56 protein-coding genes and 1 pseudogene (1 of these 57 running past the window's edge) are annotated in these 55,748 nt (G+C 59.3%); 30 read left to right on the top strand and 27 right to left on the bottom strand.

The window, feature by feature from the left end; translation table 11 throughout:
• A protein-coding gene (locus QZR30_RS19185; RefSeq protein ID WP_046071613.1) for an ammonium transporter crosses the window boundary here: on the bottom strand, positions 1–1,060 show its 5' portion. The gene continues 149 nt to the left of window position 1, outside the view; 1,060 of the gene's 1,209 nt are visible here — the first part of the coding sequence; it begins with the start codon at positions 1,058–1,060; the stop codon falls past the left edge of the window.
• Positions 1,061–1,404: 344 nt separating this feature from the next.
• Between QZR30_RS19185 and QZR30_RS19180 the strand changes: the two genes are divergently transcribed.
• The 7 genes from QZR30_RS19180 (at position 1,405) to QZR30_RS19150 (ending at position 9,049) form a co-directional block, all read left to right on the top strand.
• On the top strand, positions 1,405–1,719 hold the full coding sequence (locus tag QZR30_RS19180; protein WP_046071612.1) for a DUF883 family protein: 315 nt from the start codon (positions 1,405–1,407) through the stop codon (positions 1,717–1,719).
• A 5-nt stretch (positions 1,720–1,724) separates the two neighbouring features.
• Complete coding sequence (locus QZR30_RS19175; RefSeq protein WP_043050447.1) at positions 1,725–2,129, top strand: phage holin family protein; 405 nt, start codon at positions 1,725–1,727, stop codon at positions 2,127–2,129.
• Positions 2,126–2,467, top strand: coding sequence for a hypothetical protein (locus QZR30_RS19170; protein ID WP_046071611.1), 342 nt, complete (start codon positions 2,126–2,128; stop codon positions 2,465–2,467). Before QZR30_RS19175 ends, QZR30_RS19170 begins: the two co-directional genes overlap by 4 nt.
• Before the next feature lie 165 nt (positions 2,468–2,632).
• Positions 2,633–3,964 carry a deoxyguanosinetriphosphate triphosphohydrolase gene (locus QZR30_RS19165; protein WP_046071610.1) on the top strand — a complete coding sequence of 444 codons (1,332 nt, stop codon included), beginning with the start codon at positions 2,633–2,635 and terminating at the stop codon, positions 3,962–3,964.
• 164 nt (positions 3,965–4,128) lie between these two features.
• On the top strand, positions 4,129–4,530 hold the full coding sequence (locus QZR30_RS19160; protein WP_046072687.1) for a response regulator: 402 nt from the start codon (positions 4,129–4,131) through the stop codon (positions 4,528–4,530).
• A 248-nt stretch (positions 4,531–4,778) separates the two neighbouring features.
• Complete coding sequence (locus tag QZR30_RS19155) at positions 4,779–5,405, top strand: response regulator transcription factor (protein ID WP_046071609.1); 627 nt, start codon at positions 4,779–4,781, stop codon at positions 5,403–5,405.
• Positions 5,406–5,413: 8 nt separating this feature from the next.
• Entirely contained in the window at positions 5,414–9,049 is a 3,636-nt protein-coding gene (locus tag QZR30_RS19150) for a transporter substrate-binding domain-containing protein (RefSeq protein WP_311903960.1), read from the top strand.
• Positions 9,050–9,115: 66 nt separating this feature from the next.
• On the opposite strand, the gene QZR30_RS19145 is transcribed toward QZR30_RS19150, so the two are convergent.
• Positions 9,116–9,598, bottom strand: coding sequence for a GAF domain-containing protein (locus QZR30_RS19145; RefSeq protein WP_046071607.1), 483 nt, complete (start codon positions 9,596–9,598; stop codon positions 9,116–9,118).
• The gene (locus QZR30_RS19140) at positions 9,595–10,485 is read right to left on the bottom strand and encodes an ATP-binding protein (protein ID WP_043050454.1); all 891 of its coding nucleotides are present in this window, start codon (positions 10,483–10,485) and stop codon (positions 9,595–9,597) included. The genes QZR30_RS19145 and QZR30_RS19140 overlap by 4 nt, the downstream gene beginning before the upstream one ends.
• A 165-nt stretch (positions 10,486–10,650) precedes the next feature.
• Between QZR30_RS19140 and QZR30_RS19135 the strand changes: the two genes are divergently transcribed.
• Complete coding sequence (locus QZR30_RS19135) at positions 10,651–12,960, top strand: hybrid sensor histidine kinase/response regulator (RefSeq protein WP_046072686.1); 2,310 nt, start codon at positions 10,651–10,653, stop codon at positions 12,958–12,960.
• Positions 12,961–12,979: 19 nt separating this feature from the next.
• Here the strand turns inward: QZR30_RS19135 and QZR30_RS19130 are convergent, their stop codons facing one another.
• Entirely contained in the window at positions 12,980–13,465 is a 486-nt protein-coding gene (locus QZR30_RS19130) for a glutathione peroxidase (protein ID WP_059397128.1), read from the bottom strand.
• 89 nt (positions 13,466–13,554) lie between these two features.
• On the bottom strand, positions 13,555–13,947 hold the full coding sequence (msrB, locus tag QZR30_RS19125) for a peptide-methionine (R)-S-oxide reductase MsrB (RefSeq protein ID WP_046071605.1): 393 nt from the start codon (positions 13,945–13,947) through the stop codon (positions 13,555–13,557).
• Positions 13,948–14,149: 202 nt separating this feature from the next.
• Here msrB and QZR30_RS19120 point away from each other — a divergent pair, with 202 nt between their 5' ends.
• Positions 14,150–15,361 (top strand): pyridoxal phosphate-dependent aminotransferase, encoded by a 1,212-nt coding sequence (locus tag QZR30_RS19120; protein WP_044273990.1) that lies wholly within the window; start codon positions 14,150–14,152, stop codon positions 15,359–15,361.
• 303 nt (positions 15,362–15,664) lie between these two features.
• A complete protein-coding gene (gene htpX / locus QZR30_RS19115; protein ID WP_043050458.1) occupies positions 15,665–16,552 on the top strand; it encodes a protease HtpX in 888 nt (295 codons plus the stop codon).
• Positions 16,553–16,608: 56 nt separating this feature from the next.
• On the opposite strand, the gene QZR30_RS19110 is transcribed toward htpX, so the two are convergent.
• Positions 16,609–17,265 carry a thiopurine S-methyltransferase gene (locus QZR30_RS19110; protein WP_274358218.1) on the bottom strand — a complete coding sequence of 219 codons (657 nt, stop codon included), beginning with the start codon at positions 17,263–17,265 and terminating at the stop codon, positions 16,609–16,611.
• Positions 17,266–17,368: 103 nt separating this feature from the next.
• Here QZR30_RS19110 and QZR30_RS19105 point away from each other — a divergent pair, with 103 nt between their 5' ends.
• On the top strand, positions 17,369–18,136 hold the full coding sequence (locus QZR30_RS19105; protein WP_311903954.1) for a DODA-type extradiol aromatic ring-opening family dioxygenase: 768 nt from the start codon (positions 17,369–17,371) through the stop codon (positions 18,134–18,136).
• Between the two features lie 82 nt (positions 18,137–18,218).
• Here the strand turns inward: QZR30_RS19105 and QZR30_RS19100 are convergent, their stop codons facing one another.
• Positions 18,219–19,892 carry a DEAD/DEAH box helicase gene (locus QZR30_RS19100; protein WP_043050461.1) on the bottom strand — a complete coding sequence of 558 codons (1,674 nt, stop codon included), beginning with the start codon at positions 19,890–19,892 and terminating at the stop codon, positions 18,219–18,221.
• Positions 19,893–20,302: 410 nt separating this feature from the next.
• On the opposite strand from QZR30_RS19100, the gene QZR30_RS19095 reads away from it, so the two are divergent.
• Positions 20,303–21,094: a crotonase/enoyl-CoA hydratase family protein gene (locus QZR30_RS19095; RefSeq protein ID WP_046071602.1), complete on the top strand. Its 792-nt coding sequence runs from the start codon at positions 20,303–20,305 to the stop codon at positions 21,092–21,094.
• 143 nt (positions 21,095–21,237) lie between these two features.
• On the opposite strand, the gene QZR30_RS19090 is transcribed toward QZR30_RS19095, so the two are convergent.
• The gene (locus QZR30_RS19090; RefSeq protein WP_046071601.1) at positions 21,238–21,993 is read right to left on the bottom strand and encodes a spermidine synthase; all 756 of its coding nucleotides are present in this window, start codon (positions 21,991–21,993) and stop codon (positions 21,238–21,240) included.
• A 123-nt stretch (positions 21,994–22,116) separates the two neighbouring features.
• On the opposite strand from QZR30_RS19090, the gene QZR30_RS19085 reads away from it, so the two are divergent.
• Positions 22,117–23,463, top strand: coding sequence for a class II 3-deoxy-7-phosphoheptulonate synthase (locus QZR30_RS19085; RefSeq protein WP_056846756.1), 1,347 nt, complete (start codon positions 22,117–22,119; stop codon positions 23,461–23,463).
• A gap of 89 nt (positions 23,464–23,552) precedes the next feature.
• On the opposite strand, the gene QZR30_RS19080 is transcribed toward QZR30_RS19085, so the two are convergent.
• Positions 23,553–24,764, bottom strand: coding sequence for a winged helix-turn-helix domain-containing protein (locus QZR30_RS19080; protein ID WP_311903951.1), 1,212 nt, complete (start codon positions 24,762–24,764; stop codon positions 23,553–23,555).
• Positions 24,765–24,809: 45 nt separating this feature from the next.
• Positions 24,810–25,016, bottom strand: coding sequence for a DUF1127 domain-containing protein (locus tag QZR30_RS19075; protein ID WP_046071598.1), 207 nt, complete (start codon positions 25,014–25,016; stop codon positions 24,810–24,812).
• A gap of 70 nt (positions 25,017–25,086) precedes the next feature.
• Between QZR30_RS19075 and QZR30_RS19070 the strand changes: the two genes are divergently transcribed.
• Entirely contained in the window at positions 25,087–25,968 is an 882-nt protein-coding gene (locus tag QZR30_RS19070) for a LysR family transcriptional regulator (protein ID WP_311903950.1), read from the top strand.
• Here the strand turns inward: QZR30_RS19070 and QZR30_RS19065 are convergent.
• The gene (locus QZR30_RS19065; RefSeq protein WP_046071596.1) at positions 25,958–26,707 is read right to left on the bottom strand and encodes a sulfite exporter TauE/SafE family protein; all 750 of its coding nucleotides are present in this window, start codon (positions 26,705–26,707) and stop codon (positions 25,958–25,960) included. The genes QZR30_RS19070 and QZR30_RS19065 overlap by 11 nt on opposite strands.
• A 108-nt stretch (positions 26,708–26,815) precedes the next feature.
• Here QZR30_RS19065 and QZR30_RS19060 point away from each other — a divergent pair, with 108 nt between their 5' ends.
• The 3 genes from QZR30_RS19060 (at position 26,816) to QZR30_RS19050 (ending at position 29,008) form a co-directional block, all read left to right on the top strand.
• On the top strand, positions 26,816–27,766 hold the full coding sequence (locus QZR30_RS19060; RefSeq protein ID WP_056846759.1) for a LysR family transcriptional regulator: 951 nt from the start codon (positions 26,816–26,818) through the stop codon (positions 27,764–27,766).
• Positions 27,767–27,846: 80 nt separating this feature from the next.
• Positions 27,847–28,299, top strand: coding sequence for a MarR family winged helix-turn-helix transcriptional regulator (locus QZR30_RS19055; RefSeq protein ID WP_046071594.1), 453 nt, complete (start codon positions 27,847–27,849; stop codon positions 28,297–28,299).
• Between the two features lie 289 nt (positions 28,300–28,588).
• A complete protein-coding gene (locus tag QZR30_RS19050) occupies positions 28,589–29,008 on the top strand; it encodes an organic hydroperoxide resistance protein (protein WP_046071593.1) in 420 nt (139 codons plus the stop codon).
• A gap of 66 nt (positions 29,009–29,074) precedes the next feature.
• Here QZR30_RS19050 and QZR30_RS19045 read toward each other — a convergent pair whose 3' ends face one another.
• Positions 29,075–29,647: an elongation factor P gene (locus QZR30_RS19045; RefSeq protein ID WP_003172723.1), complete on the bottom strand. Its 573-nt coding sequence runs from the start codon at positions 29,645–29,647 to the stop codon at positions 29,075–29,077.
• A gap of 49 nt (positions 29,648–29,696) precedes the next feature.
• Positions 29,697–30,830, bottom strand: a complete 1,134-nt coding sequence (earP, locus tag QZR30_RS19040) for an elongation factor P maturation arginine rhamnosyltransferase EarP (RefSeq protein WP_311903947.1) — start codon at positions 30,828–30,830, stop codon at positions 29,697–29,699.
• Between the two features lie 131 nt (positions 30,831–30,961).
• Between earP and QZR30_RS19035 the strand changes: the two genes are divergently transcribed.
• Together QZR30_RS19035 and QZR30_RS19030 are read left to right on the top strand one after the other, a co-directional pair.
• Entirely contained in the window at positions 30,962–31,330 is a 369-nt protein-coding gene (locus QZR30_RS19035) for a hypothetical protein (protein ID WP_046071591.1), read from the top strand.
• Between the two features lie 5 nt (positions 31,331–31,335).
• The gene (locus QZR30_RS19030; RefSeq protein ID WP_046071590.1) at positions 31,336–31,818 is read left to right on the top strand and encodes a GreA/GreB family elongation factor; all 483 of its coding nucleotides are present in this window, start codon (positions 31,336–31,338) and stop codon (positions 31,816–31,818) included.
• 21 nt (positions 31,819–31,839) lie between these two features.
• Here the strand turns inward: QZR30_RS19030 and cysB are convergent, their stop codons facing one another.
• From cysB to QZR30_RS19005, 5 genes are all read right to left on the bottom strand, one after another.
• A complete protein-coding gene (gene cysB, locus QZR30_RS19025; protein WP_003189876.1) occupies positions 31,840–32,814 on the bottom strand; it encodes an HTH-type transcriptional regulator CysB in 975 nt (324 codons plus the stop codon).
• A 104-nt stretch (positions 32,815–32,918) separates the two neighbouring features.
• The gene (locus QZR30_RS19020) at positions 32,919–33,419 is read right to left on the bottom strand and encodes a universal stress protein (RefSeq protein WP_046071589.1); all 501 of its coding nucleotides are present in this window, start codon (positions 33,417–33,419) and stop codon (positions 32,919–32,921) included.
• A 48-nt stretch (positions 33,420–33,467) separates the two neighbouring features.
• Positions 33,468–34,385 carry a 5'-nucleotidase gene (locus QZR30_RS19015; RefSeq protein ID WP_056846761.1) on the bottom strand — a complete coding sequence of 306 codons (918 nt, stop codon included), beginning with the start codon at positions 34,383–34,385 and terminating at the stop codon, positions 33,468–33,470.
• A gap of 14 nt (positions 34,386–34,399) precedes the next feature.
• Positions 34,400–35,362, bottom strand: coding sequence for a putative 2-dehydropantoate 2-reductase (locus QZR30_RS19010; RefSeq protein WP_059397122.1), 963 nt, complete (start codon positions 35,360–35,362; stop codon positions 34,400–34,402).
• Positions 35,359–35,745, bottom strand: coding sequence for a thioredoxin (locus QZR30_RS19005; protein WP_311903943.1), 387 nt, complete (start codon positions 35,743–35,745; stop codon positions 35,359–35,361). The genes QZR30_RS19010 and QZR30_RS19005 overlap by 4 nt, the downstream gene beginning before the upstream one ends.
• Here QZR30_RS19005 and QZR30_RS19000 point away from each other — a divergent pair.
• Both QZR30_RS19000 and QZR30_RS18995 read left to right on the top strand, forming a co-directional pair.
• A complete protein-coding gene (locus QZR30_RS19000) occupies positions 35,744–36,178 on the top strand; it encodes a PilZ domain-containing protein (RefSeq protein ID WP_046071585.1) in 435 nt (144 codons plus the stop codon). The genes QZR30_RS19005 and QZR30_RS19000 overlap by 2 nt on opposite strands.
• Positions 36,179–36,308: 130 nt before the next feature.
• Complete coding sequence (locus QZR30_RS18995; RefSeq protein ID WP_046071584.1) at positions 36,309–37,385, top strand: 3-deoxy-7-phosphoheptulonate synthase; 1,077 nt, start codon at positions 36,309–36,311, stop codon at positions 37,383–37,385.
• Between the two features lie 77 nt (positions 37,386–37,462).
• Here the strand turns inward: QZR30_RS18995 and QZR30_RS18990 are convergent, their stop codons facing one another.
• On the bottom strand, positions 37,463–37,744 hold the full coding sequence (locus tag QZR30_RS18990; RefSeq protein ID WP_046071583.1) for a GNAT family N-acetyltransferase: 282 nt from the start codon (positions 37,742–37,744) through the stop codon (positions 37,463–37,465).
• A gap of 612 nt (positions 37,745–38,356) precedes the next feature.
• On the opposite strand from QZR30_RS18990, the gene oprI reads away from it, so the two are divergent.
• Positions 38,357–38,608, top strand: a complete 252-nt coding sequence (oprI, locus tag QZR30_RS18985; RefSeq protein WP_003172710.1) for an outer membrane lipoprotei OprI — start codon at positions 38,357–38,359, stop codon at positions 38,606–38,608.
• Positions 38,609–38,781: 173 nt separating this feature from the next.
• Here the strand turns inward: oprI and QZR30_RS18980 are convergent, their stop codons facing one another.
• From QZR30_RS18980 to QZR30_RS18970, 3 genes are all read right to left on the bottom strand, one after another.
• Positions 38,782–39,744, bottom strand: coding sequence for a L,D-transpeptidase family protein (locus tag QZR30_RS18980; protein WP_046071582.1), 963 nt, complete (start codon positions 39,742–39,744; stop codon positions 38,782–38,784).
• Between the two features lie 79 nt (positions 39,745–39,823).
• Positions 39,824–40,117 (bottom strand): hypothetical protein, encoded by a 294-nt coding sequence (locus QZR30_RS18975; protein WP_003189866.1) that lies wholly within the window; start codon positions 40,115–40,117, stop codon positions 39,824–39,826.
• Positions 40,118–40,175: 58 nt separating this feature from the next.
• A complete protein-coding gene (locus QZR30_RS18970; RefSeq protein WP_046071581.1) occupies positions 40,176–40,781 on the bottom strand; it encodes an arylesterase in 606 nt (201 codons plus the stop codon).
• Between the two features lie 10 nt (positions 40,782–40,791).
• Here QZR30_RS18970 and QZR30_RS18965 point away from each other — a divergent pair, with 10 nt between their 5' ends.
• Together QZR30_RS18965 and QZR30_RS18960 are read left to right on the top strand one after the other, a co-directional pair.
• On the top strand, positions 40,792–41,475 hold the full coding sequence (locus tag QZR30_RS18965) for an ABC transporter ATP-binding protein (protein WP_005786391.1): 684 nt from the start codon (positions 40,792–40,794) through the stop codon (positions 41,473–41,475).
• Positions 41,475–43,985 carry an ABC transporter permease gene (locus QZR30_RS18960; protein WP_274358210.1) on the top strand — a complete coding sequence of 837 codons (2,511 nt, stop codon included), beginning with the start codon at positions 41,475–41,477 and terminating at the stop codon, positions 43,983–43,985. Before QZR30_RS18965 ends, QZR30_RS18960 begins: the two co-directional genes overlap by 1 nt.
• Positions 43,986–44,022: 37 nt before the next feature.
• On the opposite strand, the gene greB is transcribed toward QZR30_RS18960, so the two are convergent.
• Positions 44,023–44,502 (bottom strand): transcription elongation factor GreB, encoded by a 480-nt coding sequence (gene greB / locus QZR30_RS18955; protein ID WP_046071579.1) that lies wholly within the window; start codon positions 44,500–44,502, stop codon positions 44,023–44,025.
• A 125-nt stretch (positions 44,503–44,627) separates the two neighbouring features.
• On the bottom strand, positions 44,628–45,707 hold the full coding sequence (locus QZR30_RS18950) for a hypothetical protein (RefSeq protein WP_311904026.1): 1,080 nt from the start codon (positions 45,705–45,707) through the stop codon (positions 44,628–44,630).
• Between the two features lie 242 nt (positions 45,708–45,949).
• Between QZR30_RS18950 and QZR30_RS18945 the strand changes: the two genes are divergently transcribed.
• Genes QZR30_RS18945 through QZR30_RS18935 form a run of 3 tightly spaced genes read left to right on the top strand, consistent with a single transcriptional unit; the run spans position 45,950 to position 49,353 of the window.
• The gene (locus QZR30_RS18945; RefSeq protein ID WP_068966701.1) at positions 45,950–46,876 is read left to right on the top strand and encodes an ABC transporter ATP-binding protein; all 927 of its coding nucleotides are present in this window, start codon (positions 45,950–45,952) and stop codon (positions 46,874–46,876) included.
• Entirely contained in the window at positions 46,873–47,598 is a 726-nt protein-coding gene (locus QZR30_RS18940) for an ABC transporter permease (protein WP_274358209.1), read from the top strand. The genes QZR30_RS18945 and QZR30_RS18940 overlap by 4 nt, the downstream gene beginning before the upstream one ends.
• Positions 47,599–47,613: 15 nt before the next feature.
• Complete coding sequence (locus QZR30_RS18935) at positions 47,614–49,353, top strand: Gldg family protein (protein ID WP_274358208.1); 1,740 nt, start codon at positions 47,614–47,616, stop codon at positions 49,351–49,353.
• Positions 49,354–49,357: 4 nt separating this feature from the next.
• Here the strand turns inward: QZR30_RS18935 and QZR30_RS18930 are convergent, their stop codons facing one another.
• From QZR30_RS18930 to QZR30_RS18920, 3 genes are all read right to left on the bottom strand, one after another.
• A complete protein-coding gene (locus QZR30_RS18930; protein WP_274358207.1) occupies positions 49,358–49,666 on the bottom strand; it encodes a class I SAM-dependent methyltransferase in 309 nt (102 codons plus the stop codon).
• Between the two features lie 259 nt (positions 49,667–49,925).
• On the bottom strand, positions 49,926–50,360 hold the full coding sequence (locus QZR30_RS18925) for a DoxX family protein (protein ID WP_043050788.1): 435 nt from the start codon (positions 50,358–50,360) through the stop codon (positions 49,926–49,928).
• 104 nt (positions 50,361–50,464) lie between these two features.
• On the bottom strand, positions 50,465–51,886 hold the full coding sequence (locus QZR30_RS18920) for a transglycosylase SLT domain-containing protein (protein ID WP_274358206.1): 1,422 nt from the start codon (positions 51,884–51,886) through the stop codon (positions 50,465–50,467).
• Positions 51,887–52,122: 236 nt separating this feature from the next.
• On the opposite strand from QZR30_RS18920, the gene QZR30_RS18915 reads away from it, so the two are divergent.
• From QZR30_RS18915 to QZR30_RS18905, 3 genes and pseudogenes are all read left to right on the top strand, one after another.
• Positions 52,123–52,929 carry a TatD family hydrolase gene (locus QZR30_RS18915; RefSeq protein ID WP_274358205.1) on the top strand — a complete coding sequence of 269 codons (807 nt, stop codon included), beginning with the start codon at positions 52,123–52,125 and terminating at the stop codon, positions 52,927–52,929.
• A 95-nt stretch (positions 52,930–53,024) separates the two neighbouring features.
• On the top strand, positions 53,025–54,506 hold the full coding sequence (locus QZR30_RS18910) for a methyl-accepting chemotaxis protein (protein WP_274358204.1): 1,482 nt from the start codon (positions 53,025–53,027) through the stop codon (positions 54,504–54,506).
• 198 nt (positions 54,507–54,704) lie between these two features.
• A pseudogene (locus tag QZR30_RS18905) lies at positions 54,705–55,748 on the top strand (type IV secretion protein Rhs); the annotation flags it as partial.

The following is a 55,748-nucleotide window of genomic DNA, read 5'->3' as shown; positions in this document are numbered from 1 at the left end:
TGCCGATCAACTGGCTGATCAGGCTCACGCCGCCCAGCCCACCCAGGGCGGTCTGCCCGAAGATGCCGCAGGCGATACCGCCCCACACCCCACATAAGCCATGCAAGGGCCATACACCCAGCACGTCGTCGATCTTCCAACGATCCTGGGCAGCGATAAAACACCACACAAACAACCCTCCGGCAATGGCCCCCGTGACCAGCGCGCCCACCGGGTGCATCAGGTCGGAACCGGCGCAGATCGCCACCAGCCCGGCCAATGGGCCGTTGTGCAGGAAGCCCGGGTCGTTACGCCCGATCACCAGCGCGGCAACGGTGCCGCCGACCATGGCCATCAACGAATTAACCGCCACCAGGCCACTGACCCCATCCAGGGTTTGCGCACTCATCACGTTAAAGCCAAACCAACCCACGATCAGGATCCACGACCCCAGCGCCAGGAATGGGATGCTCGACGGCGCAAACGCCACCAGGCGCCCTTCTCGATAACGCCCGTTGCGCGGGCCCAGCAGCAACACGGCTGCCAGCGCCAGCCAACCGCCCATGGCGTGTACCACCACGGAACCGGCAAAGTCGTGGAAGCCGGCACCAAAGGTTGCGAGCAGCCAGGCTTGCAGGCCGAAGTTGCCGTTCCACACCATGCCTTCGAAAAAGGGGTAGATGAACGCCACGATCAGCGCGGTGGCGCACAGCTGAGGAGCAAACTTTGCCCGCTCGGCAATACCGCCAGAAATGATGGCCGGAATCGCCGCGGCAAAGGTCAGCAGGAAGAAAAACTTCACCAGGCCGTAGCCATGATCGGCACTGATCACGGCTGCTGGTTGCATGAAGTTCACGCCATAGGAGATCCAATAGCCTATAAAGAAATAGGCCAGGGTTGAGATCGCGAAGTCACTGAGAATTTTCGACAAGGCGTTGACTTGGTTCTTCTGGCGCACCGTGCCGACTTCCAGGAAGGCAAAACCGGCGTGCATGGCCAGGACCATGACCGCACCAATCAGGATGAACAGGGTGTTGGAGCTATGGACAAGGGTGTCCACCGCACTTTGCAAATTTTCCATGGAGGTTGGCAGGCCTGCATCAAGGCAAAAAGCACCAAAGCGGTTCAAGCCAGGGTTTTGCGCACTAAATTGGCACCGGTAACCCCACCCTTGATAAGAGGGCGTGAACCGCTTTAGCGCAGCGATCAACACACAGGCCGTTGCCGACAGGGTTTTTCCGCGGGTTTGAGTGATTTAGGGTAAGGTTTTTCAAGGCTTGCGCCACGACCGCCCGGATTCAGCGCAGGCCCAAGGGCCTGCGCACCAAGGCAAAGCAAAAGCTGTACCACACAATTGCACTGAACCTTCGGCGAACCCCGCGACTCGAAACCACACGTACAGATCAGCCACACACGGAGACAACCATGGCCGGTAAAACAGCAAAGACTGCTCAAGAGATACTGATGGCGGATTTTCAAACCCTGGTAAGTGACACCGAAAGGTTGCTGGACGACACCGCTGTGCTGGCCGGTGACCAGGCCGATGAGCTGCGCACCAAGATCCACGAGAGCCTTCTCAAGGCTCGCGAGACCCTGCAGTTGACCGAAGACTCGCTGCGTGAGCGCAGTCAGGCGGCGATCACTGCCACTGAAGACTACGTACAAGCCAACCCATGGCAGTCCGTCGGTATCGCTGCCGGCGTGGGCTTTTTGATCGGTCTGCTGGCTACAAGGCGCTAACTATCATGTCTATCGGCGAATCCAGCTCATCAACGAGCGCACACTCTTCAGGAACCAGTTCCACCTCCCGACGCCTGGGCGCTGCTGTGCTGGGCTTGCTGCACAGCCATGTGGAATTGTTCGGCATCGAATTGCAGGAGCAAAAGGCCCGCACCGTCAGCCTGTTGCTGTTTGCCGGGCTGGCGCTGGTGTTTGCCCTGCTGTTGCTGGTGGGGCTGTCGACGCTGGTGATGATCCTGGTATGGGACACCGGCTACCGACTGACCGGGATCATCTGTCTCTGCGTGTTCTACAGCCTGGCCGCCGCGTTCTGCGGGGTGCGCTTGAAAGCGGCGGTGTTCGATGAGTCCACGCCCTTCCACGCCACGCTTGAAGAGCTGGCCAATGACCGGGAGCGCCTGCTGCCATGAGCATGACTGAGATCCCGCAAAACACCTCCCGCCGGGAAATGCGCAAGGCCCTGATCCGCCTGCGCATGGAAATGCACCGCCAGGAAATCCGCCATGAGTCCCAGCAACTGATGGCGCCCCTGCAAAAAATGCGCAATATGCGCCACAATTGGCAGGACAGCCTGGGCATCAAGCACGCGCCACTGTGGGGCGTAGCGGCGGTGACGCTGATGGGCTTCTTTACCGGCAAGGGCGCCAAAGGTGGCAGTATCAGCAGCGTGACACGACTGGTACGGTTAGGTGCCGGGTTGATCCCGCTGATCAAACTGGCTATGCAAGGCGCTTCGCGCAAAAACTGACCTGCGTGAGTCAAAGACCGTAATGACCCGATATGTCCTGGTCATTGCGGTTTTTTGCGCTGCCTGTTAATTGATATCGACACTGGCGACCGTTGGATTCGCTTGCCCCAGCGAGGCCGAACCGGGAAGCTGGACCTGTCATTCACCGTACGGAGAGTACCCGCCTTGGATTGGCCCACCCTGCTGACCCGCGAACGCCTTGGAAAGCCGCTGCACAGCCCGGAAGAACTGGGACGCAGCCCCTTTCACAAGGACCACGATCGCATTATCTTCTCCGGTGCATTCCGGCGCCTGGGGCGCAAGACACAAGTGCACCCGGTATCGAGCAATGACCATATCCACACGCGTCTGACCCACTCGCTGGAAGTCAGTTGCGTCGGGCGTTCCCTCGGCATGCGCGTGGGCGAAACCCTGCGCAGCGCCCTGCCCGACTGGTGCGACCCGAGCGACCTGGGCATGGTGGTGCAATCGGCCTGCCTGGCCCATGACATCGGCAACCCGCCGTTCGGACACTCCGGTGAAGACGCCATTCGCCACTGGTTCCAGCAGGCCGCCGGGCGCGGCTGGCTGGATGACATGACCAGCGCCGAACGCAATGACTTCCTCAACTTCGAAGGCAATGCCCAGGGCTTTCGGGTACTGACCCAGCTTGAATACCATCAGTTCGACGGCGGCACGCGGCTGACCTATGCCACCTTGGGGACTTATCTCAAATACCCCTGGACTGCCCGCCATGCCGACTCACTGGGCTACAAGAAACACAAGTTCGGCTGTTACCAGAGCGAGCTGCCGATTCTTGAGCAGATCGCCCACAAGCTCGGCCTGCCCCAACTGGAAGAGCAACGCTGGGCCCGTCACCCCCTCGTTTACCTGATGGAGGCCGCCGACGACATCTGCTACGCGCTGATTGACCTGGAAGACGGCCTGGAAATGGAGCTGCTGCAGTACGCCGAGGTCGAGTCGCTACTGCTGGACCTGGTCGGCGATGACCTGCCACAAACCTATCGCCAGTTGGGCCCGCTGGACTCGCGGCGCCGCAAACTGGCGATCCTGCGTGGCAAGGCCATCGAACACCTGACCAACGCGGCAGCAAGGGCGTTTGTCGAACAGCAGGACGCCCTGCTCGCCGGCACACTGCCGGGCGACCTGGTCGAGCACATGCACGGCCCGGCAAAACGCTGCGTACTCGATGCCAAGGACATGGCGCGCAAGAAAATCTTCCAGGATAAACGAAAGACGCTGCATGAAATCGGCGCCTACACCACCCTGGAAATCCTGCTGAACGCCTTCTGCGGTGCGGCCCTGGAACAACATGGCGGGCGTACCCCGTCGTTCAAGAACAGGCGCATTCTCGATTTACTGGGCAATAGCGCACCGGACCCGGCCTGGCCATTACATGCTTCGTTCCTGCGGATGATCGACTTCATCGCCGGCATGACCGACAGCTACGCCACAGAAATGGCGCGGGAAATGACCGGGCGCTCCAGCCCTCAATAACAACTCGACCACGCATCCTGTTCCCTGAAGAGAATCGCCCTACGATGGGAACAGAGCGGCCTGATCGAATTCGTACATACACCCGAAGAATAATCACGCACGCTCTTAACGGACCAGCCGAGCAACTCCTCCCCCATCGACGCTTGACTCACTGTGTGTTCTCTATGCCCAGATACCCTCTTCGTATTCTTTTGGTGGAGGATCACCCCTTTCAGCTCCTGGCCACCCAATGCCTGCTCAAAAGCTTCGGTTTCGACCAACTGACGCCCGTGGAAAATGCCGAGCAGGCCATACGCTTGATGAGCCAGTCCGAACACCCCTTCGATCTGATGCTATGTGACCAATGCCTGCCTGACTTGCCCGGGCTTGAACTGGTAGAAATCGCCAGCCGCCAGCGCTTTATAACCAGTGCGATTCTGTTGAGCGGGTTACCCCCGGCGGAACTGATTAATCTGAAGATGCAAGCCTTGCAACGAAATCTCCCGCTTCTTGGCTACTTATCAAAACCATTGAACAAAGATCAACTTGAACACTTGATTGCCTCGACTTTCACTTATCGAATGTAGGAAATTAAACATTTCCACTAGAGAAAACCGACGTGAGGCTAATCGCAAATACCAAGGCGCCATTACATGACGCCATCATGTCCAAAATGCTTACATACACCTCCATCACACCTAGCAACTTGTAGGTGCATGCCTTTTCTAGCGTAGGAACTTTCCTGTTTTGCTTCTACCGCCCTAAGGCTTCATGCTGCCCCCTCACCTTCTGAGCTAATGTGCCCGCTTTATTTGCACCTGCATGGAATGTGATTATGAACTCTGTTTTTATTATCGATGACCACCCGGTTATACGACTCGCCATCCGAATGTTGCTGGAACACGAGGGTTACAAGGTCGTTGGCGAAACAGATAACGGATGCGATGCCATACAGATGGTGCGTGAATGCCTTCCGGACCTGGTGATTCTCGACATCAGCATTCCCAAACTTGATGGCCTTGAAGTCCTCTGCCGCTTCAACGCGATGAACACATCGATGAAGACGCTGGTGCTGACGGCCCAGTGCCCTACGCTCTTTGCCACGCGATGCATGCGTTCGGGCGCCGAGGGGTACGTGTGCAAGGAGGGGGATCTGAGCGAGTTGCTCAGCGCTATTCGCGCGGTGCTGTCGGGCTATAACTACTTCCCCAGCCAGGCGCTGAATAGTCCCGGCACCGAAGGCATGGACGCCCAGGAGCTGGAACTCTTCAAAACAGTCAACGACCGCGAACTGATGGTGCTGCAACTGTTTGCACAAGGTCGTACCAACAAGGAAATAGCCAAGGGTATGTTTCTGAGCAATAAAACTGTGAGCACTTATAAAAAGAGGTTAATGCAGAAACTCAAGGCCAAATCCTTGGTAGAACTCATCGAGATGGCAAAACGAAACGCGCTAGTGTGAGAAAGCGGATGCCCAGGCGTATAAAGGACTATCTGATTATATTGAGTGCCGGTTTGTGCTTCAGCACCACTGTGCTCGCAGAGCACCAAACCAGCCCGGAACACTTCACCCTCTTGAGCCGTGCCGGAGCCATTCAACTAGACACTCATTTTGACAAGGCTCAGCGCCAGTGGCTGCAGAACAAACGTGAACTGGTGCTGGGTACCTCCGCACCTGACTACCCGCCTTTCGATCTCACGTCCAGCGGTCATGATTACGAAGGCCTCACCGCTGATTACGCTGGGTTGCTGGCCAAGGCGCTCTCCTTGCCCATCAAAGTCATGCGCTACCCGTCACGCAAGGATGCCATTCGAGCTTTGGAGGCCGGGGAGATAGATTTATTGGGCTCCTCCAATGGCTTTGAAGCCGCAACCCCCAATCTCATCCTGTCTGAACCCTACGCCGTGGACCAGCCTGTACTGGTCACCCGCGAGGGAGAAACCCGCAGTCTGAACGACGGCCTGGAAGGGCTACGCTTGAGCCTTGTCTACCATTACCTGCCCCTCAATGAAGTAGAGAAGCTGTACCCCAATGCGGTCATCCGCGCCTATCCGTCTTATCAGAATGCCTTGAATGCAGTGGCGTTCGACCAGGCGGATGTGTTTCTTGGCGACACCATTTCCACCCATTACATGATCAACAAGGGTTATCTCAAAAATATCCGCATGGCCAACTTCGGCAAGCATGAAGCTTATGGTTTCAGCTTTGCTACGCGCCAAGACAATCGGATCCTCCTGAGCATTGTCGACTCAGTCCTGGCAGCCGTGCCCGTCAACGAACGGGATAGCATCGCCAAACGCTGGAGCGCCGGCAGCGATATCCTGCTGACCGATAAGAAACTGCAACTGACCCAGCGTGAAGAACGCTGGCTCAAAGAGCATCCTGTGGTGAAGGTGATCGTGAACGAAACCTTCGCGCCACTCACCTTCTTTGACGCGGACGGCAATTTTCGCGGGATTACCGCCGACCTCCTGGAGCTGATACGCCTGCGAACCGGCCTGCGTTTCTCGATCGAGCGCGGACGTGACGTCAATGCAATGATCGAGCAAGTCACCAGCCAGAAAGTCGATATGATCGGCGCTATCGTCCCGAGCAACGAAAGAGACTCGCAGCTCAATTTCAGCCGCCCTTACCTTGAAAATTCCTACGTACTGCTGACGCGCAAAGAGCCCGGCGCGCCCTCGAATATGGAGCAAATGGCCGGCAAGCGCCTGGCGATAACCCAAGGCAATCCCCTGGCCGCGAGCTTGAGCACGGACTTCCCACAGATTCACCTGGTGGAAACCAGCGATACGTTCCGGGCGGCGGAATTGCTCGCCCAGGGGCAAGTGGACGGTGCCGTGAACACTCTGGTCATCGCCAACTACTTCCTGTCTTCCCAGGTTTTCCAGGACAGGCTGCAAATCAGCGCCAGCATCGGCACGACCCCCGCCACATTCACCTTGGCCACATCGCGCCAAGCCACGGAATTGAGTTCAATCCTCGACAAGGCGCTGCTCAGCATCGCCCCGGATGAAATGGGCGTGATCAACAGCCGCTGGCGTGGCTACACCGCCGCGTCCGACAGCTACTGGCGCAACTACCACCAACTGATAGCGCGGATCATCATCGGCACCGGGCTCCTGCTGTTGATCTCCTTGACCTGGAACGCCTACATGCGCCGCCAGATCAAGCACCGCAAAATGGCCGAGCGCGCCCTCAATGATCAGTTCGAATTCATGCGCGCACTGGTCAATGAGACGCCACACCCGATCTACGTGCGCGACCGCAATGGCCTTCTGCAGACCTGCAACGACAGCTACCTGCAGGTATTCGGTGTGAAGCGCGAAGACGTGATCGGCAAAAGCGTGACCCAGATGAGCATGGCCCTGGAGTCGGAGGCGGCGCAATACCACGCGGACTATCAGCGCGTGGTGGCCGAGGGGAACCCACTGATCCTGGACCGCAGCCTGCATATCCATAAGAAGAAACTGACCATCTACCACTGGATCCTGCCCTACCGGGACTCCACCGGCGAGGTTCAGGGCATCATCGGTGGCTGGATCGACATCAGTGACCGGCGCCAGTTATTCGATGAGCTACGTGCCGCCAAGGAGCGCGCCGACGAGGCCAATCGCGCCAAAAGTACGTTCCTTGCCACCATGAGCCATGAGATCCGCACGCCGATGAATGCGGTGATCGGCATGCTCGAACTGACGCTCAAGCGCGCCGACCAAGGGCACCTTGATCGCCCGGCGATTGAAGTGGCATACAACTCGGCCAAGGACCTGCTGGAATTGATCGGCGATATCCTCGATATCGCGCGTATTGAGTCCGGTCGTCTCAGCCTGGCCCCGGAGCGCGTCAACCTGCGGGAGGTAATCGAGTCGGTCGTGCGCGTCTTCGATGGCCTTGCACGCCAGAAAACCCTGAGCCTGTTGCTGGAGTTCAAGCCCGACCTCAATGACATCGAGGTGCTGATAGACCCCCTGCGCTTCAAGCAAGTGCTCTCGAACCTCGTCAGCAACGCGATCAAATTCACCGAACTCGGACAGGTGAAAATCAAAGTAGAAATACAGCCTACCCAGGCGCCGGAGCAGGTCGAGTTGAAGCTCGTCGTAGAGGACACCGGCATCGGCATCAACAGGGAAGACCAGTTGCGCCTGTTCGAACCCTTTGCCCAAGCCGACAACTCTGGTCACCTGGCCAGGAGCGGTGCGGGGTTGGGACTGGTCATCTGCCGCAGCCTGTGCGAAATGATGGGCGGTCAATTAAGCCTCAGTAGCGTGCCCCTGGTAGGCACCCAAGTGCACGTCAACCTCAGGATGCCGCGCCTGAGCCCGGTCCAGGCGCTGGGAGAGCACACGCCTGAGACGCCGGCCCGCACACCCGTGCTGAACGTGCTGGTGGTCGACGATCACCCGGCGAACCGCCTGCTGATGTGCCAGCAACTGGGCTACCTGGGCCATCAATTCACCGCCGCCGAGCACGGCGCAGCCGGATTCCAGGCCTGGCGCCAGGAACGTTTCGACCTGGTGATCGCCGACTGCAACATGCCTATCATGAATGGCTACGAGCTGAGCCGTTCAATCCGCGAATACGAGCAACGGGAACAATTACCTGCCTGTGTGGTGCTGGGTTTTACCGCCAATGCCCAGCCGGAGGAAAGGCTACGGTGCGTGCAGGCCGGCATGGATGACTGCCTGTTCAAACCCATCAGCCTGACCGTGCTGGAGCGGCAGTTGGCGCAGATCTCCCCTCAACCGGCAAGCACACGACTGGACCTGGGGTGCCTGGAGGCCCTGACCGGCGGCGATCCGCAATTGAGTCGACGCTTGCTGGAAGAGCTGTTGAGCAGCAGCCGTCAAGACCGCCAGGCACTCATGGACCTGCTGAGCGGTAAAGCCTCGCTGACGGACATCATTGAGCAGGCCCACAAAATCAAGGGAGCTGCCCGTATCGTTCAAGCCACTTCGCTGGCCGGGCAATGCGAAGCACTGGAACAAGCCTGCTCGCGCAATGAGCATTGGACTGCGATCGAAACCGGTATCAAGGCCCTGGAAAAACTCATGCTGGAACTGGAGAGGGTCCTGCAAATTCAACTGGATGACCTGGACAGTCTGTAAGCGCCTGAACGCTGTAGGAGCGAGCAAACTCTCGCTCCTACAGAACACGGCATCAGCGCGCTTGTCTCAGCAATCGGTCAACCGCAGGAAGATGGCTGCCAGCTGTTCAATCCCCACTTGGTCCTGAGGTGTAAAACGGCCCAGCAACGGGCTATCGAGGTCGAGGACGCCGACCAGTTGACCGTCCTTGACCAACGGCACCACCAATTCGCTGTTGGAAGCGCTGTCACAGGCGATATGCCCCGGGAAAGCATGCACATCCTCCACGCGCTGGGTTTGCCGTGATGCCGCCGCCGCGCCACACACCCCGCGTCCGAAGGGAATTCGCACACAAGCGATCTGGCCCTGGAATGGCCCAAGCACCAGTTCGTCATTGCGATTGAGGTAGAAGCCTGCCCAATTCAAGTCATCCAACTGATTGAACAGGAACGCGGAAAACTGCGCACTGTTGGCAATAAAGTCCCGCTCATCGGCGAGCAACGACTCAAGCTGCGCGCACAGCATGGCATAGCCATCTAGGCCGGTACCGGCCTGTTGTAAATCGATCATGGTTGACGTTCCAGCAATTTAAGACCCACCCAGTAACGGGCGAACTGATAGGCACAGCGGCCATTGCGGTTGCCGCGGCCGGTAGCCCAACGCACCGCCAGCACATCGAGTTGTTCGTCGCGCTGCCACTGCAAGCCAGCCTTGCCGGCCAACTCGCCGATCCAATGTTCCACCACATCCAGGAAGTGCTCCTGGGTGAATGGGTAGAACGATAGCCACAAGCCAAAACGGTCCGACAAGGCAATCTTGTCTTCTACCGCCTCACTCGGGTGCAACTCGCCATCCACGCGTTTCCAATTGTCATTGTCGCTCTGGTTTTCCGGCACCAGGTGGCGACGGTTGGATGTGGCGTACAGCAGCACGTTTTCCGGCGCCTGCTCAAGGGAACCGTCGAGCACGCTCTTGAGCACACGATAGTCGCCTTCGCCGGCTTCGAACGACAGATCATCGCAAAACAAAATAAACCGCTGTGGTAGCTTGACCAACTGCTCGACCACCCGTGGCAGGTCGGCCAGGTGGTCTCGCTCGATTTCGATCAAACGCAAGCCCGCCTTGGCATGCTGGGCGAGCAAGGCGCGTACCATGGAGGATTTTCCGGTGCCGCGCGACCCCCACAACAACGCATGATTGGCGGGCAAGCCATCGAGGAACTGCTGGGTATTACGCGCCAGTTGTTCACGTTGCTTGTCGACGCCGATCAGGTCCGACAGGCGCATGTCCAGGCTCACTTGCAGCGGCAACAGAAAGCCACTGCGCCCTTCGCGCTGCCAACGGGCGGCCAGGCATTGATCCCAGTCGATGGCCTCGCGCAGGGCGGGCAACAAGGGTTCCAGGCGCGCGAGTACCGCATCGGCCCGCTCAAGGAAGGCATTCAATCGAGAATCCATGACTATTCCTCTGGCAAGTTCTTGTAAAAGATGGCGTATTAGCAACCCTGCGACACACCGCATGAGGCTGCATTAAAACAACGATTCATGCCGGGCGAGCCAGAGCTTGTGGATGTTCAGCTATGCTTGCCGGGCGAAGGGAAACGTGAAGTGGTTCAACACTCGATGGATATCAAGTTCGCCCACCGCTTGTCTTATAAACAAGCCAGATTGACTGTGCTGGTCGGTTTCGTCTTGGGAACCTTGCTCAGCCTGATCCAAATCGGCATTGATTATGCCAGTGAAGACGCATCCATCAACCGTGAAATACGCTCACTGATCGAAATCAGTCATAACCCCGCCTCCCGCATCGCCTACAACATCGATGCCGAACTCGCCCAGGAGCTGGCCCTGGGGCTGCTGCACTCCCCTGCCATCACCCGCGCGCAGTTGATCGACAATAACGGCGTGGTCCTGGCCGACGTCGATCGTCCGCGCAAGGAAAGCAACTACCGGCCCATCAGTGATTTTTTGTTCAGCGCCAACCGTCAATTCGAGGACCGACTGTACCTCGGCCATATGCCGGACGAATCACTTGGCGTGCTGCGCCTTGACGTCGATACCTACGCCTTCGGCAGCCGTTTCCTGCACCGTGCCGAGATTACCCTGCTTAACGGATTTGTCCGCAGCCTGCTCCTGACCGGGATTCTGCTGGGCTTGTTCTACGTGATGCTGACCCAGCCGCTGGTGCGCATCATCCGAGAACTGAGTGCACGCAAACAGGCGCGCCTGGATTGCCCACCGGGGCACGAACATGACGAGATCGGTGTGCTGGTCAATGTCGCCAACCTGCAATTCGAAAACATGGAGACCGAAATCCAGCAACGGCGGCACGCCGAGGACCGCCTGACGGAATACTTGGGCCAGCTGGAAAATATTGTTTCTGCGCGCACCCTTGAACTCAAGGCCAGCAACCAACGCTTGAGCCGATCCAACGATGAACTGGAAGCGGCGAAGACAACTGCACTGGCCATGGCCCAGGCAAGGGCGGCCTTCCTGGCCAATATGAGCCATGAAATCCGCACACCGCTCAATGGACTGCTGGGGATGATTGCGTTGTCGCTGGACAGCCCGCTGAACGCCGAACAACGACAGCAATTATCCATCGCCCATGATTCAGGCAAAGTACTGGTCGAATTACTCAACGATATCCTCGACCTGTCCAAATTCGACGCCGGCCAGCTGGAACTGGAACATATCCCGTTCGACCTGGGCTCGCTGGTGGAAGACACCGCCAACCTGCTGTCGCAAAACGCGGCGCCGAGCGTGGAGCTGACTTGCCTGATCGATCCACAGTTTCCCGCCCAGGTCATCGGCGACCCGACTCGTGTGCGGCAAATCGTCAGTAACCTGCTGTCCAATGCCCTGAAGTTCACCCGCTTCGGACGCGTCGATGTACGCCTGCGTGCCGTGGAGGGCCGGGTCAACATTGAAGTATGTGACACCGGCATCGGCATCGCCCAGGATGCCCAGGCGAAGATCTTCCAGCCGTTCACCCAGGCCGGTGCCGGCATCACTCGCCAATTTGGCGGCACAGGGTTGGGGCTGGCGTTGACCCGTAACCTGTGCGAAGCCATGCAAGGACGCTTGAGCATCAGCTCGGAGGTGGGCTTTGGCAGCCAGTTCTGCGCCGATCTGCCGCTGCCCACGCATCTACCTGCCACGCGCCACAGCCCACTCACAGGTGACGTGATTGCCATCACCCACGCCGGCGGCGGCTTGACGGAGTTGCTCACCACTCTGCTGCCTTCCTGGGGGCTGACGCCACGCTGTTATTCCCAGGACGATGACTTGAGCGCACTGGCCCCCGACCTGTTGATCACCGATTGTCCGGAGTGCCTGTTTCGCTTGCGCCCTGGGATCCGCGCCCCGATCTTGCTGATCACTGCCTACGGCAACTTCATGCCTGGCGAAGAGGTAGCGGCCCTGGCACCGCTGCAGCAACAAGCACGCCCATTGAGCCGCAATGCGCTTTACCAGATCCTGCAACGCAACCTGCGCAGCGACGTAGAACTGATCCTCGATCCGATTCAGATGGAGTCCGCACCGCTTGCTCACCGGGCACGTATCCTGTTGGTTGAGGACAACCCGGTCAATCAACTGGTGGCCAAGGGTATGCTCAGCAAGCTGGGATGTGAGGTCATCGTGGCCGCCCATGGGGGCGAAGCCTTGACGATGCTTGAGGACCAGCGCTTCGACATGGTGCTGATGGACTGCAACATGCCGGTGATGGATGGCTACGAAGCCAGCCGACAGATTCGCCGCAGCGGGCGCTGGCCAGACCTACCCATCGTCGCCTTGACCGCCAACGCCCTGTCCGAAGAGCGCGAGCGCTGCCGGGCGGCGGGCATGAACGACTACTTGGCCAAGCCGTTTCGCCGCGAAGAACTCCATGCCCTGTTGGAGCTATGGGTACCGACGATCTCAAGTCTCTGATCTGCCTGCGCACTGCATCTCACTTGAGCAGGGCTTCGATCGCCTGGGTCAAGTCCTGGGGCTTGGTCGTCGGCGCAAAACGCTTGACCTGCTTGCCATCACGGCCGATGAGGAATTTGGTGAAGTTCCACTTGATGTGCTTGGAACCCAGCAGCCCCGGGGCCTGTTTTTTCAATTGCACAAACAGAGGGTGGGCATCGCTGCCATTGACATCGATCTTCTTGAACAGCGGAAAACTGACGCCGTAGTTCAGCTCACAGAACTCGGATATCGCGTCTTCGTTGCCCGGTTCCTGCTTGCCAAACTGATTGCAGGGAAAGCCAAGCACTACCAAGCCCTGATCTTTATAGTGCTGCCAGAGTTGCTCCAGGCCCTTGTACTGTGGCGTGAAGCCGCACTTGCTGGCGGTGTTGACCACCAGAATGGCCTTGCCGGCGAAGTCGGCCAAGGTCTTTTGCTCGCCCTTGATAGTGGTGCAAGGGATGCTCAGCAGGGATTCGCTCATGGCAGAGCCTCAAGTCAGGGGAAGAAGTTGTAGGAGCGAACTTGTTCGCTCCTACAGTGATCCGTGTAGGCCTGTTTACAGCTTCAAGCCTAGCGCGGCACCAGGTCCAGGCACACCGAGTTGATGCAATAGCGCAGCCCGGTTGGCGGCGGGCCGTCCGGGAACACATGCCCCAGGTGCGCGTCGCACTTGGCGCAGGTGACCTCGGTACGGATCATGCCGTGGCTGACGTCGCGGATCTCAATCATCGCGCTGTCAGCAATCGGCTCGTAGAAGCTGGGCCAGCCGCAGCCGGAGTCAAACTTGGCGCTGGAATCGAACAGTGGCTCGTTGCAGCAGATGCAGTGGTAAACGCCATCGGTCTTGGTGGCATTGTACTTGCCGCTGAACGGTCGCTCGGTGCCCTTGAGGCGGCACACGTTGTACTGTTCGGGATCAAGCATGGCTTTCCATTCATCAACGGTTTTCTGCAACTTTTCCATTGGTACACCTCGGCAACTGAAAAACCCTGATCTGTGTCTTTTCCATGGATCAGGCGGCACGTATGATTGCGCCTCTTCAAAACGCCAGTCTGGCACCCGCGCCTCCGGCATTCAAACGTATTTATGGGTGCGAACCGCGCAGGATTCACCCCAGGGTAGTGCCCGCGCCGTCTGGATCGTTCATTTTCAGGATCACATCGCCATGCAGGTCAGCAAATCGAACAAGCTCGCCAACGTCTGCTACGACATTCGCGGCCCGGTGCTCAAGCACGCCAAGCGCCTGGAAGAGGAAGGTCATCGCATCCTCAAGCTGAACATTGGCAACCCGGCGCCGTTTGGTTTCGAAGCGCCGGACGAAATCCTCCAGGATGTGATTCGCAACCTGCCGACTGCCCAGGGCTACAGTGATTCCAAGGGCCTGTTCAGTGCGCGCAAGGCGGTGATGCAGTACTACCAGCAAAAGCAGGTTGAAGGTGTCGGTATCGAGGACATCTACCTGGGCAATGGCGTGTCCGAGCTGATCGTGATGTCGATGCAGGCGCTGCTCAACAATGGCGACGAAGTGCTGGTGCCGGCACCGGATTACCCACTGTGGACCGCCGCTGTGACCTTGGCTGGCGGCCACCCGGTGCACTACCTGTGTGACGAGGGTGCCGACTGGTTTCCGGACCTGGCCGACATCAAGGCCAAGATCACCCCGAACACCAAGGCCCTGGTGATTATCAACCCGAACAACCCCACCGGCGCGGTGTACTCCAGGGAAGTGCTGCTGGGCATGCTCGAACTCGCACGCCAGCACAACCTGGTGGTGTTCTCAGACGAGATCTACGACAAGATCCTCTACGATGACGCCGTGCATATATGCACCGCATCCCTGGCCCCGGACCTGTTGTGCCTGACCTTCAATGGCCTGTCCAAGTCCTACCGCGTGGCGGGTTTCCGCTCCGGCTGGATCGCCATCTCCGGCCCCAAGCACAACGCCCAGAGCTATATCGAAGGCATAGACATGCTGGCCAACATGCGCCTGTGCGCCAACGTACCGAGCCAACACGCCATCCAGACCGCCCTCGGTGGCTACCAGAGCATCAACGACCTGATCCTGCCCCAGGGGCGCCTGCTGGAGCAGCGCAATCGCACCTGGGAGCTGCTCAACGCTATTCCCGGCGTCAGCTGCGTGAAGCCCATGGGCGCGTTGTATGCGTTTCCGCGGATCGACCCGAAAGTGTGCCCGATCCTCAACGACGAAAAGTTCGTGCTCGACCTGCTGCTGTCGGAAAAGCTGCTGGTGGTCCAGGGCACCGCGTTCAACTGGCCGTGGCCGGATCACTTCCGCGTGGTGACGTTGCCTCGAGTGGATGACCTGGAGATGGCGATTGGTCGCATCGGCAACTTCCTCAAGTCCTATCGCCAGTAAGGGAATTGACCCTGTGCGGCCCGCTTCGGGTCGTACAGCGATTATCTGCAACACTTCTTTGTCGCTTACGTGTTGTGGTATTTCACTTCCCCCCCGCCCGAGGCGTACCCCCTATAATCACGGGGCGGCAAGGCAAACTAGTGTGGGTCATGGCTTACAATACAGGTCGGAAAATCCCTTCAAGCCACTACATTCAAGCTGTAGGACACAGTTTGAAATAGTCGCTCGGTTGAATCACCCCATGCCGCACCTTATATACCCCGCAGTACGCGACATATTAAGCATGAGGAGAACCCTACAACCATGATGCGCATCCTGCTGTTCTTGGCCACTAACCTGGCGGTCGTGCTGATTGCCAGCATCACCCTGAGCCTTTTCGGCTTCAACGGGTTCATGGCGGCCAACGGGGTTGACCTGAACCTCAATCAGCTGCTGGTCTTCTGTGCGGTCTTTGGTTTCGCCGGCTCACTGTTTTCGCTGTTCATCTCCAAATGGATGGCGAAGATGAGTACCAGCACCCAGGTCATCACCCAGCCACGCACCCGGCATGAGCAATGGTTGCTGCAGACCGTCGAGCAGCTGTCCCGCGAAGCGGGTATCAAGATGCCCGAGGTCGGGATCTTCCCGGCCTATGAAGCCAATGCCTTTGCCACTGGCTGGAACAAGAACGACGCGCTCGTTGCCGTCAGCCAGGGCATGCTCGAACGCTTCTCGTATGACGAGGTGAAAGCCGTACTGGCCCACGAGATCGGCCACGTAGCCAACGGCGACATGGTGACACTGGCGCTGGTTCAAGGCGTGGTGAACACCTTCGTGATGTTCTTCGCGCGCATCATCGGCAACTTTGTCGACAAGGTAATTTTCAAGAACGAAGAAGGCCGTGGCATCGCCTACTTCGTGGCGACTATCTTCGCTGAACTGGTACTGGGCTTCCTGGCCAGCGCAATCACCATGTGGTTCTCGCGCAAACGCGAGTTCCGCGCAGACGAAGCCGGTGCCCGCCTGGCCGGCACCGGGGCGATGATCGCAGCGCTGCAACACTTGCGCTCCGAACAGGGGCTACCGGTGCACATGCCGGACAGCCTGACCGCCTTTGGCATCAACGGTGGCATCAAGCAGGGCATGGCTCGCCTGTTCATGAGCCACCCGCCGCTGGAAGAGCGGATCGACGCACTGCGTCGTCGGGGCTGACAACCCGGCAACACGAAAAAGGGGCGATTGAATCGCCCCTTTTTCGTGGCCGCGATTTACCTCTTGGTCAGCCGATAAACGCGCTCCTCAAGGCGGGTGACGCCGTCCGCCATGAATTTGCGGCTCTGACTCAGAATGTCCAGCTCTTGCAGCGTGACAACCTTCCAGTGCGGCCCCAGCAGCGACTGCACTTCCTCATCCGGGACAGAAAAAGGCGGGCCAGCCCTTTGCGCCTGGTCGTAGTCGACAGCGATCAGCAGGCCCTCACAGCCACGGGCCAGCAGGCTGTCGAGATGCTCGGTGTATTGCGGCCGCATCTGCTGTGGCAAGGCAATCAGTGCCGCACGATCATACAGCGCCTTGCAGTCGGCCACGGCCCCAGCGTCAAGGACGAAGAAATCACCGCACCACACTTCGATCAGGCCCGCCTGATACACCTTGAACGCGCCTCTTTGATCGACCTGCGGCGTGAGCGCCTGCTCGCTGAAGAACGCCTTCACCGCCTGCTCCGACACCTCCACACCCATCACACGATGCCCGCGCCCCGCCAGCCACATCATGTCCAGGCTTTTGCCGCACAATGGCACGAAGACCTTCGAGCCCCCGGCCACGGCCAACGTTGACCAATACTGCTGCAAGTAGGGATTAACCTCGACCTGATGAAAACCGATCTGATTGGTGGCCCAGCGTTCCTGCCAAAATTTTGCGTCCATGCACCCTCCTGATAAATCGATCAAAAGACACTAAAACTTATATTAGATCTAGATAAACATTCTGATTAAAGATAGCTCGATATTAACCTTCAGGACGCTTCCTATGCTCCCCAGCCTGTTCATCTCCCACGGCTCACCCATGCTGGCGCTGCAACCCGGTGCCAGCGGCCCTGCATTGCAGCGTCTGGCGGCCGAGCTGCCACGACCGAAGGCGATCGTGGTGGTATCGGCGCACTGGGAAAGCCAGGAACTGCTGGTCAGTGGCGGCGCCGCGCCCGAAACCTGGCATGACTTTGGCGGCTTTCCTCGCGAACTGTTTGCCGTGCAATACCCTGCGCCGGGTGACCCACAATTGGCGAGCGAGATTGTCGAGCTGCTGCAAGCAGACGGCCTGGACGCACACATCGATAACCAACGCCCCTTCGACCATGGCACCTGGGTACCACTGTCGCTGATGTATCCAGCGGCCGACATTCCGGTGGTGCAAGTCTCGTTGCCCAGCCGCATGGGCCCTGCCCTGCAAACCCGGGTCGGGCATGCCCTTCGCAGCCTGCGCGAGCAAAGGGTGTTATTGATCGGTTCAGGCAGCATCACCCACAACCTCGGTGAGCTGGACTGGCGCGCCGGGCCGGAGACGATCACACCGTGGGCACGAGAGTTTCGCGACTGGGTGGTAGACAAACTTGCGACCGATAACGAAGCCGCTCTGCATGACTATCGCCGCCAGGCGCCCCATGCCGTGCGCAGCCATCCCAGCGATGAGCATTTATTGCCGCTGTATTTTGCCCGGGGGGCAGGCGGGCAATTTGGTTTGGCTCATCAGGGGTTCACGATGGGGGCATTGGGCATGGACATCTATCGCTTCGGCTGACTGAGACCAGTAATTCAAGGCAAAAAAAATCCCCGAACCAGTCGGGGATTTTTTATTTGCGATCAATCAGCCAAAGGGCGGATCAATCTTCGCGGTAGCGACGCAGCTTGAGCTGCTTACCGGCAACGCGAGTGTCTTTCAACTTGGCCAGCAGTTTTTCCAGGCCGTCTTCCGGCAGCTCCACCAGGGAGAAGCTGTCACGCACCTGAATGCGACCGATGGCTTCACGCGCCAGGCCACCCTCATTGAGGATAGCGCCCAGCAGGTTCTTGGCAGCGATACCATCACGCGCACCCAGCGCGGTACGGCAACGTGCACGGCCTTCAGCCAATGGCACCGGAGCGCGACGCTCACGATCACCACGGTCCGGACGGTCGCCGGAACGCTCTGGACGATCACCGCGTGGCGCGCTGTTCGGCACCAGTGGGCGCTCTTTCTCGATGGCGGCCAGGGTCAGGGCCTGACCGTTGGTGGCTTTGCGCAGCAGGGCTGCAGCCAGGGCACGTGGGGTGCAACCGATATCGGCGGTCAGGCGGTCCAGCAGGTCGCCGTGGGTCGATTCAGCGTCAGCCACCAGGGGTGCCAGGCTGTTGGTCAGTTTCTTGATGCGGGCATCGAGAACGGCCTGGGCATCCGGCAGGCGGACCTCGGCAACTTTCTGACCGGTTACACGCTCGATCACTTGCAGCATGCGGCGCTCACGTGGAGTCACCAACAACAGTGCACGACCTTCGCGACCCGCACGGCCGGTACGGCCGATACGGTGAACGTAGGACTCTGGATCGTACGGCATGTCAACGTTGAACACGTGGGTGATACGTGGAACGTCGAGGCCACGGGCAGCAACGTCGGTCGCCACAACGATGTCCAGGCGGCCATCCTTGAGGGAGTCGATCACACGCTCACGCTGGTTCTGGGCAATGTCACCGTTCAGCGCAGCGGCCTTGTAGCCTTTGGCTTCCAGGGCACTGGCCAGGTCCAGGGTCGCTTGCTTGGTGCGCACGAACATGATCAGGGCGTCGAAGTCTTCGACTTCCAGCAGGCTCAATACAGCCGAGGTCTTCTGGTCAGCGTGAACCAACAGGTGAGCCTGTTCGATCGCGGTAACGGTCTGGGTCTTGGTCTGGATCTTCACGTGTTGCGGATCGCGCAGATGGCGCTCGGCAATGGCACGGATCGACTGTGGCAGGGTGGCCGAGAACAGTACGGTCTGACGGGTTGGAGGCAGCGCCTTGAAGATGACTTCCAGGTCATCCATGAAGCCCAGCTTCAACATTTCGTCGGCTTCGTCCAGAACCAGGTGATTCACGGTCGACAGCACTTTCTCGTCACGACGCAGGTGGTCGCACAGGCGGCCAGGGGTGGCGACAACGATCTGTGCGCCATTGCGGATGGCTTTCAGTTGTGGGCCCATAGGCGCGCCGCCGTAAACGGCCACAACGGTAACGCCCGGCATTTGCTTGGCGTAGGTTTCGAAAGCGGTTGCTACTTGCAGCGCCAACTCACGGGTTGGCGCCAGGATCAGGGCTTGCGGCTCGCGCTTGGCAGGATCGATGCAGTGCAGGATAGGCAGGGCGAACGCGGCGGTTTTACCGGTACCGGTTTGCGCCTGGCCAATCATGTCTTGGCCGGCCATGATGATCGGGATCGATTGCTGCTGAATAGCCGAAGGTTCTTCGTAGCCAGTCGCGATGACGGCAGCGAGAATGTTCGGGTTAAGATTAAAAGCGGCGAAGCCGCCGGTTTCCTGGGTCATGGGTCTGCCTCTAAGTGCATCCGCAAAGACCCATGCTCCAAAGCTGCGCATGCCGTGTTGAGACTCAAGAGTCGCCCTGGCTGCTTTGTCGGCGGGGATTTGCGAAAACGAATGAATGAAAAAGATTCGTCAAGGAAGAGTCCGCTGTGCGGACGTGCAGCCGAAGCTGACTTCGGGGAATTGCGCTACCTAAACGCGGCCCGGTTAAAGGCCGGCGCGCACTATACCGGAAATAGCTGAAAAAGGGAGCTTTTTTTATCGCCAGGCACCGATAAACCGCGCTGCGTCACGGTTTTTGCAGATCTTGGCGCCAGGGTCTATTTTTCAAAAGCCCGGTCCTGTTGGTGATGACGCTTAAACGGTTCACCTTCCATTGGTCTGAAACCTTTCCCCGCCCGAGGGCAAACCCGATGAATCAAGCCAGCAGCAGCCGTGTCAGCCGTGAACTGCAGGGCCACGTCCTGCTTTTAGGCCTGGATCGAGTCGACAAGCGCAATGCCTTTGACCTGGACTTGCTCAATGAGCTGAGCCTGGCTTATGGCGAATTTGATCGGCATAACGAAGCACGGGTGGCCGTAGTATTTGCCCACGGCGACCATTTCACCGCCGGTCTGGATCTGGCCAACGTCAGCGGCGTGATGGCTGGAGGCTGGCAACCGCCGCTGGGAGGTTGCGACCCATGGGGCGTTTTTGCAGGCCCCAGGGTCAGTAAACCGGTGATCGTCGCCGCCCAGGGCTACTGCCTGACCATCGGTATCGAGTTGATGCTCGCTGCGGATATCAATCTGTGCGCGAGTAATACCCGCTTTGCGCAGATGGAAGTGCAACGTGGGATTTTTCCGTTTGGCGGCGCCACATTGCGTTTTCATCAGGTCGCCGGCTGGGGCAATGCAATGCGCTGGCTGCTCACTGGCGACGAGTTCGATGCCCATGAAGCCTTGCGCCTGGGCCTGGTGCAGGAAGTGATGGCCAGTGAGGACCTGCTGCCCCGCGCCATCGAGCTGGCCAACCGAATCGCCCGCCAGGCGCCGCTCGGCGTGCAAGCGACGTTGATGTCGGCCCGCCAGGCACGCATGGAGGGCGAAGCCGCCGCCGCCGCCGCGTTGCCGCCGATGGTGGATAAACTGCTTAACAGCGAAGACGCCCGGGAAGGTGTGCGGGCAATGGTGGAGAAGCGGCCGGGGGTGTTCAAGGGCATTTGAGTTACCCACGGATTCAAGCCTGCGTTCGGCCAGCGTGTTTGACGGGGCGCCTGAGATCAAGATCAAAAACCAGAGCAACAGCAACAGCGCAAGAGCAAGCAGTTGTGTAGATACCCATGCCCCGATGGCGCCAGAGCAGACAACTAGGTTGCCGGCCGAATAACCTTGATCAATGGCTGCAACGAGTAACCCAACCGCGGCGCCAAGGCTTCGGCACGAGCCGAAAGCGCCTCCAGGTTCAACTCCTGATCCAACTCCGAAGGCACCAACAGAATCACATTGCCCTCCTTCACGGGCAGCTCCCAATAGTGCCGGTGATACAACCCACGCAGCAACGCCGCGCCCAACGGTTTGCCATCATCGGTGGCCCACTGATTGATCACCAGCCAGCCGCCGGGGTTGAGTTTCTTCTGGCAGTTTTCCAGGAAGGTCCAGGCCAAGTGGCCCACACCCGGGCCGACATCGGTATACAGGTCGACGAAAATCAGGTCGGCCGGCTCGGCGGTGTCGAGCAACTGCAGCGCGTCACCGATGCGAATGTACAGGCGCGGGTCGTCGTCCAGCCCCAGATATTCAATCGCCAGGCGCGGTACGTCAGGACGTAGCTCAATGGCCTCGACATCTTCCAGTGCCAGGAACTTGAGGCACGCCTGGGTCAGCGTGCCGGCCCCCAGGCCAAGGAACAACGCGCTCTCAGGTTGCTCATGGCACAACGCACCGATCAACATGGCGCGGGTGTAGTCGTACTCCAGCCAGCTCGGGTCGGCAGTGAACACGCAGCTTTGCTCAATGGCGTCGCCAAACTCGAGAAACCGGTAATCGGCCACTTCAAGCACACGGATCATGCCGAAATCATCATGGACTTCGGCCAGCAGGCGCTCGACACGCTCCTCGGTCATCACTACTCCTAAAGGGTTTACCGCACGACAAAGGCGCGATTGTCGGCCAGCGGCCGCAGCAGGTCACGCACTAATTGCTGCTAACATTAGTGCCCTAACAGCCACCCATCACACGAGTTCACGATGAGCCAACCCTGGAGCCCCGATAGCTGGCGTACCTTGCCGATCCAGCAACAACCCCAGTACCCGGACGCTGCGCACTTGCTGCAAGTGGAGCAGAGCCTGGCCAGCTACCCGCCGTTGGTGTTCGCCGGGGAAGCCCGTGAGCTGCGCCGTCAGTTTTCCGAGGTGACCCAGGGGCGCGCATTCCTGCTGCAAGGCGGCGATTGCGCCGAAAGCTTTGCCGAGTTTTCCGCCGCGAAAATCCGCGACACCTTCAAGGTGCTGCTGCAGATGGCCATTGTTATGACCTTCGCCGCCGGTTGCCCGGTGGTGAAAGTCGGACGCATGGCCGGCCAATTCGCCAAGCCACGGTCGGCCAATGATGAAACCATTGACGGCATCACCCTGCCCGCCTACCGCGGCGACATCGTCAACGGCATCGGTTTCGACGAAAAAAGCCGCGTGCCGGACCCGGACCGCCTGCTGCAGTCCTACCACCAGTCCACCGCAACCCTCAACCTGCTGCGCGCGTTTGCCCAGGGCGGTTTTGCCGACCTGCACCAGGTGCACAAGTGGAACCTGGACTTTATCGCCAACTCCGCCCTGGCCGAGAAGTACAGCCAACTGGCCGACCGCATCGACGAGACCCTGGCCTTCATGCGCGCCTGCGGCATGGACAGCTCGCCACAATTGCGCGAAACCAGCTTCTTCACTGCCCACGAAGCATTGCTGCTCAACTTTGAACAAGCCTTCGTGCGCCGCGACAGCCTGACCAACGACTACTACGATTGCTCGGCCCATATGCTCTGGATCGGCGACCGCACTCGCCAACTGGACGGCGCCCATGTCGAGTTCCTGCGTGGCGTGAACAACCCGATCGGCGTGAAGGTCGGGCCGAGCATGAACCCGGATGACCTGATCCGCCTGATTGACATCCTGAACCCGGACAACGACCCTGGCCGCCTCAACCTGATCGCCCGCATGGGCGCAGGCAAGGTCGGCGACCACTTGCCCAACCTGATTCGCGCCGTGCAGCGCGAGGGCAAGCAGGTGCTGTGGAGCTCCGACCCAATGCATGGCAACACCATCAAGGCCAGCAGCGGCTACAAGACCCGCGACTTTGCGCAGATCCTCGGCGAAGTGAAAGAGTTCTTCCAGGTGCACCAGGCCGAAGGCAGCTATGCGGGCGGGATTCATATCGAGATGACCGGACAGAACGTCACCGAATGCATCGGCGGCGCACGGCCGATCACCGAAGACGGCCTCTCGGACCGTTATCACACCCATTGCGACCCGCGGATGAACGCCGATCAGTCGCTGGAGCTGGCGTTCCTGATTGCCGAGACCTTAAAGCAGGTCAAAAGGTAGGAGCAAGCTTGCTCGCGAAGGCCGTTAACGATGACGCGAAACGTCGGATTAACGAGGCACCCTTGAGTTTTTCGCGAGCCAGCTCGCTCCTACACCAGGGCCGCCCTTAACCGGGCGGCACTGGGGCGCTGGCAATTGAGCTGAACCTGCTCCAGCCCCAGCCAATTGGCCATCTGGCGCAGGTTCAAGGCCAGCGCCGACATGCCTGCGTCATCCAGGCCCGTCTCCTCCTCATGCACCGCATGCACCGCCAGGCGCCCATGGGCACGCTCGGCCCGCAGATCAACGCGGGCGGCGATCCGCTCATTGTGTAAAAACGGCAGTACGTAGTAACCGTACACCCGCTTGTCTTGCGGGGTGTAGATCTCCAGTCGATAGCGGAAATTGAACAAACGCTCCGTACGACTGCGCTCCCAGATCAACGAATCGAACGGTGACAGCAAGGCGCTGGCCGCGACTTTGCGTGGCACCTTCGGCACCGGCAGGCAGTACGCCGGTTGTTTCCAGCCCTGCACCTGGCACGCCAGCAGGCGACCATCCTCGACCAACTCGGCCACGCGCTTGCGGCTGTCGGCGGGGTCGAGGCGGAAGTAATCGCGCAGGTCCTTCTCGGTGGCGACGCCCAACGCCGTTGCGCTATGCAACAGTAAGCCACGCTGAGCGTCGGCCTCGGTGATGATGGTTTGGAGAATCTCGCCGGGGATAACACGCTCCGGCAAATCATACAGTCGCTCAAACCCCCGCCGCCCTGCGACGGTGACCAAACCGGCGGCGAACAACCATTCCAGCGCGTGCTTTTCATCACTCCAATCCCACCAGGGCCCGGCGCGCTCTTCACGGGTCGATAAACTGCTCGCGCCCAGGGCGCCTTGCTGCTCGACAATGTGCAGCACGCGCTGGATAGTCGCCTGCTGTTCACGGCCGAAACGCGCCATCTGCGCATAGATCCCCTGCCCCTGCCTGGCCCGCTCCATGCGCCAACGCATCAGCGGGTACAACGTCATGGGCAGCAGCGAGGCCTCATGCCCCCAATACTCGAACAGCGAACGCCGCCTGCCCAGGCTCCAGGCCGCTTGTTCAAGGATCAACGGGGAATAATGGCCCAGGCGGGAAAACAACGGCAGGTAATGGGAACGCACCAGTGCGTTTACCGAGTCGATCTGCACAACACCCAGGCGGTCGATAAGCCGATTGAGGTGCATGGCTTTTATCTGTGCAGGCGCCTGGCGCCCGGAAAAACCCTGGGCGGCCAGCGCCATTCGTCGAGCTTGCTTGAGTGAATAAGACAGGTCGGCGGGCATGGGGCTCTCCATGGAAACTCGCCCCCTACCCTACTGCATCCTGGCTTATTTGCGCAGCGGGTCTTCCCAGAAATGCCGATGGGTTTCCTGCGCTACGTCGGCACGGTTGAGCCCAATGTCCTTGAGCGCATCATCGCTCAAAGTCGCCAGCAACTGGCGTTCCTGATGCAGCAGTTGCCAGCGTGCGAACGTATGGAACAGGCCGGCAAACGGCCATTTGTCCAACAATACAAAACCTTTTTGACCTTTCATCTTCTCGCCCTCCAGTGGGGATGACGAAAGTGTGGGCCTGGCGCTATGATCAATCCAACGAATGTTTCTTATGCAATACATCTCGGAGATTGATCAATTGGCTGACTACCCGAGCATCGACACAGAAGTGCTACGCACCTTCGTGGCCATCGCCGATCAAGGTGGTTTTACCCGCGCCGGCGAGCTGGTCAACCGCACCCAATCGGCAGTGAGCATGCAGATGAAGCGCCTGGAGGAAGATGTACTGCAGCGCAAGTTGTTCGAGCGTGATGGTAGGCAGGTACGGCTTACGCCCGAAGGCCAGGTGCTGCTGGGGTATGCGCGGCGTATCCTGAAACTGCACAGCGAAGTGTTCAATACCCTGCGCGAGCCCCATATGGTGGGGCTCGTACGCATCGGTACGCCAGATGACTATGTGATGCGTTTCCTGCCGGGGATCCTGAAGCAGTTTTCCAAAGCCTACCCACTGATTCAGATTGAGATGCACTGTGAGGCGTCCTCCGTACTGATGCAGCGGCGAGACCTGGCGCTGACCGTGATCAGCCGCGAGCCTGGCAATGATATTGGCGAGTTACTGCGCACTGAACGCATGGTCTGGGCAGCATCACCGTGCTTCTGCGTGGATGAGCATGACGCGCTGCCCCTGGCGATTTCCGGCGATGACTGCCTGTACACCCATTGGGCGCGAGCCGCACTGGACGCAGCTGGACGCGAGTACCGCCTGGCCTACCACAGCTCCAACGGAGCGGCGATCCAGGCGGTAGTCAGTGCTGGCCTGGCGGCGATGGTCAGCATGGAAAGCCTGGTCACCGACGACCTGCGGGTGCTGGGCAGCGACGAAGGCTTTCCACCGTTGCCGTCAATGAACCTGCGGTTGCTGCGCAATCCACAGATGACGTCACCGATCACCGAATGCCTGGCCGAGTACATCGTCGAAGGCTTCAAACTTTAAACGTCAGCATCACCGCACACACCACCAGGAAGCCACAAAACAACCCGCGCAACAGCCGCTCCGGCAATGCATGGGCCACTTTCACGCCCCAACTGATACTGAGCAGGCCCCCCACAGCCAGCGGCAGGCCGATCATCCAGTCCACCTCGTGGTGCCAGGCGTAGGTGACCAGGGTCACGCTGGTGCTGGGCAGCGCCAAGGCCAGCGACAAACCCTGGGCCACCACTTGAGTGGTGCCGAACACGCTGGTGAGCACTGGCGTGGCGACTACCGCGCCCCCTACCCCAAATAATCCGCCCATGGAGCCGGACGCTGCGCCCAACACGCCCAGCCAGGGCCAGGAGTACCGCATCTGTGCCGTTGGCGGCGCGTTGCGGGTGAACATGCGCAATAGGTTGTAGGCCGACAAGGCCACCAGGAAAACAATAAAGCCGATGCGCATTGCCCCGGCATCCAGCCCCACCGCCCAGATCGACCCCAGCCAGGCAAAACAAAAGCCCATCACGCCAAGCGGCAAGGCGTGGCGCAGCTCGATGCGATTACGCTGGTGATAACGCCACAGGGCAAGCATTACATTGGGTACCACCATAACCAACGCGGTGCCCTGGGCTATTTGCTGGTCCAGGCCGAACAACACGCCGAGCACCGGAATGGCTATTAGCCCGCCACCAATGCCAAACAGCCCACCCACGGTGCCCAAAGCCGCACCCAATATCAGGTACATCACTAAATCCAACACCACTCGCTACTCCGCAATCCCAAGGCTGACATGCTACGCAGTCAGCCCTGGCGCGGAAACGCACAGCAACGCACAATGGCTATGCCGATCCCGCACAAGCGCTTGTCTATGAACCCTAATACTCTGACCGATCAACTGAGCCTGTTTCTCGATGTGATGGAAACCGGTAGCTTTTCCGCTGCCGCACGGCGTCATCCACTGACGCCCTCCGCAGTCGCCCGTCGAATCGACAGCCTGGAAAGTTCAGTGGGTAGCCGCCTGTTCCAGCGCAGCACCCACGCAGTGGTGCCTACACCTGCCGGCCTGGCCTTTGCCGAACGCGCGCGGCGGATTGTCAGTGAATTGCAATTGGCGCGGGCCGAAGCGGTGTCTCTGAGCCATGCGCCGGAAGGCTTGATCCGGCTGGATGCACCGGCAGCGTTTGGTCGCCGCCACCTGGCGCCGGTGATCGCGGACTTCTTGAACGTGTATCCAGGGCTGGATGTGCACCTGCACTTGATCGACAGTTTTGTCGATATGCAAGGCGCACACCTGGGCAAGGTCGACCTGGTGCTGCGCGCCGGGCATATCGTCGACACTCGCCGGATCGCTACACCCCTGGCGAGCATCGTGCGCATTGCCTGCGCCAGCCCGGCCTACCTGAAAAACCGCGGCACACCCACCCACCCTCGGGAACTGAACGAGCATGACGGCCTCGATTGGGATGGCCTGGCGCCGATGTTCGCCTGGCGTTTTGAACTGGACGGGCGCCGCACGACCTATCGCCCCCGGCGCATCCGCATGAGCGCCAATAACGCCGAGGCGCTGCTTTCGGGCGCACTGGCCGGGCTGGGCATCGCGCACCTGCCGACCTGGCTGGCCAGTGAATACCTGGTGCGTGGCGAGTTGTTGCCGCTGTTTTGTGAAAACGGCTTGCCCAGCCCGGAAACCGCCGGCATTTACGCGCTGCGCCTCGAACAACAGCCCAACGCACGTAGCCGGTTATTGCTCGAATACCTCAAATCCCGTTTCAGCCCGGTGCCGCCCTGGGATCTGGCGTTGCAAAGCGGGCTAGTCTGACCATCCGGGCAGAATTACCTGGCGCATTAAAGATTCGCCCGCTAGATTCAAGTGCAGACATGCTTTTTCGAGGCACCACCATGAGCAAAAACCCAGCCCCCTGCGAATCGCTGCTGCTGGATAACCAGCTGTGCTTCGCCCTGCACTCCACTTCGCTGTTGATGACCAAGGTCTACAAGCCCCTGCTCCAAGCCCTCGGCCTGACCTACCCGCAATACCTGGCCATGATGGTGCTGTGGGAAGAGGACGGATTGACTGTCGGCGAAATCAGCAGCCGCCTGCTGACGGATCCTGGCTCACTGACGCCGCTGCTCAAGCGCCTGGAAGCCGAAGGTCTGCTCAGCCGCACCCGCAGCCGGGAAGATGAGCGGGTGGTAGTGGTAGAGCTGACTGACGCCGGCCGCGTCTTGCAGGGCAAGGCCAAGGATGTGCCCCAATGCATCCTGGGCGCGAGCGGGATGCAGCTTGCGCAATTGCGCAAGCTGCAGGCCGACTTGATCGCGCTACGCGGCAACCTGCAGAGCGCGATCTAAAGTGGGAGGGGCGGTGCGACGATTCGACTTGCCCCCGATAGCGGTGGGTCAGCCAACATCAATGTTTGCTGAGCCGACGTCTTCGCGGGCAAGCCCCCTCCCACATTTGATCTTCGCCGCTTTGAGCATTTCGTTCGCTTAACTGGCTTGCCTCCTCCCACATTGTTTCTCGCCAGCCTCGAAAACATTTATAAATTTATATTGCGCGCTAAACATTAGCGCTATACATTGGTTCCACCAACTACTTAGCGCGCAAACATTTAGCACGACAACCCAAGAGGAACGCCCCATGCAAACGCTCTATACCGCAGTAGCCACCGCCACTGGCGGCCGTGATGGTCGCGCTGTTTCCAGCGACAACATCCTCGACGTCAAACTCTCTACCCCCAAGGAATTGGGCGGTGCCGGTGGTCAGGCCACCAACCCGGAGCAACTGTTCGCGGCCGGCTACTCCGCCTGCTTTATCGGCGCGCTGAAATTCGTTGCCAGCCAGACAAAACGTAAGATCCCGGACGATGCCTCGATCACCGCTCATGTCGGCATCGGCCAGATCCCCGGCGGTTTTGGCCTGGACATCGACCTGCACGTCAGCCTGCCGAGCTTGGCCCAGGATGACGCACAGAGCCTGGTCGATGCCGCCCACCAAGTCTGCCCGTATTCCAACGCCACCCGTGGCAATGTGGATGTGCGCCTGCACGTAACGGTCTGATAAACCGGCGGCCACAAAAAAGCCCGACTCAAGGTCGGGCTTTTTTTCGTATCGGTGGGGCCAGAATTACTTCTTGGCGCGACCTTTGTACGAACCACCTTCGCGGGTGTCGATCTCGATCAGGTCGTCGATTTCAATGAAATCGGCTACTTGCAGTTCGGTACCGTTGCTCAGCTTGGCAGGCTTCATCACCTTGCCCGAAGTGTCGCCGCGAGCGGAACCTTCAGTGTAGGCAACCTTACGCACGATAGTGGTCGGCAGCTCCACGGAAACCAGGCGCTCTTCGAAGAAAATAGCTTCGCAGACGTCTTCCATGCCTTCTTCGATGAACGGCAGAACGGCTTCGATATCTTCAGCGTTCAGCTCGTACATGGTGTAGTCAGTGGTGTCCATGAACGTGTAGGTGTCGCCGCTGATGAAGGACAGGGTCGCTTCCTTGCGGTCGAGGATCACGTCGTCCAGTTTGTCATCGGCGCTGTAGACGATCTCGGTCTTGTAACCGGTCAGCAGGTTCTTCAGCTTGGTCTTCATGATTGCGCTGTTACGACCAGACTTGGTGAACTCAGCTTTCTGAACCAGCCAAGGGTCGTTTTCGAGACGGATCACTGTACCGGGTTTCAGTTCTTTACCAGTTTTCATTGCATATATCCGAAATTTGGATGGGATTTACAAAAATCAAGGTGGCGTATCATATCCAACTTTCATAAAACTGTACCAGCGCCGTCGCAAGATCGGCCTGCAAGCCTTGTTCCAGACACCACTTCTGAGCGTGCTCGTTCACCTCGGTCCAGTGTTCCAGGAGCATTTTCCAGGCCTGCGCCATATCGCCCTCGGTGTTCCAGGCTTGCCAAAGTGCGATGACAGCCGCTTTGGCGGCCGGCGACAGTGCGACGGTGTACAGCTCCAGGAAGGCATCGAGCTTGTCGAGGTGGATGTCTTCGTCCTGGCGATAGATATGCCATAACAACGGCCTCCCCGCCCACTGAGCGCGCACGAAGGAGTCTTCGCCGCGCACCGCGTTGAACGCGCAACACCAGAGCAACCGGTCGTATTGCTCCTGGCGTACGAAGGCAATGACCTGCACCGTCAGCGCACCACGCACCTGGATGTCGCCCGCCGACAAGCTGCTCACTCCCAGCCAGCGTTGCACATCCCCCAGGATGCGGCCTTCCGGCACCAGCAAGTGAGTCGCGCGCCCGTCTGCTGCAAGCACGTCCAACCAGCCGGCCAATCCGGGGTTCTCGTAAGCGAACAGCGACATCAGTCGTGCATTGACCGCCGGAGCTATCCCTAAGGTTTGCAGGAATTGTCGCTGCGCGACGTCATCTAGCTGAAAAGCCTGGCGCCGCTCCAATAACCCGGCTTCACGCAAAAGGCCACCGGTGCCCGGGCGAAAACCGGGAAAGAAAAAGTACTTCTGCACGCCCTTGAACTTCACCGAGGGTAAACGGTGACAGCCCACTACCCAGTCTTCAGCGCTGAGATAGTCCAGGTTCATCCACAACGGCGGTTGCTCACGCTCGGCCATGCACTCCATGTACTCCGGCGGCAGCTGGCAGGCGAACGCGGCAATCACCACATCGGCTGATTGCGCACCTGGCCATTGCGCCGGCCAGTGGCGCACTTCGACACCTTCCTGCCACTGCTGGCCCACCTGCACATCAATCTGCGGACACATGCGCTCGAAAGCCCGCAGGTCATCGACCCACAAGCGCACTTCACAGCCATGTTCCACTACCAACTGCCGGGCCAGGCGCCAGGTCACGCCAATGTCGCCGTAGTTGTCGACGACGCTGCAAAAAATATCCCAGCGGGCTTTCATTCCGGGCTCCATCGATCAAAGACTCGATTGTCCGCATAAATGCACCGATGCAGAAGGCTTGTTCGCGATTTTCTGCATAGCGGCTGTGCGACAATCGCCATCACGCCGTTACCGCTCGCCAGGAGGCCATCATGTCTGCCCGTCCGTTTTCGCTGTTCAAGCTCTGCCTCGCCATTGCAGCAGGCCTGTGGCTGGGGTTTATCGCCATTGCGCTGACCACTTGGCTGGCGTCTCGCTACCTGTTCCCCCAAAGCCTGGCACCCGTGGCCCAGGCGGTTGAGCAGCTGGGCAAGCCGGCCGCCGCTGTGCCGGAGCCGCCGAACCGCATGTTCGAGCAATACCAGCAGAACCTGCAAAAGCAGGAACAGCAGCAGGCCTTGGACCAGGCCCGGAATAATGCGCGCAACCTGTCCAACCCCAAATGCCAGTTCTGGCTGCAACAGGACCAGAACGCCCCTAATGAAAAGTCTCGGGCCAATGTCCTGCAATTTTGCGATTGAAGACCATGAATAAACACGCCGTCCTCCAGTTGATCCTGGAAAAACTCGCCGTCGACCTCGATATCGCCCAACGTGCCGCGCAGACTGCCTACGAAACCGCGACTCACGAAGAAAACATCGCCGAAAACAAATACGACACCCTGGGGCTGGAGGCGTCTTACCTGGCGGCCGGGCAAGCCAAGCGGGTCGAGGAAATCAAGCAGTCGCTGGCGCTGTGCCAGAACCTGCAGCTACGTGCTTTCGATGATCAGCGAGGTATAGAGATTGGCACGCTGCTGGGCCTGGAAGACGAGAATGGCCGCCAGCAATGGCTGTTCCTGGCGCCGGACGCCGCAGGCTTGAGAGTCGATGTGGTCGGGCAACCGGTGACCGTCATCACCCCGCGCTCGCCCCTGGGCAAAAGCCTGCTGGGCAAGTTTGAAGGGGATGAGGTGCAGATTCTGGTGGCAGGCGCCCGGCAACTTTTTACGGTTACCGAGGCCAAATAACGCCTGTAGGAGCGAGCGTGATCAGTGAACCGGCAGCTCGACGCCGTCAAACAGCTCTTCCAGCTCTTGCTTGTTGTGGCACTGGATCGCCTTGGCCATGACTTCGCGGGTCAGGTGGGGTGCGAATTTCTCGATGAAATCGCACATGAATCCGCGCAGGAAGGTGCCACGGCGGAAACCGATCTTGGTCACGCTGGACTCGAACAGTTCGCTGGCATCCAGCACCACCAGGTCTTTGTCGAGGTTGGTGTCGACCGCCATCTTGGCGACGATGCCCACACCCAGGCCCAGGCGTACATAGGTCTTGATCACGTCGGCATCGGCGGCAGTGAACACCACCTTTGGCGTAAGGCCACGGTGACTGAAGGCTTCATCGAGCTTGGAACGGCCGGTAAAGCCGAACACGTAGGTCACGATAGGGTACTCAGCCAGGGCTTCCAGGGTCAGCTTCGGCAGCTTCGCCAACGGGTGACCCTGAGGCACCACCACGCAGCGGTTCCAGCGGTAGCACGGCATCATTACCAGGTCGCCGAACAGTTCCAGGGCTTCGGTGGCAATGGCGAAATCGACAGTGCCATCGGCGGCCATCTCGGCGATCTGCATCGGTGACCCCTGGTGCATGTGCAGGGCCACGTCAGGGTATTGCTTGATGAAATCACGGATTACCGGCGGCAGTGCATAGCGCGCCTGGGTGTGGGTGGTGGCGATCGACAGGGTGCCTTTCTTCTCGTTGGAAAATTCCTGGGCAATCTGCTTGATGCTCTCGACTTTACGCAGGATTTCGCCGGCGGTAGTGATGATGCGCTCGCCAGCCGGGGTGACACGGGTCAGGTGCTTGCCGCTACGGGCGAACACTTCGACGCCCAGCTCGTCTTCGAGCAGGCGGATCTGCTTGCTGATACCGGGTTGCGAGGTGTAGAGGCTTTGAGCGGTAGCGGAAACGTTGAGGTCGTGGTGCGCCACTTCCCAGATGTAGCGCAGTTGTTGAAGCTTCATATGAATCCCTCAAAGCAGATAGACGCCACGGGTATCAGCGACGGTATATAACTATATTAAAGGTTAGACGGATAAATCTAGAACTTTTTATCCTTTTCTACCGATCAACTATCCTCACTGCGCCGATGTTGCAGCGACGGCACCAGGTAGACCGGTACCGGGGACAGCTGCAATACCCGTGCAGCGGTGCGCCCAAGGGGCACGGTCACCCTGGTTGCCTGGCTATGACTACCTACGATCAGCAAGTCGACGGAAAGTTTTCGCATCTGGTCGAGAATCACCTCGCAGGGGTCCCCCTGGATCACCCTGACCGAGCGAATCAATTGCAAGTCCTGCTCGCCCTCCCCCAACTCCTCGCGAAAGCTGTCCAGCACCCGTTGTTCAATCGTCGCCATGACCGTGCTCAACCCCCGGCTCTGCCATTCACTCAAGGCCTTCTCATCAAGGTAGCTCTGTAGCACCGATTCGGCGAACAGCCCAATGGGCTCGACCACGTGGATCACGTAGAGGTCAGCCTTGAACGTTCGCGCCAGCGCCAGTGCATGTTGCATCACATACGGTGCATACAGACCCAGGTCCGTGGCATACAGCATCGAACGAATCATAGAACCTCCTGGACTGCCAGGATGGCGGCGATTGAATGAGCTTAGCAGCTAGCTCTCGGTCTGGATTTTCAACTCATTACTGATGCCATGGGGCACGTGCCCGGTGGCGACCACCTCCCTGGCCTTCTCACAATGACCGGCCTGATCATCGAAAAATACATCGGCGGCGAAGGCTTCCAGGAACGCGGATTTTTCCAGGCCACCGAGGAACAGCGACTCGTCCAGGCGGATATCCCATTCGCGCAATGTACGAATCACCCGTTCATGGGACGGTGCCGAACGAGCGGTGACCAGCGCCGTGCGGATCGGACAGGCGTCATCGGCAAACTCGCGCTGCAACAAGTTAAGCGCCGCCAGGAAGCCCTTGAATGGGCCACCGTGCAAAGGCTGGCGCGCCGACTCGCGCTCACTGGCTTGAAAAGCGGCCAGCCCGCCGGACTGATAGACGCGTTCGGACTCGTCGGAAAACAGCACCGCATCGCCGTCGAATGCAATGCGCAATTCTTCACTCGATGCCCGACGCGCACCACCCGACAGAATCGTTGCCGCCGCAAAGCCGGCGTCGAGTGCGCTGCGCACGTCTTCTGCATGGGTCGAAAGAAACAGATGACAACCAAAGGCGGCCAGGTATGGGTAGGGACTACGCCCTCCTACGAAGGCAGCGCGGGAAATATCCAGGCCGTAATGCTGGATCGAGTTGAACACCCGCAGGCCGGTATCGGCACTGTTGCGCGACACCAGCACCACCTCGACCCGGGCACGGCCCAGGCTGGCATTGAGGCTCAGCAGCTTCTTGACCAGCGGGAAAGCGTCACCCGGCTCTAGGGTTTCTTCCTCGTGCTCGATCTGGTATTTGCGGTAAGCCTCCACCCCTTCGCTCAGGTACACCTTGTGGCTGTCGCTCAGGTCGAACAGTGCCCGCGAAGAAATCGCCAGTACCAGCTTGTCACCCAGTCCCTTTGCCATGGTGTCTCCCCCAATCAGCGGTTGTGCCGATCCATAAAACTCAAGACCTGGTACAGCGCCTGCATACGCGGCAGTTCGCAACCGGCCGCCCTGGCAGCGGCCAAGGGGCGGGCGTAGATGGCCGCCAACTCCAACGGGCGCTTGTGCATATAGTCGTGGTACATGCTGGGCAAATAGTCGTCCATGGTCTCGGTCATGGCGAACATCTGCCCCGCGTAGCTGGCGGGAATTTCATGGCCGCAGGCACGGGCGCCCTGCACCACCTCGGCCATCAGCGCCTGGATCAATTCACGGCTGGACTCGTCAGCCATCATGGCCGTGGTGCCCGTGCCCAGCAAGACCGAGAGGCCGTTGTACGGCACGTTCCACACCAGTTTATGCCAGCGCGCCTGATGCACATTGGCCATGGCCTGCGACTCGATCCCGGCGTGGTGGAACAGCCCGGCACCTGCTTCGACAATTGCCTTTTGCTGCGCCTCATCATTGGCGGCCGTACCGCTGTGATAACCCAGGTTGACGCGGCCCAGCGCCTGATGCTCGACCACCCCGGGTGCAGAGCGGTGTACACCGATGTAGCACAGGCCGCCCAGCAGGTGCAGCGACGACGGCAGGTGCTCACGCAGGCTGTCCTCCACATCGAGGCCGTTTTGCAGCAGCACCACCTTGGCATCCGGTGCCGCGACCTGGGCGATGGTCGGGGCCAGGTCAACGTTGCCGGTGGATTTGGTACCGACCAACAACCAGTCGCACGGTGGCATGTCGGCGGCGCGGGCATAGGCCTGTACCGGTTGCAGATGCAGGTGGCCATGCACCGTACTGTTGAGGTGCAGGCCATGTTCACTGACCGCTGCATATTCGCTGCGCAACAGGAAATGCACATCGAACCCGGCACGCGCCAGCATCAATCCGTAGTAACCACCAATGGCACCGGTGCCGATGATGCCAATGCGTGGCGACGGGGATGCAACTGCTGTCATGGCAAATCCTCTGGTAGTCGGGTAAGCGCCTGGTTTACGCATTCGGCGAGGTCGGATGCTGTAAGACGTGTCTGTAATTGCCCGAGGAACTGACCCTCGCACACCAGGAACAGCGCCGGCAAATGAAAGATCTGGTAGCGTTCGACCGCACCACCGTTGTGCCCGGCATCGACCCAGCACAAACGGTCCACCGGCAAGCGCCAGCCCGGCAACTGCTGGCGTGCCCAGCGGCAACTGGAACAACCGACACTGGTGAACACTACCAGCGAAATACCTGGCAATCCCAGCAATTGCTGGTCAATATCCAGGTCGGTCAATTCCAGTTCCTTCACTATACTGCTGCCACTGCCGTCAATTGGACGGCGCTCGGAGTCCGTGTACATGGGTCGTTTTTTACCTCACCCTGATGATGTCGCTGTCGAGTTGATCCAACGTCCCTCTCCTGCCCTGCCCCGCCAACGCCTGCACACTATCGGCCGCGGCGGCGTCGCCTGCAATTGGCCGCGGGCCTGGCGCCCCGGCACGGCAATCGACCTGCATATCCCCTCATTGGGGTCCAGCGCCCGCTATCCGGGCTATGTAGCCTGGTGCCGCAAAGTCGAAGACGGTTATCGCATCGGCATTTGCTTTGCCGATGAACACGCCTTGTTCGGTGCCCGAATGGGTGAGCAAGTGTGCCAGATCGAACGTCATTGCCGCCTGCACGAAAACGCCGAGCCCACGCCACAGCAACTTGAAGCCATGGCCCGCGATTGGGTCTCGCGCCACGCCGGCGAGTTCTCCCATGAGGCGGTTGTGCAGCCAGCACTGGATTAAACCGGGCTTTGCCCATTGTCGCGGGCCCGTGTAACGCGCTAAGGTTCCTCCCCCCTGCATTCAAATCATGCTGTGCCCGCCGCACGGGGATGGCTGGCGGCCGGCACCCGTGACCCTGGCGAGTAACACGATGGCTGATTTACCGATCAATGACCTTAACGTCGAATCCAACGAGACCCTGATCACACCCGATCAGCTCAAGCGCGAAATCCCCCTGAGCGACGCTGCCCTGCAGACCGTCACCAAGGGCCGCGAAGTCATCCGCGACATTCTCGACGGCACCGACCACCGCCTCTTCGTCGTGATCGGGCCCTGCTCGATCCACGACCTCAAGGCCGCCCACGAATACGCCGAACGCCTCAAGGTGCTGGCGGCGGAAGTGTCCGACACCCTGTACCTGGTGATGCGCGTTTACTTCGAAAAGCCGCGTACCACCGTCGGCTGGAAAGGCTTGATCAACGACCCCTACCTGGACGACTCGTTCAAGATCCAGGACGGCTTGCATATCGGTCGTAAATTGCTGCTGGACCTGGCCGAAATGGGCCTGCCCACTGCTACCGAAGCCCTCGACCCGATCTCGCCGCAGTACCTGCAGGACCTGATCAGCTGGTCGGCCATCGGCGCACGCACCACCGAATCCCAGACCCACCGCGAAATGGCATCTGGGCTGTCCTCGGCCGTAGGCTTCAAGAACGGCACCGATGGCGGCCTGACCGTGGCAATCAACGCCCTGCAATCGGTCTCCAGCCCTCACCGCTTCCTGGGTATCAACCAGGAAGGTGGCGTCTCCATCGTCACCACCAAAGGTAATGCCTATGGTCATGTGGTGTTGCGTGGCGGCAATGGCAAGCCCAACTATGATTCGGTCAGCGTCGCCCTGTGCGAGCAGGCGCTGAACAAGGCCAGGATCAAGCCGAACATCATGGTCGACTGCAGCCACGCCAACTCCAACAAAGATCCGGCGTTGCAGCCGCTGGTGATGGAAAACGTCGCCAACCAGATCCTCGAAGGCAACCAGTCGATCATCGGCTTGATGGTCGAGAGCCATTTGAACTGGGGTTGCCAGGCAATTCCAAAGGATCTGGCCGACTTGCAATACGGCGTGTCGATCACCGATGCCTGCATCGACTGGGCTGCCACCGAAACCACCCTGCGCAGCATGCACGCCAAGCTCAAGGACGTACTGCCCAAGCGCAAACGCAGCTGAACCACGCATTTTTCCTGAATCAGGCATACACAAAAACGCCGGGCTAAGCCCGGCGTTTTTTAATGGCAACAAATCAGCTACAGCTTCGCGGCATGGCGCTGGTGACGCTCCATATAGCGCTCGACATAGGAGCACGAGGGAATCACGGTATAGCCAGTCTCTTCGGCATACTTCAAGGCTGCCTCGGTCAACGCGGCCGCAATGCCTCGCCCTCGCAGCGCATTGGGCACGAAGGTGCGATAGATATCCAGGGTCTGCTTCCCGAGGTCCATATAGGTCAGATAGGCACGATGACCGTCCACATTGGTCTCGAACTGATGACCAGCCTGGTCATGGTGGATGGACAACGCCTCGCTCATCACTACTCCTCGCGGGTCTAAGATTGCGACCCCTACCTTACCGATGTTTTTCCGGCGAAGGAACATCTACGCCACCCCGTGCCGGTTTCGACAACGAGAAAACCGTGAGCGCTCACAACCAGCACGTAGGGAATAGTAGGCACCAATCCCGCCATTGCTCAAGGCGCACTCATCATTCCCTGCCCTGGGTGGTTATAGAAAGGGCCTCGATCAACCGGTGACCGATAGCCTGAACATTGCCGGCAGTTGAATCTTGAGACGAACTGCCGCTCTTAAAGTCACCTCTAGATGGGTAAAAGATGCCAGCCGGAGTAAAGCCACACAGAACGGAAGTGCCCGCTTCGTTATATAAAATTTCATCTATTTACAAGGCTTCACACATGCGGGCCGGCCCTTTCAGCCTGGATCCAATGCCTGTCGAGATAGAAAAAATTGGACAGTTTTTATACAGACCTCCAAAACATTAGCCAAAATAGATTCGGCGCAGGATTTTTTTTTGCTTCTTGCGCAACGTCAGTTTACTTACTACAAGTAATGGGTAGTATGTACGCCGGCTATTAGCTCACCCTGAGACAGTAGCCATCTAATTGAAAGTCCTTGAAGGGGAACACGATGAACAACGTTCTGAAATTCTCTGCTCTGGCTCTGGCCGCAGTTCTGGCTACCGGTTGCAGCAGCGTCTCCAAAGAAACCGAAGCTCGTCTGACTGCAACGGAAGACGCAGCAGCTCGCTCCCAGGCTCGTGCAGACGAAGCCTACCGTAAAGCTGATGAAGCTCTGGCTGCTGCCCAAAAAGCACAACAGACTGCTGACGAAGCTAACGAGCGCGCCCTGCGCATGCTTGAAAAAGCAAGCCGCAAGTAATAATCCTTCGGGGTTGTTATCAAGCCGATCCATGTTTGGATCGGCTTTTTTATTGCCTTGGATTTGGCGCGCGCCACCTGTAGGAGCGAGCTTGCTCGCGAAAAACATCAACGATAACGCGTGCTTCCTGAATAAGCGCGGCGCCTATGGGTTTCTCGCGAGCAAGCTCGCTCCTACAGGTCGACCGGCGTGGCGGCGGCCACCGGCGCCGCGCCCGGCACGCCAATCTCGGTCGGCAAACCATCCTCCGCCGCAACCACGTCACGCACCTGATCCCAATTCACCCGCAGGTTATTGGCCAGGTCTTCACGCTTGAGCAAGGCGTTGATCACCGCCGTGTGCTTGTCGACCACGGAAGGGGTGCCGTCATCGTTCAACGGTGTATGGGCCTCAAGGTAGACCTTGCCGCCACTGCTGCCGAACTTGTAGGCATCGTTGATGATGCGCACCGACGTACCCACCGGCACCATGCCGGCCATCTCCAATACATTGTTATTGAACATGCGGAAGCAACCGTGACTGGTGCGCGTGCCAATACCAAACTTCATGTTGGAGCCGTGGATCAGATAACCCGGCGTGCCGAGGGTGAACTTGAACGGTCCCAGCGGGTTATCCGGGCCGGCAGGCACCACGTTGGGCAACGGGTCACCATTGGCCGCGTGCTCGGCCTTGATCGAGGCCGGTGGCGTCCAGGTCGGGTTTGGCGTCTTGGCGATGATACTGGTATGGGCGATCGGCGAGCCCCAGCCTTCACGGCCAATGCCCAATGGGTAGGTGTAGACCACGTCCTGGCCCTTCGGATAGTAGTAGAGCCGGTATTCCGCCAGGTTGATCACGATGCCTTCCCGTGGGCCGGGCGGCAGGATAAAGCGTGTCGGCAGCACGATATCGGTCCCCGCCCCCGGCAACCAGGCATCGACGCCCGGGTTGGCCGCGACCATTTCCGAATAGCCCAGATCATAGGTGGTGCCCAGGTCGGCGAAGGTGTCTTCGTACTTGGCCTTGATCACCTGGACCTGGCCGACAATGTCCTCGCCCGGCGGCGGCAACGGCAACTGCAAGGCTGCCGCCGAACCGGCCGCACAGAGCGCAGCGAGAGACAGGCAGCAGGTGACGACGGAAAGGCGCGACAACATCCGGAAAATCCTTCGCAAGACGACGGGTAGGTAAAAAATGATTGTATACGGCTTCGTGGCAGCAAGCTTCAAGCTGTTTTTACAGCTCGAAACGCAGCTCCGGCCAGATCGGCGGCGTACCACGTTTTTGCGATTCGAGGATCGCGCGGCACAAGGGGCAAAGGCGCTGGTCCTGGAAAATCGAGCGATTCACCGAGGACCAGCGTGGTTGCGCCGGCAGTAAAGTGCCGCAAAGCGTGCGATCGATCGAACCGCCCAACTCCAATTGACGCGCCACCAGATGCACCCGCACTTCCTGGCAGGCGAACAGATCCAGCTGCTCGTCCGGCTCGATCAGTTGGTAGTTAAACAGGGACCAGGCAGGGCGCGACATCGAGGGCTCCAGATCAGGGGGGCGCCACCTTAGCCGAAAGCCTGCCGGTAGAAAAGCGTCATAGCAGCGGTTTTAGTGTCGGCCAGACATTTTCCAGTAGCTTGTCCTGGGCGGCGACTGCCGGGTGCAGTTGGTCAGCCTGCATCAGTTCCGGATGGCCACCCACGCCTTCGAGGAAAAACGGTACCAGTGGAATGTTTTTTTCCTTGGCCAGCGCACCATAGACTTCGGCAAATGCGGTGGTGTATCGCGGCCCGTAATTGGGTGGTAACTGCATGCCCAACAGCAGCACCTTGGCGCCGCCGGCCTTGGACTGATCAATCATCGACGCAAGATTTTGTTTCAATTGCGCTGGCGGTTGCCCACGCAAGCCGTCATTCCCCCCAAGCTCGATAACCACCACGTCGGGCTTATGCTCTGCAAGCGCCGCGGGCAGCCGCGCCAGGCCTCCTGCACTGGTATCGCCGCTGATGGACGCATTGACGACTTTATCGTCGAAACCCTCTTTCTTGAGGCGTTGCTCCAGCAGTGCAACCCACCCTTTGCGGGTATCCAGGCCGAAACCGGCACTGATACTATCGCCAACGATCAGGACTGTACCCGCCGCTGCGTTCTGGGCCATGCACATCAAGGCCAGGCCAGCACTCAAAAACCACATTCGCATCGGATTCTCCATGGGCGCAAGCATTCTCACCGCGCGGAACCTTAGCAAAGTGGTTCCCAGCGCGGAAGGTGAACTGACTATCCTGCACGAACTGAGCCTGGAACTGAACAAGGGCGATAGCCTGGCTATCGTCGGCAGCTCCGGTTCCGGTAAATCCACCCTGCTGGGCCTGCTGGCCGGCCTCGACCTGCCCAGCAGCGGCGAAGTCACCCTGGCCGGGCAAGCCCTGAGCACCCTCGATGAAGACCAGCGTGCGCGCATCCGTGCCGAGCATGTGGGGTTCGTATTCCAATCCTTCCAATTGCTCGACAGCCTCAACGCGCTGGAAAACGTGATGCTGCCGCTGGAACTCGACGGGCGCAAAGACGCCCGCGAGCGTGCCAGGCATCTGTTGGAGCGCGTGGGCCTGGGCCAGCGCTTGACCCACTCGCCACGCCAGCTGTCCGGTGGCGAGCAGCAACGGGTCGCCATTGCCCGCGCGTTCGCCGCCGAGCCGGACGTGCTGTTTGCCGACGAACCCACCGGCAACCTCGACAGCCATACCGGCGAGCGCATCAGCGACCTGCTGTTTGAACTCAATAAAGAGAGCGGCACGACCCTGGTACTCGTCACCCATGACGAGCGCCTGGCCCACCGTTGCCGACGCTTGATCCGCCTTGAAGCCGGCCTGATGGTCGCGCCCCTGGAGCCTTGATGGCACGCTTGCCGCTGTTGCGCCTGTTCAGCCTTGCCATGCGCCAATTACTGCGCGATGCCCGCGCAGGCGAACTGCGCGTGTTGTTCTTTGCCCTGCTGGTGGCCGTGGCTGCCAGCACTGCCATCGGCTACTTTGGCGCCCGCCTCAACGGCGCCATGCTGCTGCGCGCCACCGAGTTCCTCGGCGCCGACCTGGTACTCGAAGGCAGCTCGCCGGCCCGCCCCGAGCAAATCAGGTCTGGCACCGAACTGGGCCTGGATCACGCCCGCATCGTCGAGTTCTCCAGTGTTATCGCCACGGACAACGGCATCCAGCTCTCCAGCATCAAGGCGGTCAACGAGCAGTACCCATTGCGCGGGGAGCTGAAAAGCAGCGCCGAGCCCTTTGGCACTGAAAGCCCTGGCGGCGGCCCCAAGCCTGGCGAAGCCTGGGTGGAAGCAAGACTGCTGACGGCGCTGGACCTCAAGGTCGGTGACAGTATTGATGTCGGCATGAAGACCCTGCGCCTGGCACGCATCCTGACCTACGAACCCGACCGTGCCGGCAACTTCTACAGCCTCACGCCCAGGGTGATGATCAACCTGGCAGACCTGGACGCCACCGGCGTGGTCCAGCCGGGCAGCCGCGTGAGCTACCGCGAACTGTGGCGCGCCCCACAAGGCAGCGCCGCACTGCAAACCTATCGCGACCTGGTCAAGCCGGGCCTCGCTGCCAATCAGCGCCTGCAGGACTCCCGTGACGGCAACCAGCAGATCGGCGGCGCCCTTGGCAAGGCCGAGCGCTACCTGAACATGGCCAGCCTGGTAGCGGTGCTGCTGGCCGGCGTGGCCGTGGCGCTGTCGGCCAACCGTTTCGCCAGTCGACGTTTTGATGCCAGTGCGTTGTTGCGCTGCCTGGGGTTATCGCGACGCGAAGCCATGCTGCTTTTCAGCCTGCAACTGAGCGTACTGGGCCTGCTGGCGAGCCTGGTCGGCGCCCTGCTTGGCTGGCTGGCGCAATTTGGCCTGTTCTATTTCCTGCACGACCTGCTGCCAGCCGACGTGCCACCGGGTGGGTTGCTGCCAGCCGCCGCGGGGATCGGCACCGGGCTGGTCGCCCTCGCCGGCTTCGCCCTGCCCCCCTTGGCCGCGCTGGGTCGCGTACCGCCGCTGCGGGTATTGCGTCGCGATCTGCTGCCGATCCCCTCGAGCACCTGGATGGTCTACGGCGCGGCACTGTTTGCGCTGGGCCTGATCATGTGGCGCCTGAGCCTGGACCTGGTATTGACCTTCGCCCTGCTGGGCGGTGGCGTAGTGGCGGCATTGATTCTCGGCGGCTTGCTGCTGTTGCTGCTCAAAAGCCTGCGACGGTTATTGGCCCGCGCCTCCTTGCCTTGGCGCCTGGGCCTGGGCCAATTGCTGCGTCACCCGCTGGCGGCGGCAGGCCAGTCCCTGGCGTTTGGCCTGATCCTGTTGTCGATGGGGTTGATCGCACTGTTGCGCGGCGAACTGCTCGACACCTGGCAAAACCAGCTGCCCAAGGATGCTCCCAACTACTTCGCACTGAATATCCTGCCCGCCGACAAGGAGGCCTTTGGTGCCCGCCTGCTGGACGTACAGGCGCAAGCGGCGCCACTGTATCCGGTGGTACCAGGGCGCTTGATCAGCATCAACGGCGAACCTGTGCAGGAGATCGTCAGCAAGGACTCCAGCGGCGACCGTGCCATCCAGCGCGACCTGAGCCTGACCTGGGCTGCCGACTTACCGCCGGGCAACGCCCTGACGGCAGGCGTCTGGTGGTCGGCGCAACCGAGCGATGAGATTCCTGGCGTGTCGGTGGAAGCCAAGGTAGCCGAGAGCCTGAAACTCAAGCTCAACGACCATCTGTTATTCACCATCGGCGGGGAAAATCGCGAGGCACGGGTCACCAGCTTGAGGACCATCAACTGGGATAACTTCCAGCCCAACTTCTTCATGATCTTCCAACCGGGCACCTTGAAGAATTTACCCGCGACCTACCTGACCAGCTTCTACCTGGCGCCCGGTCATGACCAACAGATCGTCGATCTGTCACGGGCTTTCCCGGCCGTGACCATCCTGCAGGTAGAGGCCCTGCTGGAGCAGTTACGCAGTATCCTGGCCCAAGTGACGCTGGCAGTGGAATACGTGCTGCTGTTTGTGCTGGCGGCAGGCATGGCGGTATTGTTCTCCGGCCTGCAGGCCACCCTGGACGAACGCATCCGCCAAGGCGCACTGCTACGAGCACTGGGTGCCGAGCGCAAGTTGCTGGTCAAGGCCCGGCGTATTGAGTTCGGCCTGCTGGGTGCCGTCAGCGGCCTGCTGGCAGCCCTGGGGACGGAACTGGTGACCTGGGTGCTGTACAGCTACGCCTTTGACCTGGCGTGGCATCCCCACCCGTGGTTGTTACTGCTACCCGTGATCGGTGCAATGCTGATTGGCGCTGCCGGGGTATTCGGGACACGTCGGGCCCTGAATGCCAGCCCGTTGACGGTATTGCGCGAAGGTTGAGGCATGAAGGCTCGTACTCTGCCCGGAGTGCGAGCCTTCATGCCGGCTTCACGTACTCGATCCTGGTGATCCACCAACACACCTCGCCGCCGGGTGTCTGTACGATTGCCTCGTCGTCCACTTCCTTGCGCAACAGGGCCCGCGCCATGGGTGAGTCAATGGAGATGTAATCCATCCGCTCGTAAATTTCGTCATAACCGACGATGCGAAAGCGCTTGGTCTCGCCCTGGTCGTTTTCGATTTCGACCCAGGCGCCGAAAAACACCTTGCCCTCCTGCTCGGGCATGTACTCCACGACACGCATATCTTCCAGGCGTTTACGCAGGTAGCGCACCCGCCGGTCGATCTCACGCAGCAGTTTCTTGTTGTACTGGTAATCCGCGTTTTCGCTGCGATCTCCCAGGGAAGCCGCCCACGTCACTTTGCGAGTAGTGTCCGGACGCTTTTCGCGCCATAGGTAATCCAACTCTTTTTTAAGCGCTTCATGACCTTCTTTGGTAATCAGCTTGGTACTCAAACGCTTGCATCCCCAAACAGTGTCCACTGGTGCCGACACACCAGGACATCATGACCTGGTGCCGACTGGCTGGGTGAGATGATAAATGAACCCTGGAAAGTATCCAGGCCGGCAAGCTTATTGGCTCACACCTGACCCTCCAGCACCTGGTCCAGCTCAAGCAGCGTACCCTGCATCCGCTGGCGCATGCCCGAAAGCTGCAACATCATCATCGCCAGTTTTTCGGCCTTCTTGCTGACCTCAAGCCCTTGGTCCTGCAGCTGTGTATGGCGCAGCTCCAATGCACGACTCTTTTCATCCAATTGGCTTTGCTGCTGCTGAAGACGTGCCTGCCACTGTTCGAGCATCGCTTCCTTCTCGAGGACTGCACATTTTTTTTGCGTCAGCTCCTGGGCGACCTTGGCCAGATTGCTCAACGCGCTGTCCATCTCGAGCAAAGAGGTGTGTTCCAGTTGGGCAGGCGGTTTGGGGGGCTCTGCTTCGTACGCCTCGAACGAAGTGTCGTTTTGTTCAAATGGGACAGGCGATATGCTGATCTCTTCCTGTACCTCCGGTATGGTCACCAATGACTGGGCCGGCTCTTCCAGAGCGGACTCCTCCTGGGCCAATTCCGCCCGGGCCAATTCCTCTTGCGCCGACGCTTCAATGGGTTCTTCATCCACAGACTGCGACACGGCCTTCGGTGAGCGCGGGTTCCGAGGGGGGGCAACCATTTGTGATGAAAAGCGAATCGACGGCACGATCACCGTATTGCTTTCGATCGCAGGCAACGCCGGGGCCGACATACCCAAAGTGATCACCTTCATGACCAATGCCTTCTTGATGATCACCGAGTGATGATCCTCCGGCCTGGCAGGCGGCAACCGACAGCCTTTCAGATCGATGAAATGAAAGGGAACCTTGGCGTCTGCAATCGGGCTGGTCTTCGCACCTGTCGCAGCTGCCAGCATCAGGATCTGTTTGAAGACCTGCATCGCTACCTGCAGGTCTTCTTTCGAATCAACCCCCCCCAGAAAATAGCGTTCGAGCTTTTTACGCAACTCCGCAATATAGACCCTGGAGTGGCCAGGCTCGGCCTCTTCATCCAGGCTATACACAAGAAAGTTTGATTCTGTTTGAGCGACAGCAAACGCACACAGCAGCGCACCGTTAACAGGCTTGTCTTCATCATTACGTTCAAGAACAAGGGTACGTAGAAGCATCATGGTCATCAGGCCTCATAAAAAAAAGAAAACTTTATATAAACATCAGATAAACATCCGAGCATTAATAAGTCTTCATCACGAAAACAATTGTTTCAGTGCATGAACGGGTCGAACGTAGGATTCTTCTTATTAATACTCTATCGCGTTCCCAAGCACAGCCATTAAACGTACCCTTTTTTGAAGCTCACTTACAAACCGCCGGCGCACCCTCATACGCCCTGCCAAACTTATTCGGTAAACAGATGATCGAGATAAGCAACCTGACAAAATACCTGGGCAGGAAACAAATAATCAGTAACTTCTCATTCAGCGCCCAGGTTCAGGAATGTGTGGGCGTATTTGGCAAGAGCGGCGCGGGCAAGACAACACTCTTGAGTTTGATCGCCGGTGCGATCAAACCGACCTCCGGGCAAATAAATATCCAGGGTTTCAATACCCAGACCCACTCACTTCAAGCAAGAAAGGCGATCGGCTACCAACCTCAGGGCGGCCTGAGCCACCCTCAGATGACCGTCAAGAACCTGCTCAATTTCATCGCTGCCATTCGAGGCTTCAGGGGGGCCGAAAAACGCAGCCAGGTGGGCATGGCAGCCGCGCGGCTGGAGCTGCTGCCGGTGCTCAATTGTCCCATCGACCTACTGTCCCTTGGCGTCAAGCGCAGAGTTGCGATTGCCCAGGCCATCCTGCACTCCCCCAGCGTGCTTTTGCTTGACGAGCCCACGGAAGGACTATGCCCAGCTCAACGACTCAAGTTCAGGGGGCTGATCCAGTCGCTGACCGAAGATATGACCGTCATCATTGCCTCTCGCCATTACGGCGAGCTCGCAGACATCTGCACCCGTGCACTGGTCATCGCCAATGGCAACCTGATGGCTGACGCATCGCTATCGGAATTGCAACGTAGCTCCCGGCATTTCCGGGCCGTAACCCTGGCTGCAGATTCGCCGCTCGACCTGCTGGCCATGGCGGTAATTCCTGGCGTTGCGGGAATAGAAGAGGATCGGGATACACCGGGTACGGTGACCGTCCTGGCCATGCCTGGACACTCTATTTTCCCCTCGATCAACGCGCTCATTGCTCACCGCGGCTGGAACATAACGGCACTGAATCTGGAGCCAGGTCGGCTAGACGATGTCGTTCATCATCTGAGCCAGGAGGCTTCATCTTGAGACAGCTGCCCATCGTATTCAAACGCCAACTCGCCAGTTATGCCTCCTCACCCAGTACCTACCTGAGTGTGGCAGTTTTCCTGGTGCTGTGTGCCGCACTGGGGCTGCATGCCAACCATTGGATGGAGCGTAACAGTAGCGACTTGCAGGCTTTCTTCGAGTTACACCCGTGGCTCTATCTACTGTTGATACCCATTTTGTCGACGCAACTGTGGGCAGATGAACGCGACACCAGCTTTGCCGACACCATGAACACCTTGCCCGTCACCACCGTGGAACGGGTGATCGGTAAGTTCATGGCTGCCTGGGTCGTATGCGGCATTGCCTTGCTACTGAATTTCCCATTGGTGATCGCCGTCAACTACTTGGGCATGGCCGATAACATAGCGATAACGTCACAATTTCTGGCCAGTTGGTTATTGGCAGGCAGTTATCTTTCCGTCGGCTGCTTCGTGTGTGCACTTGCACACCAACGCCTTGCCATTCTCCTAATGACGCTTGGCTTGCTGCTGACCGTCAGTGGGCTTTCCTCAATACTGGACGCACTTGAACATCAGGCACCGCTTTGGGTCGTCGACAGTTTGATATCCCTTGATCCTATTTTCCGCTTCAGCACAATGGACAGCGGTAAGCTGACACTGCATGACAGCCTGTATTTTATAAGCATGATCCTTGCTTTTCTTTCTGCGACAACCATCACACTCAATTACAAACACAGCTGAGAAGGAAAGCCACTGATGCGTTCCGCTCTCCGTGCCGGCATGACATTGATCATCACACTGTTGCTTTTCCTGGCCTTCAATCTGGTCTGGCTACCCAAGTTACCGGATATTCGCTGGGACTTCTCACAACAAAAAATCCATACTTTATCGCCAGCGACAAGGCAACTGCTCACAACACTTGAAAGCCCGATGGACTTATATTATTTCAATTCGAAGGTCCCTCAAAAAAGCCATGAATTGAAACGTTATAGCCAGCGTGTGGAAGACCTGCTCAAGGCGTTCGAAAAAGCAGCCAATAACAAGATCAGCCTGCACATCATTAACCCCTCCCCGTTTTCTGAAGATGCCTATAAAGCCAGCTTGTTTGGCCTCGACGACACCCGCGGGTTCATTGGCCTTATCGGCACACGTGCCGGCCAAGGCGCACAACGCATTGAAGCGTTCAACCCCGACACTGAGTCGTTGCTCGAGTATGAAATCAGCCATCTGATCTATAAGTTAATGTACCCCGAACGTCCCACTGTCGGCCTGCTGTCGGGGCTGCCCTTGGCTGCACCTGCCGGAAACTTATTGGAGCAAATGCGCAAGCACTTCAATCTGGTAGAGCTGGCACCGACCCTCACTCAAGTGCCGGCGTCGCTAGGCACATTGATGGTGGTACAGCCGTATGCCTTACCGGAGAAGGCCCTGTATGCGATTGAACAATCTGTATTGAGGGGCACCAAACTGATGGTTTTTATTGACCCTGTGAGCGAGATCGGGGCCAACGCCGGTTCGGCAAATGTCCGGTTAAATGCACTGCTCACCGCTTGGGGCATACAGATGCCCGCAGACAAGCTGCTGGTGGACAACCTGTATGCTTCGTCGGCCAAGCCTGGCCCTGGAATGCCCACGGTATTGCACCCGGCGAGGCTCCAACTTCCACGTCAGGCAATGGCCGCAGACGATGTCAGCACCTGGAAATTGAACTCCGTGACCGTGTCGAGCAGCGGCGCACTCTCCCGTGCCGCAAAGAGCCATACTCTCTTCACCCCGCTGCTACAAAGTTCACCACAGTCCTCATTATTGGACGCGGGGCGGTTTGCATCGTCGACGGCGTTCGACGCCTTCGTTGAGGAAGCCTCCACGTCGGGGCAGCGCCATGTGATCGCCGCTCGCCTTGAGGGGCCCGCCTATTCGGCATTTCCCGACGGTTTAAAGGGGCAGCCGCCCGGCTTGCAAAAGGCGAAACACATCCAACTAGTGGTCGTAGCCGACACCGACCTGCTGTCGGACACTGTCAGCAATGCCCATCCCAACAACAACGCGCTGTTTGTATTGAACACATTGGATAACCTGGCGGCTCCCGAAGCGCTCAGGCGCATTCGAGCCCGCGTCATGACGCAACCCCTGCACAGGCTGGAGCCTATGCGCGAAGCCGCCGCACAGGCTTATCGGCAAAGCGCCGGTGAGTTGGAACGACGACTTGAGCACACCGAACACGCCTGGCAACGGCTGAATCCACCAGCAACAAGTCTGGGCACCCAGGCGGTGGACACCAATACCCAGTTGCAGGCCCTCAACAAGGAACGCCTGCGCTTACCCGTTGAGTTGCATGCGCTGAAGGTCCAGGCCTATGCGTCGCTGCATCGATTCGAACACACATTGAAATGGCTGATGATCGCCCCGATGCCACTCTTGTTGTGCCTGATTGCCTGGGTGCTTTTTCTATACCAACGGCGACGGCGAGCAGCCGCGATGACGGCCGCCTGCTGAGCGCTCAGCGACGAGCTATCAGCCCTTGCCGGGCAATGCGCGTCAATTGACGAATCACCTCGTCGGCTTCGCCGGCGCTGGGCGCCTGAATGACCGCCATATCGAAGCTGTTATTGGCAAAACGAGCCAAGGAGTCGCCGTCTTCGACAAACTGAATCAGGAATGCCGAAGGCCGGCCGCTACGACGTGGCCAGCCGTCCAGGTAACGCAGCAGCGTCGGCTGGTGTTTACCACCCAGGAGTATTTTCGGGTTGCGCTGAGTCAGGGCTGCGGTGATCGGAGCCAGGCGTATGAGAGGGCGTAGTGCATTCATCGTGTCGTGTCTCTGCCTCAAAAGTCTGCGGGCAGGTGAGAGGCAACACCGAACCAGCGCTTTAGCGGTATTTCGAAGTGTTCCCTATGTGAGGGATCATACTTCTGTCGGGCTGCATTGAGTCCCAGTGGCGCCCCGCAATTAGCTGTTTAAATCGGCGCATGAGCAGCATCCTAGAGAAGCCGGTGGGGCAGTGTCAAGAATCCTGCGCAACGAAAAGGCCCGCACATGCGGGCCTTTTCCGTAGCTTGTGAAGCGATCAGTTAGCGATTGCGCGGTCGACCGAGAGCTTACCGGCGCCTTCCAGCAACACAGCCAGCGAGCCGCCGAGCAGGGCCAGCGCGAACTCATAACCGTTGTTAGCCATGAATAGACCGTTATGGATGTGCACCGAGAAAATCGCCACCAGGGTCAGGAAGGTCAAGCCCAGTGCCGCAGGACGCGCAAGCAAGCCGATGATCAACGCCAGCCCGGCGAAGAACTCGGTACCGCCCGACAACACCGCCATCAGGGTGCCCGGCGCCAGACCGATGCTTTCCATCCACTGTGCAGTACCGGCCAGGCCACCGCCGCCAAACCAGCCGAACAGCTTTTGCGAACCGTGGGCGGCAAAAATGATGCCGACGAAAATGCGCAGAATAGTCAGGCCGTAACCGGCGCGGGTGGACAGAACACGGGTAATCATAGGGCTCATGTAATAAATCCTTTTCCAGGTAGGGGTTTGGTTGGCCGCTATATTAATCAGTTTAAGCAATGTTAAAAGCCGAAAAATTGCCTAATCAATATCAATAAATTCGATTATTTGCGCGAGGCAATTTTCGGCGCTGGCGGTTCAAGGGACTCTCGCTCCCGATCGAACGCCAAATAATACTTATTGACGCTATTAACATAGCTGACGCCGCCCATTCCTACCTGCTCCATGGCAATGCGTTCAACCTGGAAGAACCACTGGTTGGGGTTGAGCCCGCGACGCTTGGCCTCGGTGCGCATGCCCTGTACGCGCTCCGGCCCCATGTTGTACGCCGCCAGCACAAAGGCCATTCGCTCGCGCTCGTTGAGCTTGGGGCTGGAGAAAAACTTGCGGCGGATCATCGCCAGGTAACGCGCGCTGGCTTGCACGTTGTTGTCGAGACTCTCGATATTGTTCACCCCTACCCGCTGCGCCGCCGAAGGTGTGATCTGCATCAGGCCGGTCGGGCCACCACTGTTGCGAGCGCCCGGGTCCAGGGACGATTCCTTGTACGCCAGTGCCGCCAGGTTCAACCAGTCCATGCCTTGCTCACGCGCATGTTTTTGCAGGACCGGGCGCAGTTTTTCCAGACGTTGGCGGTCGGCGCGGGCCAGCGGATTGCGCACCTGATAGAGGCGTCGATAGATACGCTGGAACGCCACGTCCTGGTCGGAAGGCGTTCGATAGGTCTTGAGAAATCGATCGATGCTGGCGCGCAGCATCGACGCGTCCTGGCGCACGAACCAGAACTCGTCACCCGGTTCGCTGATCACGACCTGCTTGTCAAAGCGCAACTTGGGCAGGATTTTCGACCAGCGCTCGGCAATTGGCTTTTCAACGATAGTCAGATGAAAGATTCCGGCCTGGACCATTTCCAGCACATCCTCTACCGCCAGGCTCGGATCGACCCATTCCACCTTCACGGGTGGGCGCTTGTGCAGGGCCAGTTTCTGATTGACCTGGCTGATGGCATCCGCCGCCGCACTGCCAGTGGTCAGCGTCAGTGTACGACCAGACAACTGCTCCAAGCGGGTGAACCGTCGCTCTCCCTTGACGCCGACCAGCCACAACGGCACCCCACTGGCAATCGGCTCGCTGGTACTGATCTTGTGTACGGCCTTCACATCCAGCAACTCACCGGGAGCCACCAAGTCGCCTTCGCCACGGGCCAACGCGCCGAGCAATTGGTCCTTGGCCTTGGGAATGATCTTGAGGTTGATTGCCTGCCCATCGCGGGCATGGCCGTTGAGGTATTGCTCGAAGGCGCGTAACCGATGGTATTCGACACCGATGGACTGGCCCTGCACTTCCCCGGAACTGTTGCGGCTCTGGTTGACCAACACCCGCAGGGTGCGACTGGAACGAATTTGCGCCAGGTCACGTACCTTGCCGGGCTTGGTCACTTCCAGCGGCCCGTCCAGACGCGCGACCGCTGCCATGGGCAGCAGCAACGTCAGGCACAACACAAGCAACGCCGAGGGTCGGATCATCCGCTCTCCGGAAAGAATACTGGCCAGCGCCTTCGCGAATAACGAAGTACTGGAGGTCAGAAACAGAGCGCTTCAAGCGCTGGCAAAGCGCGCAACGGCGGCACAGTGACGGGCAACAGCCCAACCACAATGTCGCTTGCGACGTTCAAAGACAGCGATAACGCGTTGTAGTTCTTGGTTTTTCTTATAAATCTACAGCTCTGATATGCTTTCCGGCCGCAGGCGGAGATAGCACCATGCAACTCATTGATATTGGCGTCAACCTGACCAACCCCAGTTTCGACGAGAGGCACCAGGCCGTTCTCGAGCGCGCCTACGCCGCCGACGTGCAGCAATTGGTGCTCACCGGCACCAGCATCGAGGGCAGCGAACAAGCACTGGAGCTGTGTGTAAAGCTCGATGAAAGCAGCCAGCGCCTGTTCAGTACTGCCGGTATCCACCCTCACTCCGCCAGTGACTGGAATGGCGACAGCGCCCAACGCTTGCGTGGCTTGCTAGGGGAAAGCCGGGTGCGCGCCGTGGGTGAATGCGGGCTGGATTTCAACCGGGACTTCTCCCCTCGCCCACAGCAGGAAAAAGTCCTCGAAGAACACCTGGCCCTGGCCAGCGAGCTGAAACTGCCGGTATTTCTCCACGAACGCGACGCCAACCAACGCCTGCTGGAGATCCTCAAGGATTACCGCGACCACCTGCCCGCCGCAGTGGTGCATTGCTTCACCGGCGAACAAGCGGCGCTGTTCAGTTACCTGGACCTCGACCTGCATATTGGCATTACCGGCTGGATCTGCGATGAGCGCCGTGGGACGCACCTGCATCCACTGGTCAGGGAAATTCCCCGCGGCCGTCTGATGTTGGAAAGCGACGCCCCGTACCTGCTACCACGCACTCTGCGCCCCAAACCAAAGAATGGCCGCAATGAACCGGCGTACTTGCCTGAGGTATTGCGCGAGGTTGCCCTGCACCGCAACGAAACCATGCAAGATCTGGCAGCCCATAGCACCGCTTGCGCCCGTGCCTTTTTCGACTTGCCTGCCGTGGAGTGATGCGGCCCATTGACCCACGTCAAAACTCATCTCCTGGGTAGCGGCACAATAATGGCACCTTGCCAATGCTGTTTCCGCTATCAGAGAAAACCTTCATGGGTGCCTGGATTAGCAATATCTCGCTCAAGTACAAGTTCTGGGCCGTCAATGCGGTCGCCTTCGTTACCACTCTGCTGTTGGTGCTGTACGCCGTGCAGCTTGAACAACAGGCGCGCAGCCATGCGTCCCAGGCATCGGCCCAGGCCCAGGGGCGATTGCTCAGCGCGTGGCCAGCCGACAAAGTCCTGCCCACCGGCGAGCATTGGCTGGCCTATGGACAAGGGCAAACCCCACAACTGGCCGATCAGGATCTCCCGGCCCTGACCACTGCCAGCGGTTGGGTTGAGCTCAATCACATGCCGTTGTTCGGCAAAAACCCGCTGATAGGCGCCGAGGTGATCAGCCGCGCCGACGGTCAACACGTCGCCGTACTGGCTTATGCGCCAAGCCTGAGCCAAGTGTTCAGTGAACGCTTCGCCAACTACGCCGTCGCCGTGGCCATCCTCATGCTGGCCATGCTCGGAGCCTCGCAGCTGTTGATTCGTTTCCTGCTCAGCCAACTCAACACCCTCAAGGACGTAATGCTGCACGTTGAAAAAACCGGTGACCTGTCGGCTCGCGTGCCGTTGGCCTGCAAGGATGAAGTCGGCCAGATGGCCAGTGCGTTCAACGCCATGCAAGCCGGCTACCAGCGCGTGGTCAATACCGTGGCACGCACCGCCCGGCAACTGGATGACGGCGCAGCCCGCCTGGCCAGCAGCATGAACGAGGTACAGCACGGCATGCTCGGCCAGCAGAGCGAAACCGACCAGGCCGCCACCGCCATCAATGAGATGACCGCCACTGTCCACCATATCGCCCAGCACGCTGGCGCCACCCGCGACTTGTCCCAGACCGCCGATACCCTCGCCGGCAGCGGCCAGGACGTGGTCACCCGGGTACAGCGTTCAATTGCCGGGCTGTCCACTGGCGTGCAACAGACCGCCGAGATGATCCAGAAACTCGCCGAAGACAGCCAGAAAATCAACGGCGTGGTCGGGGTGATCCACAGCATCGCCGAACAGACCAACCTGCTCGCCCTCAACGCCGCTATCGAAGCCGCCCGCGCCGGGGACATGGGCCGAGGGTTTGCGGTGGTCGCCGACGAAGTGCGTAACCTGGCCAAGCGCGTGCAAACCTCCACCGACGAAATCACCCGCATGGTCTCGGCGCTGCAGGCCGGCACCCGCGACGCGGTGGACTTCATGCAGGAAAGCTCATTCAAAGCCGACGACTGTGTGCAACAAGCCCTGGAAGCCGGCGCCGCACTGGCTGAAATCACCGGTGCCGTGGCACAGATGCGCGAGAGCAACACCCAGATTGCCGTGGCCGCCGAACAGCAAAGCCACGTCGCCGAAGAGATGAACCGCGCCGTGGTAAGCATTCGCGATGTGACCGAAAACACCGTGCAGCAGACCGTGGCGTCGGCGACTACCAGCAACGAACTGGCGACGTTGGCTGGAGAGTTGAGCAAGGCGATTGGGCAACTGAAGCTGTAAGGCTTTTTCACCTGTAATCTGATTCCTACCGCCAAGTCTCGGTTTACCTGAAGTTAAGGCGAAACTTCCTCGCCATTCTCGCGAATAACGCCGACTTCTTTTACCTAGGAACCCCTGCAAAGTCCCTCGCCTGATCAAACAGTGCGAGGGATTGCAGATGGTTTTTTTCGTTACAGCCCTGGTTGATAGGGCTGGCTCTTGATCCCGGCGTTTGCCAGCTTTGTGCTGGCGCCCATGGATCCCAAGGCCCCGGACGTCAGTCGGGTTTTAGCCGATTTTCGCACCTGCCTGAACACCTTCGATGAGTGGGCCGCCAGCCTGTTGAGTGGCTCGGCACTGACTGTGGAGCAGGTGTTCAAGGTTGGGGAAGACGTCGCACTGGTCGCGCCGACCTCTTCCGACAAGCCCAGCCGCACGGTCGCTCAATGCAAAGCCCAGGGTGGGTTGACCCTGGTGCATTTGTTCGAAAGTACCCAGTTCGTACCCATCGGCAACACCCATGTGATGCTGCAAGCCCTGGCCGAGGATGGCAGCCCGGTGGGCGCACCGTTCCACCGGACCATTGGCCCGAGCGGCATTCTTGAAGTCAACGACTGCAGCCGCGACCAGCGCTACCAGATCACCTTTTACCCCAATGTTTCCAAGGATCACGTCAAGGCGCTGTATGCCTCCTACGGGTCAGTGATTGCCGGGCTGGAAGCTGAACTGCGCAAACAATGGGATGAGCGTTTCGAGCCGCAATGGGCAGACTTTGCCCAGGCGCCAGCCTACAAGCGCAGCGGCCTACAGGGCATTGCCTTTGCAACCGGGATTGGCCAGGCCTTCTACAACCTGTGGGACAACATCACCGAGCTGTATGACCTGCTCGCGAACCTCAAATCCAACAGCGAGAAACTGCTCAAGTACATCTCCCAGGCTGAGCTGGACGAGTTGCTCACGCTGGGCAAAGACACGCTGGCCAAGGGCTTGCTGGTGCTCAGTGATGAGCCGCTGTTGTTTATCTACCTGGCGGCGGTGGTGGCGTGGATACGCATGCTGCCGCCGCCGCAGATGTATGAGCTGCTGGGTGAAATCACCGGCGAAGTCTTGATCAACCTGCTGCTGATCTGGGCCACGCGGGGCATTGGGGTACAGCTGCGCCTGGGTGCCCAAATGCTCAGTCGCGTCAAGTCCGGGCAAGCGCGGGCGTTGTTGGAATTGCTGGCCAAGCAGGCGACCGGCCCGCGGTTGGAGGCTCATGTA

Source organism: Pseudomonas sp. rhizo25 (genome assembly GCF_031931935.1).
GTDB lineage: Bacteria > Pseudomonadota > Gammaproteobacteria > Pseudomonadales > Pseudomonadaceae > Aquipseudomonas > Aquipseudomonas synxantha.
Note: the sequence above shows the minus strand (reverse complement) of the source record. Positions and strands in the feature narration are given on the sequence as shown.

Coding starts and splice junctions, on each gene's coding strand:
- QZR30_RS19020 (WP_046071589.1), bottom strand. CDS start 33,419: ATGATTCGTTCGATGCTGTATGCCACGGACCTGGGTCTGTATGCACCG.
- QZR30_RS19045 (WP_003172723.1), bottom strand. CDS start 29,647: ATGAAAACTGGTAAAGAACTGAAACCCGGTACAGTGATCCGTCTCGAA.
- cysB (WP_003189876.1), bottom strand. CDS start 32,814: ATGAAGCTTCAACAACTGCGCTACATCTGGGAAGTGGCGCACCACGAC.
- QZR30_RS18960 (WP_274358210.1), top strand. CDS start 41,475: ATGGCACGCTTGCCGCTGTTGCGCCTGTTCAGCCTTGCCATGCGCCAA.
- QZR30_RS19030 (WP_046071590.1), top strand. CDS start 31,336: ATGAATAAACACGCCGTCCTCCAGTTGATCCTGGAAAAACTCGCCGTC.
- QZR30_RS19135 (WP_046072686.1), top strand. CDS start 10,651: ATGGATATCAAGTTCGCCCACCGCTTGTCTTATAAACAAGCCAGATTG.
- QZR30_RS18980 (WP_046071582.1), bottom strand. CDS start 39,744: ATGTTGTCGCGCCTTTCCGTCGTCACCTGCTGCCTGTCTCTCGCTGCG.
- QZR30_RS19140 (WP_043050454.1), bottom strand. CDS start 10,485: ATGGATTCTCGATTGAATGCCTTCCTTGAGCGGGCCGATGCGGTACTC.
- earP (WP_311903947.1), bottom strand. CDS start 30,830: ATGAAAGCCCGCTGGGATATTTTTTGCAGCGTCGTCGACAACTACGGC.
- htpX (WP_043050458.1), top strand. CDS start 15,665: ATGATGCGCATCCTGCTGTTCTTGGCCACTAACCTGGCGGTCGTGCTG.
- QZR30_RS19175 (WP_043050447.1), top strand. CDS start 1,725: ATGTCTATCGGCGAATCCAGCTCATCAACGAGCGCACACTCTTCAGGA.
- QZR30_RS19090 (WP_046071601.1), bottom strand. CDS start 21,993: ATGACCGAGGAGCGTGTCGAGCGCCTGCTGGCCGAAGTCCATGATGAT.
- QZR30_RS18920 (WP_274358206.1), bottom strand. CDS start 51,886: ATGATCCGACCCTCGGCGTTGCTTGTGTTGTGCCTGACGTTGCTGCTG.
- QZR30_RS19160 (WP_046072687.1), top strand. CDS start 4,129: ATGCCCAGATACCCTCTTCGTATTCTTTTGGTGGAGGATCACCCCTTT.
- QZR30_RS19155 (WP_046071609.1), top strand. CDS start 4,779: ATGAACTCTGTTTTTATTATCGATGACCACCCGGTTATACGACTCGCC.
- QZR30_RS18990 (WP_046071583.1), bottom strand. CDS start 37,744: ATGAGCGAGGCGTTGTCCATCCACCATGACCAGGCTGGTCATCAGTTC.
- QZR30_RS19060 (WP_056846759.1), top strand. CDS start 26,816: ATGAACCCTAATACTCTGACCGATCAACTGAGCCTGTTTCTCGATGTG.
- QZR30_RS19105 (WP_311903954.1), top strand. CDS start 17,369: ATGCTCCCCAGCCTGTTCATCTCCCACGGCTCACCCATGCTGGCGCTG.
- QZR30_RS18925 (WP_043050788.1), bottom strand. CDS start 50,360: ATGAGCCCTATGATTACCCGTGTTCTGTCCACCCGCGCCGGTTACGGC.
- QZR30_RS19120 (WP_044273990.1), top strand. CDS start 14,150: ATGCAGGTCAGCAAATCGAACAAGCTCGCCAACGTCTGCTACGACATT.
- QZR30_RS18965 (WP_005786391.1), top strand. CDS start 40,792: ATGGGCGCAAGCATTCTCACCGCGCGGAACCTTAGCAAAGTGGTTCCC.
- QZR30_RS18910 (WP_274358204.1), top strand. CDS start 53,025: ATGGGTGCCTGGATTAGCAATATCTCGCTCAAGTACAAGTTCTGGGCC.
- QZR30_RS18995 (WP_046071584.1), top strand. CDS start 36,309: ATGGCTGATTTACCGATCAATGACCTTAACGTCGAATCCAACGAGACC.
- QZR30_RS18915 (WP_274358205.1), top strand. CDS start 52,123: ATGCAACTCATTGATATTGGCGTCAACCTGACCAACCCCAGTTTCGAC.
- QZR30_RS19095 (WP_046071602.1), top strand. CDS start 20,303: ATGAATCAAGCCAGCAGCAGCCGTGTCAGCCGTGAACTGCAGGGCCAC.
- QZR30_RS18935 (WP_274358208.1), top strand. CDS start 47,614: ATGCGTTCCGCTCTCCGTGCCGGCATGACATTGATCATCACACTGTTG.
- QZR30_RS19010 (WP_059397122.1), bottom strand. CDS start 35,362: ATGACAGCAGTTGCATCCCCGTCGCCACGCATTGGCATCATCGGCACC.
- QZR30_RS19180 (WP_046071612.1), top strand. CDS start 1,405: ATGGCCGGTAAAACAGCAAAGACTGCTCAAGAGATACTGATGGCGGAT.
- QZR30_RS19055 (WP_046071594.1), top strand. CDS start 27,847: ATGAGCAAAAACCCAGCCCCCTGCGAATCGCTGCTGCTGGATAACCAG.
- QZR30_RS19130 (WP_059397128.1), bottom strand. CDS start 13,465: ATGAGCGAATCCCTGCTGAGCATCCCTTGCACCACTATCAAGGGCGAG.
- QZR30_RS19005 (WP_311903943.1), bottom strand. CDS start 35,745: ATGTACACGGACTCCGAGCGCCGTCCAATTGACGGCAGTGGCAGCAGT.
- QZR30_RS19015 (WP_056846761.1), bottom strand. CDS start 34,385: ATGGCAAAGGGACTGGGTGACAAGCTGGTACTGGCGATTTCTTCGCGG.
- QZR30_RS18975 (WP_003189866.1), bottom strand. CDS start 40,117: ATGTCGCGCCCTGCCTGGTCCCTGTTTAACTACCAACTGATCGAGCCG.
- msrB (WP_046071605.1), bottom strand. CDS start 13,947: ATGGAAAAGTTGCAGAAAACCGTTGATGAATGGAAAGCCATGCTTGAT.
- QZR30_RS19075 (WP_046071598.1), bottom strand. CDS start 25,016: ATGAAAGGTCAAAAAGGTTTTGTATTGTTGGACAAATGGCCGTTTGCC.
- QZR30_RS19110 (WP_274358218.1), bottom strand. CDS start 17,265: ATGGACGCAAAATTTTGGCAGGAACGCTGGGCCACCAATCAGATCGGT.
- QZR30_RS18945 (WP_068966701.1), top strand. CDS start 45,950: ATGATCGAGATAAGCAACCTGACAAAATACCTGGGCAGGAAACAAATA.
- QZR30_RS19050 (WP_046071593.1), top strand. CDS start 28,589: ATGCAAACGCTCTATACCGCAGTAGCCACCGCCACTGGCGGCCGTGAT.
- QZR30_RS18970 (WP_046071581.1), bottom strand. CDS start 40,781: ATGCGAATGTGGTTTTTGAGTGCTGGCCTGGCCTTGATGTGCATGGCC.
- QZR30_RS19170 (WP_046071611.1), top strand. CDS start 2,126: ATGAGCATGACTGAGATCCCGCAAAACACCTCCCGCCGGGAAATGCGC.
- QZR30_RS18930 (WP_274358207.1), bottom strand. CDS start 49,666: ATGAATGCACTACGCCCTCTCATACGCCTGGCTCCGATCACCGCAGCC.
- oprI (WP_003172710.1), top strand. CDS start 38,357: ATGAACAACGTTCTGAAATTCTCTGCTCTGGCTCTGGCCGCAGTTCTG.
- QZR30_RS19000 (WP_046071585.1), top strand. CDS start 35,744: ATGGGTCGTTTTTTACCTCACCCTGATGATGTCGCTGTCGAGTTGATC.
- QZR30_RS19145 (WP_046071607.1), bottom strand. CDS start 9,598: ATGATCGATTTACAACAGGCCGGTACCGGCCTAGATGGCTATGCCATG.
- QZR30_RS19150 (WP_311903960.1), top strand. CDS start 5,414: ATGCCCAGGCGTATAAAGGACTATCTGATTATATTGAGTGCCGGTTTG.
- QZR30_RS19080 (WP_311903951.1), bottom strand. CDS start 24,764: ATGCCCGCCGACCTGTCTTATTCACTCAAGCAAGCTCGACGAATGGCG.
- QZR30_RS18950 (WP_311904026.1), bottom strand. CDS start 45,707: ATGATGCTTCTACGTACCCTTGTTCTTGAACGTAATGATGAAGACAAG.
- QZR30_RS19070 (WP_311903950.1), top strand. CDS start 25,087: ATGCAATACATCTCGGAGATTGATCAATTGGCTGACTACCCGAGCATC.
- QZR30_RS19085 (WP_056846756.1), top strand. CDS start 22,117: ATGAGCCAACCCTGGAGCCCCGATAGCTGGCGTACCTTGCCGATCCAG.
- QZR30_RS19100 (WP_043050461.1), bottom strand. CDS start 19,892: ATGACCCAGGAAACCGGCGGCTTCGCCGCTTTTAATCTTAACCCGAAC.
- QZR30_RS19035 (WP_046071591.1), top strand. CDS start 30,962: ATGTCTGCCCGTCCGTTTTCGCTGTTCAAGCTCTGCCTCGCCATTGCA.